41 protein-coding genes (2 of these 41 cut by a window edge) are annotated in these 57,671 nt (G+C 67.1%); 24 read left to right on the top strand and 17 right to left on the bottom strand.

The annotated features are described in order from the left end of the window. Nucleotides 1-485: the 5' portion of a Dps family protein gene (locus EL266_RS03505; RefSeq protein WP_026426382.1), read on the bottom strand. The gene continues 13 nt to the left of window position 1, outside the view; only the first 485 of its 498 coding nucleotides appear in the window; the start codon lies at nt 483-485; its stop codon lies beyond the left edge, outside the window. Nucleotides 486-719: 234 nt separating this feature from the next. On the opposite strand from EL266_RS03505, the gene EL266_RS03500 reads away from it, so the two are divergent. After that, nucleotides 720-1,313 (top strand): NAD(P)H-dependent oxidoreductase, encoded by a 594-nt coding sequence (locus EL266_RS03500; RefSeq protein WP_026426381.1) that lies wholly within the window; start codon nt 720-722, stop codon nt 1,311-1,313. Nucleotides 1,314-1,465: 152 nt separating this feature from the next. Here the strand turns inward: EL266_RS03500 and EL266_RS03495 are convergent, their stop codons facing one another. The 3 genes from EL266_RS03495 to EL266_RS03485 form a co-directional block, all read right to left on the bottom strand. Further along, a complete protein-coding gene (locus EL266_RS03495) occupies nt 1,466-2,335 on the bottom strand; it encodes a DUF5926 family protein (RefSeq protein WP_026426380.1) in 870 nt (289 codons plus the stop codon). 27 nt (nt 2,336-2,362) lie between these two features. Further along, a complete protein-coding gene (locus tag EL266_RS03490; RefSeq protein WP_331852937.1) occupies nt 2,363-3,964 on the bottom strand; it encodes a DUF5129 domain-containing protein in 1,602 nt (533 codons plus the stop codon). 183 nt (nt 3,965-4,147) lie between these two features. Beyond that, on the bottom strand, nt 4,148-4,543 hold the full coding sequence (locus EL266_RS03485; RefSeq protein WP_026426378.1) for a RidA family protein: 396 nt from the start codon (nt 4,541-4,543) through the stop codon (nt 4,148-4,150). A gap of 142 nt (nt 4,544-4,685) precedes the next feature. Between EL266_RS03485 and EL266_RS03480 the strand changes: the two genes are divergently transcribed. From EL266_RS03480 to EL266_RS13485, 10 genes are all read left to right on the top strand, one after another. Further along, nucleotides 4,686-5,567, top strand: a complete 882-nt coding sequence (locus EL266_RS03480; RefSeq protein ID WP_051280960.1) for a hypothetical protein — start codon at nt 4,686-4,688, stop codon at nt 5,565-5,567. 96 nt (nt 5,568-5,663) lie between these two features. Further along, entirely contained in the window at nt 5,664-7,346 is a 1,683-nt protein-coding gene (pgm, locus tag EL266_RS03475) for a phosphoglucomutase (alpha-D-glucose-1,6-bisphosphate-dependent) (protein ID WP_026426377.1), read from the top strand. A gap of 898 nt (nt 7,347-8,244) precedes the next feature. After that, the gene (locus EL266_RS03470) at nt 8,245-8,760 is read left to right on the top strand and encodes a GNAT family N-acetyltransferase (RefSeq protein ID WP_026426376.1); all 516 of its coding nucleotides are present in this window, start codon (nt 8,245-8,247) and stop codon (nt 8,758-8,760) included. A gap of 168 nt (nt 8,761-8,928) precedes the next feature. Then, entirely contained in the window at nt 8,929-9,999 is a 1,071-nt protein-coding gene (locus tag EL266_RS03465) for a YwiC-like family protein (RefSeq protein WP_026426375.1), read from the top strand. Between the two features lie 116 nt (nt 10,000-10,115). After that, the gene (locus tag EL266_RS03460; protein ID WP_026426374.1) at nt 10,116-12,275 is read left to right on the top strand and encodes a hypothetical protein; all 2,160 of its coding nucleotides are present in this window, start codon (nt 10,116-10,118) and stop codon (nt 12,273-12,275) included. Between the two features lies 1 nt (nt 12,276). Continuing rightward, entirely contained in the window at nt 12,277-13,566 is a 1,290-nt protein-coding gene (locus EL266_RS03455) for a hypothetical protein (protein ID WP_026426373.1), read from the top strand. Continuing rightward, entirely contained in the window at nt 13,563-15,536 is a 1,974-nt protein-coding gene (locus EL266_RS03450) for a PQQ-binding-like beta-propeller repeat protein (RefSeq protein WP_026426372.1), read from the top strand. Before EL266_RS03455 ends, EL266_RS03450 begins: the two co-directional genes overlap by 4 nt. A 1-nt stretch (nt 15,537) precedes the next feature. Continuing rightward, a complete protein-coding gene (locus EL266_RS03445) occupies nt 15,538-16,776 on the top strand; it encodes a hypothetical protein (RefSeq protein ID WP_026426371.1) in 1,239 nt (412 codons plus the stop codon). 733 nt (nt 16,777-17,509) lie between these two features. Further along, nucleotides 17,510-19,705, top strand: coding sequence for a DUF6571 family protein (locus tag EL266_RS03440; protein WP_126412128.1), 2,196 nt, complete (start codon nt 17,510-17,512; stop codon nt 19,703-19,705). 55 nt (nt 19,706-19,760) lie between these two features. Next, entirely contained in the window at nt 19,761-20,435 is a 675-nt protein-coding gene (locus EL266_RS13485) for a hypothetical protein (RefSeq protein WP_197719267.1), read from the top strand. A gap of 86 nt (nt 20,436-20,521) precedes the next feature. Here the strand turns inward: EL266_RS13485 and EL266_RS03430 are convergent, their stop codons facing one another. Both EL266_RS03430 and EL266_RS03425 read right to left on the bottom strand, forming a co-directional pair. Then, complete coding sequence (locus EL266_RS03430) at nt 20,522-21,739, bottom strand: type II toxin-antitoxin system HipA family toxin (RefSeq protein ID WP_026426369.1); 1,218 nt, start codon at nt 21,737-21,739, stop codon at nt 20,522-20,524. Continuing rightward, nucleotides 21,736-23,382: a DUF262 domain-containing protein gene (locus EL266_RS03425; RefSeq protein ID WP_026426368.1), complete on the bottom strand. Its 1,647-nt coding sequence runs from the start codon at nt 23,380-23,382 to the stop codon at nt 21,736-21,738. The genes EL266_RS03430 and EL266_RS03425 overlap by 4 nt, the downstream gene beginning before the upstream one ends. Nucleotides 23,383-23,689: 307 nt before the next feature. Here EL266_RS03425 and EL266_RS03420 point away from each other — a divergent pair, with 307 nt between their 5' ends. Then, entirely contained in the window at nt 23,690-25,828 is a 2,139-nt protein-coding gene (locus EL266_RS03420; RefSeq protein WP_026426367.1) for a hypothetical protein, read from the top strand. A 283-nt stretch (nt 25,829-26,111) separates the two neighbouring features. Then, a complete protein-coding gene (locus tag EL266_RS03415) occupies nt 26,112-27,110 on the top strand; it encodes a PQQ-binding-like beta-propeller repeat protein (protein ID WP_126412126.1) in 999 nt (332 codons plus the stop codon). 113 nt (nt 27,111-27,223) lie between these two features. Here the strand turns inward: EL266_RS03415 and EL266_RS03410 are convergent, their stop codons facing one another. Further along, complete coding sequence (locus EL266_RS03410; RefSeq protein WP_026426365.1) at nt 27,224-28,738, bottom strand: IS1634 family transposase; 1,515 nt, start codon at nt 28,736-28,738, stop codon at nt 27,224-27,226. Between the two features lie 478 nt (nt 28,739-29,216). Between EL266_RS03410 and EL266_RS03405 the strand changes: the two genes are divergently transcribed. The 9 genes from EL266_RS03405 (at nt 29,217) to EL266_RS03365 (ending at nt 44,341) form a co-directional block, all read left to right on the top strand. Next, nucleotides 29,217-31,217, top strand: a complete 2,001-nt coding sequence (locus tag EL266_RS03405; RefSeq protein ID WP_126412124.1) for a hypothetical protein — start codon at nt 29,217-29,219, stop codon at nt 31,215-31,217. 34 nt (nt 31,218-31,251) lie between these two features. Next, nucleotides 31,252-32,490, top strand: a complete 1,239-nt coding sequence (locus EL266_RS03400) for a hypothetical protein (RefSeq protein WP_126412122.1) — start codon at nt 31,252-31,254, stop codon at nt 32,488-32,490. A 2-nt stretch (nt 32,491-32,492) separates the two neighbouring features. After that, complete coding sequence (locus EL266_RS03395) at nt 32,493-34,448, top strand: hypothetical protein (protein ID WP_126412120.1); 1,956 nt, start codon at nt 32,493-32,495, stop codon at nt 34,446-34,448. A 6-nt stretch (nt 34,449-34,454) separates the two neighbouring features. Further along, complete coding sequence (locus EL266_RS03390) at nt 34,455-35,801, top strand: hypothetical protein (RefSeq protein WP_126412118.1); 1,347 nt, start codon at nt 34,455-34,457, stop codon at nt 35,799-35,801. Between the two features lie 2 nt (nt 35,802-35,803). Further along, on the top strand, nt 35,804-37,774 hold the full coding sequence (locus EL266_RS03385) for a hypothetical protein (protein WP_026426360.1): 1,971 nt from the start codon (nt 35,804-35,806) through the stop codon (nt 37,772-37,774). A gap of 52 nt (nt 37,775-37,826) precedes the next feature. Continuing rightward, nucleotides 37,827-39,140, top strand: a complete 1,314-nt coding sequence (locus tag EL266_RS03380) for a hypothetical protein (protein ID WP_051280959.1) — start codon at nt 37,827-37,829, stop codon at nt 39,138-39,140. Between the two features lie 2 nt (nt 39,141-39,142). Further along, nucleotides 39,143-41,110 carry a hypothetical protein gene (locus EL266_RS03375; protein WP_026426359.1) on the top strand — a complete coding sequence of 656 codons (1,968 nt, stop codon included), beginning with the start codon at nt 39,143-39,145 and terminating at the stop codon, nt 41,108-41,110. A gap of 205 nt (nt 41,111-41,315) precedes the next feature. Further along, entirely contained in the window at nt 41,316-42,452 is a 1,137-nt protein-coding gene (locus EL266_RS03370; RefSeq protein WP_126412116.1) for a hypothetical protein, read from the top strand. 2 nt (nt 42,453-42,454) lie between these two features. Further along, a complete protein-coding gene (locus EL266_RS03365; protein WP_026426358.1) occupies nt 42,455-44,341 on the top strand; it encodes a hypothetical protein in 1,887 nt (628 codons plus the stop codon). Between the two features lie 205 nt (nt 44,342-44,546). On the opposite strand, the gene EL266_RS03360 is transcribed toward EL266_RS03365, so the two are convergent. The 7 genes from EL266_RS03360 to EL266_RS13855 form a co-directional block, all read right to left on the bottom strand. Next, nucleotides 44,547-46,064, bottom strand: coding sequence for an L-serine ammonia-lyase (locus tag EL266_RS03360; protein ID WP_026426357.1), 1,518 nt, complete (start codon nt 46,062-46,064; stop codon nt 44,547-44,549). Nucleotides 46,065-46,220: 156 nt separating this feature from the next. Then, on the bottom strand, nt 46,221-46,643 hold the full coding sequence (locus tag EL266_RS03355) for a hypothetical protein (RefSeq protein WP_026426356.1): 423 nt from the start codon (nt 46,641-46,643) through the stop codon (nt 46,221-46,223). A gap of 130 nt (nt 46,644-46,773) precedes the next feature. After that, nucleotides 46,774-47,808 (bottom strand): amidase domain-containing protein, encoded by a 1,035-nt coding sequence (locus tag EL266_RS03350; RefSeq protein ID WP_169719937.1) that lies wholly within the window; start codon nt 47,806-47,808, stop codon nt 46,774-46,776. A gap of 314 nt (nt 47,809-48,122) precedes the next feature. Further along, nucleotides 48,123-49,370: an ATP-binding protein gene (locus EL266_RS03345; RefSeq protein WP_026426355.1), complete on the bottom strand. Its 1,248-nt coding sequence runs from the start codon at nt 49,368-49,370 to the stop codon at nt 48,123-48,125. Nucleotides 49,371-49,581: 211 nt separating this feature from the next. Beyond that, nucleotides 49,582-51,585 (bottom strand): alpha-amylase family protein, encoded by a 2,004-nt coding sequence (locus EL266_RS03340; protein WP_026426354.1) that lies wholly within the window; start codon nt 51,583-51,585, stop codon nt 49,582-49,584. A gap of 71 nt (nt 51,586-51,656) precedes the next feature. Beyond that, nucleotides 51,657-53,021, bottom strand: a complete 1,365-nt coding sequence (locus tag EL266_RS03335; RefSeq protein ID WP_026426353.1) for a Fic family protein — start codon at nt 53,019-53,021, stop codon at nt 51,657-51,659. Nucleotides 53,022-53,294: 273 nt separating this feature from the next. Beyond that, entirely contained in the window at nt 53,295-53,543 is a 249-nt protein-coding gene (locus EL266_RS13855) for an MGMT family protein (RefSeq protein ID WP_269471446.1), read from the bottom strand. Nucleotides 53,544-53,887: 344 nt separating this feature from the next. Between EL266_RS13855 and EL266_RS13640 the strand changes: the two genes are divergently transcribed. Then, nucleotides 53,888-54,157, top strand: a complete 270-nt coding sequence (locus tag EL266_RS13640; protein WP_232012101.1) for a ribbon-helix-helix domain-containing protein — start codon at nt 53,888-53,890, stop codon at nt 54,155-54,157. After that, nucleotides 54,150-54,404 (top strand): hypothetical protein, encoded by a 255-nt coding sequence (locus tag EL266_RS03320; protein ID WP_026426351.1) that lies wholly within the window; start codon nt 54,150-54,152, stop codon nt 54,402-54,404. Before EL266_RS13640 ends, EL266_RS03320 begins: the two co-directional genes overlap by 8 nt. A 47-nt stretch (nt 54,405-54,451) precedes the next feature. Here the strand turns inward: EL266_RS03320 and EL266_RS03315 are convergent, their stop codons facing one another. The 3 genes from EL266_RS03315 to EL266_RS03305 all read right to left on the bottom strand — a co-directional run. Further along, entirely contained in the window at nt 54,452-55,039 is a 588-nt protein-coding gene (locus EL266_RS03315; RefSeq protein WP_034514628.1) for a methylated-DNA--[protein]-cysteine S-methyltransferase, read from the bottom strand. Between the two features lie 147 nt (nt 55,040-55,186). Beyond that, on the bottom strand, nt 55,187-56,425 hold the full coding sequence (locus tag EL266_RS03310; RefSeq protein ID WP_051280957.1) for a DUF3322 domain-containing protein: 1,239 nt from the start codon (nt 56,423-56,425) through the stop codon (nt 55,187-55,189). Between the two features lie 15 nt (nt 56,426-56,440). Further along, a protein-coding gene (locus tag EL266_RS03305) for an ATP-binding protein (protein WP_051280956.1) crosses the window boundary here: on the bottom strand, nt 56,441-57,671 show its 3' end. Its footprint extends 2,390 nt past the window's final position; the window shows 1,231 of its 3,621 coding nt (coding positions 2,391-3,621); its start codon lies beyond the right edge, outside the window; its stop codon occupies nt 56,441-56,443.

Here is a 57,671-nt window from a genome sequence, read left to right as displayed (position 1 = left end):
GTGCGCACCTCGGCGGAGAGGAACCAGGCCTGCTGCTCCAGCTTGCCGATGAGGTCCTCAACGATGCCGGAGGAGGTGGGGTCCTCGGCGTCCACGTCCTCATCCACGCCGCGCAGGGTGGCGACCACCGCGTCGATGACCGAGACGATGTAGGCCACGCCCTCGGAGGTGAGGATCTCACCCTCCGGGGCGGCCGGGAGGGAGGCGGAGGCCGACACCGTGGCCGGGCGGCCGTCGGGGGTCGCGTTGATGGCGCGCATGCGCTCGGCGACCTCGTCGGCGCCCTCACGGGCGATGGACACAACCTCATCCAGACCCAGGTGCAGGTCGCGGAAGTTGGGGCCGACGATGTTCCAGTGGGCCTGCTTGGCCACGAGCTCCAGGGCGATGAGGTCGACGAGGACCCGCTGGAGGCTGGCGCTCAGAGCGGTCGAGGCGATGAAGGCGGGGCGGATGGAGGGAGCGGAAACAGTCTCAGTACTCATGGGACAACCCTAGCAGAAGGTCACCACAGCGCGAGTGTTACCTATAATTCTCAGGATGGGCTCACCTTCCCTCCCAGAGCGGCCTCCGCCGCGCGCCCCCTCTGTCACGCGCCTGCCGCTCCGAGCGTTCCACCACTCCCCCTTGACCCCCTCGGGTCAGCCGCTAGCCTCACTGCAGGCCCTCGCCGTCGGCCGCGGGCCGCACGACAGCCCCTTCACGGCAGGAGACCACGCATGTCCCGCAAGAGCAGGCGCACACTCATCATCTACGCCCACCCCTACGAGGGCTCCTTCAACCACGCCGTCCTGGAGGCGGCCACCGCCTCGCTGGACAAGGCGCGGCAGCCCTACGACGTCATCGACCTCCACGCCGACGGCTTCGACCCCCGCTACACCGACGAGGAGCTGGCCCTCTTCTCCGAGGGCGGCACGCTCGACCCTCTGGTCAGCAAGTACCAGGACCTCATCGACAGCGCCACCCGGCTCATCGTCATCGCCCCCATCTGGTGGAGCGAGCTGCCCGGCATCGTCAAGGGCTTCGTGGACAAGGTCATGAAGCAGAACTGGGCGTACCGAGCCACGGCCACCGGCGTCAAGGGCCGCCTCACCCATATCGAGGAGGTCCTGGTCCTGACCACGTCCACGGCCCCCACCTGGTTCCTCAAGCGCATGGCCGGAAACTCAGTGGGGTCGGTGTTCCTGGGCACGATCGCGCGCCAGCTGGGCATGAGCGGACGGCGCTGGGTCAACTACGGCCGGGTCGCCAAGGGCGGGGTCTCCCGCCGCAAGAAGCACCTGAGGAGGGTGGCCCGCCTCGCCCGGGGCTGAGGCCACCGCCGCCTCGCCTGCCTCCCTGGGCACAGGGCCCGACGACGCCGGCCACCTCCCGGCGGCGAGGTCCCCACCCCGGTCGCGGGCCCGGGGCCGCGGCTCCCGGGGCTTGGGCGCGGGACCCCGAGCCCCGCCACCGGCGCGGCGTCTTAGAGGTTGACCTGACGGGAGATGATGCCGGCCTTGGCGCGGCGGGCCGCGGCGTCCAGCGGCCCGTCCTGGGCCAGAGCGGCCTCCAGGCGCTGCCCCATGGCCTGCAGGGGCCGGGTCAGCTCCTCGGCCTCGGTGCCGGGAACCAGCTCCCATACCGGGATGGCCAGGCCGCAGGCCCGGAAGGCCCCAATGAAGCGGGCGCCCTCCTCCAGATCGGACTCGCGCGCGGCATGCACCCGGGCGAAGGCGTTGAAGAACTCGTCCTCATCCTCACCGCGCACCCAGCGCACGAACTCCTTGCCGTTGAGGCGGCACCAGTAGGCGTGCTCAACCCCCGGCACGGGGCGCGTGGGCGGCAACTCCTCCTTGGAGCGCTCGATGGCACTGGCCGTGGCCTCATCGGCCGCAGCCGCGTCATCCACCCAGTAGTCGAGGGCCTCTCGCACGCTGACCTCGGGCTGCGCCTCCAGGTCGAGGATGTCCTGGAGCCGCGGCCCGGGCTCAGGACGGACCTGACGCACCACGCCGGTCTCCTGGAGGGCCAGGGTCTCCAGCAGCGCAGCGGCCGCATCCCGGGAGGCGTCCCCTGAGTGCATGGTGGTCTGCAGGGCGACCAGCACCTCGCCGTCGGCCCGCCGCATGCCCTGGACGAGCTCAGGCAGGAGGGTGACGAGATGGACCCGGCCTCCGCCGTGCTCCTCGCGCAGGCGCACGGTGGCCGTGGCGGCGGGCAGGATCTGCGTCATCGCCACCAAGTCCTCCTCACCGGGCAGGCCGGCGAAGGGGCGGGCGACGAACTCGATCTTGGCGGGCTTGGCGGCCTTGGGCTCGGCCCGACGGCGCCCCTGGCGCTTCTTCTTCGACATGCCGCTCAGCCTACCGGGCGCCCATGCCTAGAACCGCGAGGAGGAGCCGGCCCCGGAGAAGCCGCCGCCCGAGAACCCGCCCCCACCGGAGAAGCTCGAGCCCGAGAAGGAGCTCGAGCCACTGGAGCTGGCGGGCGTGTATGAGGATGCCGAGGAGTAGCCGACCACCAGATCCGAGATCGGTGCGAAGGAGGAGGCCGAGCCGGCTCCGGAGAAGCCGCCCCCGCCCGAGGTCACCGCCCCGGAGGCAGGCGAGCTCGGGTTGAGCCGGATGGTGGAGTGCGGGTTGTATCCGCCGTGGCCACCGCCCAGGCTCCAGTTGCCGGTGTACACCGCGACACGGCCGAAGTTCTGGGAGTTCTCGTAGCGGCGGCGGCGCTCCTCGGCGTGCGGGGAGGTGTCGGCGTCCAGGGCCGCGCGGGTGAGCTGCCCGGCCCGCGAGCGGGTCTCGTCGGCGATGCGGTCGAGCTCGTCCAGGGCGTGGGAGGGGCTGATCTGGTGAGCGCCGAGCCGGGTGGTCATGGTGTCGAGCTGGCGCTTCTGGCCGCGCACCCACTCCCGGTCCTTGCTCGTATCCACCCCCGTGGCCCGGTTATCGACCTGATTGCACAGGCGCTCCAGGGACTGCAGGTCCTCCAGGACCGGCCCCTGCTCATTGGCCCAGGCGGACTGCCAGGTCGAGGACAGGGTCAGCAGGGCGGAGGCATTGACGATGACGTCGTCGAGGGTGTCGAGATAGGCGGCGCGCTTGGACAGGTCCTTGGCCCGGCGGCGCAGCGCATGGGAGAACCACTGGGCGCCCACCGGCGAGCCCAGCTCCAGGAAGCCCCGCGTGACATGCGCGTACTCCTGCTGGAACCACCGGTAGCGTTCCAGGACCTGGGCGCCGTGGGACTCATCGGAGGGGATGGTCCCGGCCAGCAGCTCGGTGGTCTCGTAGTCGTGAGTAACCTGGGCGTAGGAGCGCCGGGCGGCAGTGGCCAGGCGCCTGGCGGACAGGCCGACCCACAGGGTGCCGATCAGGAGGACGATGCCGGCGATGGCGGCGATGCCGGGCAGGACGTGGGACAGACCCGGGTCCCCGTCTCCGGGGCGGCCGATGAGATCGGCCAGGTCCTCACCCATGGTCACCATCGCCCCCGACCAGTCGGCGCGCTGGAGCTGGGGCTTGGCCGCATTCTGGATGTCCTGCTGCCTGCCCAGGGGCGGGTCGATGTCCTCGCCGAAGTAGCAGCCGATCCACCGAGAGTCGGGAGCGACGGCCAGGATGATGAGGCCGTCGGCCCACTTGTCGGGGCGCTCCGCGGAGATCCAGGGCTGTCCCGGCTGGCTGCGGGCGTACTCCAGCACGGCGTCGTTGAGGTTCTCGATGTCATCGCCGGGCAGGGAGACGACGGCGACGCGCACGTCCTCGCGGAATCTCAGCGCCTCCAGGTCCCGGGTCAGGGTCTCGGCGTAGAAGATGCCCGCCTCGTCGTGGATCTCCACGGCGGGCTGGTGGCTGCGCCCGAAGGGCCACAGGGCCATGATCGGCAAGGAGGCGATGAGGACGACGCTGAGAAGGAGCAGCGCCCCCAGGCGAGCGACGGCGCGCAGGCCTCCCATGCGGATGATGAGCGGTCGTTTCACGGGTTCAGTCCCCTTGGGTTCGGTGATGGCGGGCGGTGGCAGGCGGTGGTCGGATCGGCGCGCTCCGGCGGGGCAGGGGCGCGCTCCGGCGGGGCAGTCGGACTGCTGGCCCGCGGGGGGCCAGGGCGGGCCCTGACCGCCCCCGACCAGCCCTGCCCGGAGGCTGGGCGTCGAGCCGGAGGGTCAGGGCCGGGCGGCGATGGCCTCGATCTCCACCCGCGCCCCCAGGGGCAGGGCGGCCACGCCGAATGCGGCGCGGGCCGGCAGGATCTCGCCGGTGAAGTAGCGGGCGTAGACCTCGTTGACGGCGGCGAAGTCGGCGATGTCGGCCAGCAGGACGGTGGTCTTGACGACGTCGCCGTAGCCCAGGCCGGCCTCGGCCAGGATGGCGCCCACATTCTCCAGGACCCGCTGGGCCTGGACCTGGACATCGCCGTCGACCAGGGTGCCGGTGGCCGGGTCGAGGGGCACTTGCCCGGAGATGAAGACCAGGGAGCCCGGGCCCTCCCCCGTGCTCACGCCCTGGGAGTAGGGGCCGACGGCGGTGGGGGCCTGGGTGGTGGCGATGCGGGCGGGCATGGGAAGTCCTTTCCGAGGCGGGGCGCGCGGGCCTGCCGTAACGTGGCGGGCACCACTGTAGAGGCCTCATCGAGGCCCCTCCAGTGCCCCAGGAGCACAGCACGAGGGACAGGCGATGGACGAACCCCCTATCCGCACACCCATGGGCACCCCCATGGGCCTGGTCAAGCGCACCCGATCGGGGCTGGCGAGCGCCGCCTCAACCGTCGCCGGCGCCGCCCGCGCCCCGGCCCGCAAGGCCGTGCCCACAGGCCCGACTCCCACCGAGCCACTGCGGGGCACGGCCCTGGAGCGGCGCCTGCGCACGGCGCTGAGCACCGCGCCGCATGCCCGCAGCACCGCCTCCCAGGTGATGAGCGCCTCGCCGCTGCGCAGGGGCCTGTTCAACGTGGGGCTCAAACAGGCCGCTCGCCTGCGCCGCGAGGGCTACCTGCCGGCGTCGGCGGGCCTGGAGCGCGAGGAGCTCGTCCGCATCCACGGGGCGATCATCCCCACGATCGCCGACGGCACCTTCCGCCGGCCCTCGCGCTCGCGCCCCGACAAGGCGATGACCTCGAGCCACGGCCGCACCACGGGCGAGCTCCACGAGATCGACGTGCCCCAGGAGCAGGCAGCGCTCGGCGCGCTGGGATGGACGCGCCTGTGCGTGGACACCGATGAGATCCGCGCCCGGCGCGTGCTGTCGATCATCCACTCCTACCACCTGGATGTTCTCATCAGCCCGCTGGGCCCCAGCCCCAGCGAGTACGCGGCGGATATGCGGCTCCTTCTGCCCCGGGGGCTGAGTCCGCAGATCCAGGAGGCTCTCCATCAGTCGAGCCGGCCGACGCTGCGGCTGCACCTGCTGGGCGAGGGGCGTATTGCCGTCGACGACGGCAGCCTGCTGGTGCGGACCTTCCCCGACTGCCCGCACCCATGGCCGGGCTCACTGCTCGTGGAGGGCGGCCGGGTGACCCGCGCGGAGATCGAGATCCACCGGCACCCCAATGTGATGGCCAACATCCTCGACGTCGTCGACCCCTGAGTGGGATCGTTTCCATGCCGTCCTACTGGTCACATGAATTCCGTCCGGTCAGTGGACATGCTCGGCTCTGACGGTGTCCCATGACACACTGCCACCATGCACGCACGCGCAGGACAGCCCGCCCAGCCCGAAGACCTCATCGACGTCGATGCGGTCACCTCCGCCTACTACGAGCTCATCCCCGACCCCTCCATCGTCGCACAGAGAGTGGTCTTCGGAACCTCCGGCCACCGCGGCTCCTCCCTGGACACCGCCTTCAACGAAGCCCATATCGTGGCCACCACCGCGGCCATCGTGGAGTACCGCCGCTCCCAGGGGACCGACGGCGTCCTGTACATCGGGCGCGACACCCACGCCCTGTCCGAGCCGGCCTGGCGCACCGCCGTCGAGGTGCTCGTGGGGGCCGGGGTGCCCACCGCCATCGACGCCCGCGGCTCCTACACGCCCACCCCCGCGGTCTCCCACTCCATCCTGCTGGCCAACGGTGCGGGGACGTCGTCGGGCGTGCGCACCTCGGGGCCGGGACTGGCCGACGGAATCGTCGTGACCCCCTCCCACAACCCGCCGCGCGACGGCGGATTCAAGTACAACCCGCCCACAGGGGGCCCCGCCGGATCGGATGCCACCGGCTGGATCGCCTCTCGCGCCAATGAGCTCCTGGAGGGCGGTTGGCGCAATGTTCCGCGCGTCCCCCTGGCCGAGGCCGTCGAAGGCCCCCTTGTCATCCAGCACGACTACCTGGAGACCTATGTCGCCGACCTGGAGAGCGTCGTCGACATCGAGGCGATCCGCTCAGCCGGGGTGCGCATCGGCGCCGACCCCCTGGGCGGGGCGGCCGTGGACTACTGGGGCGCCATCGGCGAGCGCTACGGCCTGGACCTGACGGTGGTCAACCCGAGCGTGGACCCGGCCTGGTCCTTCATGACCCTGGACTGGGACGGCAAGATCCGCATGGACTGCTCCTCCCCCAATGCCATGGCCTCCCTGCGGGGCGCCATGACGCCCGACGCCGAGGGCAAGACCCCCTACGACATCGCCACCGGCAACGACGCCGACTCCGACCGCCACGGCATCGTCACCCCCGACGGCGGGCTGATGAACCCCAACCACTACCTGGCCGTGGCCATCGAGTACCTCTTCACCCACCGCCCCGGCTGGGGGCAGGACTGCGCCGTGGGCAAGACCCTGGTGTCCTCCTCGCTCATCGACCGGGTGGTGGCGTCCATCGGGCGCCGCCTGGTGGAGGTGCCGGTGGGCTTCAAGCACTTCGTGCCCGGCCTGCTGGATGGCTCGGTGGGCTTCGGCGGTGAGGAGAGCGCGGGGGCCTCCTTCCTGCGCAAGGACGGCACCGTGTGGACCACGGACAAGGACGGCATCATCCTGGCCCTGCTGGCCAGCGAGATCATCGCCGTGACGGGCAAGAGCCCCTCTCAGCTGCACGAGGAGCAGGTCGAGCGCTTCGGCGCCAGCGCCTATGCCCGGATCGACGCCGCCGCCACCAAGGAGGAGAAGGCCAAGCTCGCGGCCCTGTCCCCCTCGGATGTCACGGCCACCGAGCTGGCGGGTGAGGAGATCACCGCGCGCCTGGTGGACGCCCCCGGCAATGGCGAGCCGATCGGCGGGTTGAAGGTGACCACCGAGAACGCCTGGTTCGCGGCCCGGCCCTCGGGCACGGAGGACGTCTACAAGATCTACGCCGAGTCCTTCAAGGGCGAGGAGCATCTGGCCCTGGTCCAGGAGGAGGCCAAGCAGGTGGTCTCCGCCGCACTGGGAGTGTGAGCCCGCGCTCCCTCCCCTCTTCTGCGCCGAGGTAGACATTTCCCGCCGAGGTAGACACATTCACCGTCTATCTCGGCGGGAAACGTCTACCTCGGCACGGGGTGCCGATCCCAGCAGCCTTCAAAGGCATAGCCCCTCATCAACAACGTTTTTAACTCGCATCAGCGAGAGCTGACGTCCTGGACAACGTAGAGCTTATACCTCCAACCGCCACCCTCTCCGTGCCCGGGAAGCGAAATAAGCGGCGCAGGATTTACTGCTAGAAGCGTGATTCGACCAGCCTCGTTCACTTTCTCACTCTCCCCGAGTCGCAATTCAATCTCACGCCGATCCCCGCCTCCCGACCATATAATGACACCGACCCATTCGCCTCGATCAGCCCTCATCCGCCCCGGCAGAACCGTCCCTCCGGCCACCTCCGGAGGCCTCCCCATTCCAACCAGCACGACCTCGCCGCCACTCGATCCCGCCGGCAAGGGGACTTCGCGGGTCACTGGTCTGAAGTAGAGTAGCGCGACGACTGAAACTGCAAGAGCCACAACAATGGCGGAGAACGCAAAAAAGACCATCGGCCGCCTCCGCCATCCGGCAGCACACAACACTCTAGCCCCCTCCCATCACAACCACTTTACTGCACATCCAGTCCCTCGCGGCACCCGGGCACGCGGCGCGGACGAGCCTTTGCGTCGACGACGAGCCTTTGCGTCAATCGCCCCTGTGCTAACCCCAGTCGGATGACGCGAACCCTCGTCCGATACGCAGACCCTCGTCGTCGACGCGAGCCCAGGCGCCCGCCTCCACCTCATTGCGTTCCGCACCGGGAACTCCCAGCCCGACGGCGGAGCCCCGGCGACCCGCCGTCTGTGAAACACCCTCGCCGCGAGGGCATAGTGGGCTCATGAGCAGTACGAGCCCCACCTGGAGCATCCGCACGGCCACGGCGGGCGACGCCGGCGCCATCACCGCCCTGGAGGCCACATGCTTCCCGCCCGAGCAGGCCGCGAGCGCCCAGGCCATCGCCGGGCGCCTCGCCCACTTCCCCGATCATGTCTGGCTGCTCGAGGAGGGCGGAGAGCTGCTGGCCATGGTCAACGGCCTGTGCACCGATGACCCTGATCTGACCGATGCCATGTTCGCCGACGCCTCCCACCACAGCCCCTCCGGGGCCTGGCAGATGATCTTCAGCGTGGCCACCGCCCCCGCCGCCCAGGGGCGCGGCCTGGCCACTGCGCTGCTGCGCCACGTCGTCGAGCAGTGCGCGCACCAGGGGCGTCAGGGCCTGGTCCTGACCTGCCTGCCCGAGCTGGTGGGCTTCTACGCCCGCCTGGGATTCGTTGACGAGGGGATCAGCGGCTCCCAGCACGGCGGGGTCGCCTGGCACCAGATGCGCCTGCGACTGGGCAGGGCGGCGTAGAGGCCTCGCCGTCGCCCTCCTGCGCCGTTGCGCCTCCCTTCTTGCGTCGAGGTAGACATTTCCCGCCGAGGTAGACGGTGAATGTGTCTACCTCGGCGGAAAATGTCTACCTCGGCGCAGGGTACACAGGGCCGCTGCGGGTTCCATGGAGAGGCTAGGCTTACCCGCGTGAGCCAGTCCCGCCCGTCCGGACCCTCCCAGCGCAGGGTGGAGCGCATCAGTCAGCAGCCCGAGGCCGCCGAGCCGGCCCCGCTGGAGGATGCTGCGCCGTCGGACCCCCCGGCGCCGCGCTCGGCGCCCTCCCACCAGTCCCGACCGGGCCCTGCCGACGACATCATGCTCTCCACCGGCAAGCCCCAGCCGTCCCCCAAGCCCACCCAGGAGCAGATTCGCCAGCAGCCCGGCCGCAAGGCCTGGGTGCCCAATCAGCACGGCGCCTGGTCCATGCTGGTCCTCCCCCCGGTCGTCGGCTGGGTGGTCGGCGGGTTCTCCTGGGTCAACCTCATCTTCCTGCCCGCCTGGTGGGGGGCCTACCTGACCTACTGGGCCTGGTCGCAGTGGCTGCGCACGCGCTCGCCGCGCAAGCGCGCCCTCCTGCTGCTCCCCCTCATCATCTACACGGGCTGGACGGCGCTGCTGGGCCTTCTGGTCCTCCTGGCCGCTCCCTACCTCATCCAGTGGGTGGTGCCCCTGGCCCCGCTGTTCGCCGTCGCCGCGCATCAGGTGTGGCGGGGGCACGAGCGCTCGCTGATCTCAGGGCTGGCGACGACGAGCGCCGCCTCCCTCATGGCGGCGGTCACCTACAGTCTGGCCGTGAGCGGGGCGGGGGGCTTCCTGGGAACGGCCAATGTCGCGAGCCTGCCGGGGTCCTCCCCCAATGGGGCGCTGACGGGATGGCAGTGGATGTGGCTGGTCACGGGGCTGACGGCCGCGTACTTCGGCGGGACGGTGCCCTACATCAAGTCGATGATCCGCGAGCGCTTCAACTATCCGCTCCTGACCGGGACCGTGGTGGCGCATTCCGCGGTGGCCGCGGGGGTGGTGTGGGCCGCGACGGGCGGCTACCTGCCCTGGTCCCACGCCGCACTGTGGGTGGTGCTGGCGCTGCGCAGCCTGATCATGCCCCTGTGGCAGTGGCATCTGGCGCGCACCCGCCACCGGCCGCTTCGCCCCGGGACCATGGGGGTCGTGGAGATCGTCATGTGCGTGGCCTTCCTGGTGACTGTGGCGACGCGCTGAGCCGGGAGGCGCCTGGGCCCACTGGACGACGACGGGCGCCGCCGATGACAGCCGTTCACCGAGACGCCGTCACCAAATCGTGACATTTTCTTTGTGATGTGGGCACAATACCCATCATGGTTCGCACGGCTGGAGTCCCCCAGGCCCTGCCCCACGTGCCCTGGAGCACGACGGCGCTGCGGGGACTGCGCATCGGCGGCATCGTGGGATCCCTCCTGGTGTTCGTGCTCTACCACGAAGCCGGAACCGTCAAGGACGCGCCGGGCGTCCCCCACCAAGCGGCGCAGATCAGTGCCCTCGTCATCATCATGGTCTGGGTCTGGCGACTCCTGCCCATCGTCGGCCCGGAGCACTGGATCGCCCGCGACGTCCTGCCCCTGTCGACCGTGAGCCTGATCGCCCTGTACGGCAGCGGGCTCTGCCTGCGCTCCTGGTGGGCGATCTACCAGGACTACGGCCAGCACTCGACGAAACTCGCGCTGGCAGCCGCCGGATTCATCCTCGTGGGCCTGGCCGTCCTGGCCGACCTTCTTCTGCGCATCCGGCGGGACCTCAGCGGCATGGAGATCGAGGATCCTGACAACCCGGCCCGGTGGGCCCGTCTTGGCTCCCGCGTCGCCTCCGAGGAAAAGGACCAGGACAGTGCTGGGGAGCGGTTGGCGAGCCTGGAGCCGGACGAGGCCACACAGGCCGACGACGTGAAGCACGACGAGACAGCGAGGAGCGCGTCCGAGAGCGCCGAGGCTCCCGACGATGCGGATGCCCAGAAGAATGAGCCCGGTGTCGGCGCGACTCGCATACCGGTGACGAGGGGCAGGACCCTGACGGCCGTGACTGCAGGACTCATGCCCTGCCTGGTCCTGGCCTGCGCCTACGCCCTGGCCCTCCAGATCCTGCCCGGGCTTCCCACCACCGTGGCCGCGCAGGCGGCCACCACCGCCCCCGTGCCCGACGACGCCCTACCGGCCATCTCCTCGGCCGCCCCCAGCACCGTGGCCTGGACCAAGGACATCACCACCGAAGCAGACGCCATCGACATCGCCGCCGGAGCCCGCGGCCCCATCATCCTGACCCACGAAGGCATCGAGGCCATCAGCTCAGACGACGGCACCACTCTCTGGTCCTACCGCCCCACGAAGGCGGACTACGTAGAGGTTGAGGACGGGACCCTGGACCATCCGATTCGTCTGGTCACCAGCCCGGACCGCAAGCACGTCGCCGTCATCATCGATTCGAGTACCTCCGACTTCCCCAAGGCCTCCCATGCCATCGTCGTCATCCTGGATGCCGTGACCGGCCGGGTCACGGCCCAGATCCCGATCGAAGAGCAGGAGTTCACGAACCCGACGATTCAGATGACTGACTCGGCCGCCCTGATCGACCGCACGACCTACTCACTGGACGACGGACACCGCCTGTGGACCCTGGACAAGCCCAAGGACTGGGAACCCGGCTACTCCGGTCCGGCCGGTCACTCCACCTTCATCCTCGGCGTCACGGAGGAGCAGGATCACCGAGGGCGGAACAAAGCCGTCAACCTCACCCTCGCCCCCGACTCCGATCCGCAGGACACCACAACGCTCCCCTCCGCGGCCATCGATCCTATCGGCATCATGAAGAATCTCTCCGTGGTCGTCGTGGACGGCTGGGTTCTCATCAGCCAGGAGCCGCAGGTGGACGGGACATGGGCCGCGCCCTCCCAGGGCATGGTCATCAATATCGACGAGGTGGCTGCAGCCGGGAGCACCGATGTGGAGACCATCCCCGTGGGCATCACCTCCGGGGTCAATGCCGTTGCCTCCCAGGCCTCCGGCCAACTCGTCACCTACCCGGATCTCAGCACCCTCAACGATGCTGCTCCCAGGTCGTGGATAGCCGATCGATACCCGATACCAGAAGCGAACGTGTGGGCGGCGGCGCTTTTCGATCCAGCGACCCGTCGTGTCACCGCCGCTGCGGAGAGCCCCTCGATCGGCGCGACCAAGGTCGGCCGAGTCCGGACGATCAACGACTCCGGCCAGGAGTCCCTCGTGATCCGCGTCGCCCCCGCCAATGGTCAGGCACCGCTGGAGATCCCCGTGCCCTGGACTCTGACAACCGACACCACTGAGCGGGGCGACACCGAAGGGGGCACACCGGTCTGGCAGGAGGACCCTGACCAACCCCCGACGATCTGGTGCGTGGCGAGCCCCGGAAGCCACCTCATCGTCCTGGACGCCACCAGTGAAAGCGACCCTTACGGCCCCCGCCTCTACCGCATTCACGGGGTGAGGTGACATGCTCAGCATCCGTCGTGATTCCCTACGGACCCGCATCGGCCTGACGGCGCTCGTCGTGGCCCTGGTTGTCAGCGCCACCGCGATCTGGTGGTGGGTGCGGCGCGATCCCGAGCAGGACCGCCCTGCGGTGACAGTGGACCTGGGCTCTGTGGGCGGGGCGGCAGAGGCCGAGGCCGCCGGGGTCATCACCTCGCCGAAGACCGGGTCATCGGATAGGGACTGGACGATCCATACGAGTGGGAACAAAGGGAACTTGCCGGAGCTGTGGTCCCAGCCCACGGCGTATGGGCCGGTCCTCCTCTCGCATGCCGACCTGGAGGAGACGAGCGAGGAGCAGGCCTCGACGGCCGGTACCGCTGTCATCTCTGTGGAGCCCTCGACTGGCGAAGCGCGCTGGTACCGCAGCCTCATGCCCACGATCGATCTCCAGGACGGCTACGGTAATAATTTCCGTTTCCCCCAAGCACACGGCCTGCGCGCGAGTCCGGATGGCGAGCACATCGCCGTCCTGCTCTCCCCCATTCCTGGCGGCGGCTCTGATCGCCCCGGCCCCCGCACCGTGGTGGTCCTGTCCGCCAAGACTGGAGAGGTGGTGCGCACCGTGGAGAGCCGCGACCATGTGTTGAGCATGGTGCTGACCGATGAGGCGCTGTCGGTCCAGACCTCGCCCAACCTTGCAGCCGAGGGCTCGACTATCTCTACCTATTCCCTCAGCTCCCCCAAGGCCAAGCCGGCGCACTGGAGCCCCAAAGGTTGGCTCGTGGGCTCGACCGGCAGCACGGTGATGCTCAGTCCCCGGTCCGATATGACGAGGAATGGTGATCTGTGCGGGGAGGACGCCTGCCCCGTCATGACCGTCTCCCTGGCCGATCCCGTCTCCGGTAAGCAGCAGCGCAGCATCGATGGGGTCTACCGCGTGTTCCCCTCCGGCTGGGTGGAGCGCTTCCCCGATCCCGCCCGCTCCAGTCGGATCGCTCCGGATTCCCAGGAGTGGTTTGAGGAGCGTCGGGAGCTGGTGGATCTTGCCAGCGGATCGCCAATCGATATCACCGGCCTGGCCGTGGAACCGGTGATCACGATGACCGGATTCGTCTGGCTCCTGCAAACCCCCTCATGGTGGGAGACCAGCGACGGCCCGAATCTCAACCTCACGCCCTCCTCCTGGATATCGGCCATCCCCGGTGGGGACCGCACCCAGCACAAGAGCGCCTTCAAAGCCATCACCGTCGACGGCAATTACACCTACAGCGCCGTCTACCGCGAGCCCCAACTGATGGGCAGCTCATGACGCGCATCGATCCGCAGGTGCCCTGGAGCACGACGGCGCTGCGGGGGCTGCGCCTGGTCAGCCTGGTGACCATGCTGGTCGCCGTCGCCCTGGGCCTCTATGTCAACGACGAGACGCTCTCCAAGGACGCCACGCGGATGAGCCTCAGCCCTGCGGTTGTCACCCTGGGTGTCGCGGCGGTCATCGCCGGCCTGGGCTGGGCGCTGGCCAGATGGCGGGGGCGCGACGTCGTCGCCGATGCTCTTGAGCTGTCCACCATCAGCCTGGTGGTCCTGGCTCCATCCTGCTTCATCGTCCTGGGATGGTGGCAGATCTACTGGGAGCGCGGGCAGCGGCCGGACAGGCTGAACCTGCTCATCGCGGCCCTTGTCCTGGTGGGTATGGCCCTGGGCGCCGGGGCGCTGCTGCGCATGCGCCGCAGGATGAGCGGCATTGATCCAGGCGCGGCCAATGACCCGGCTCGGTGGGGCCGACTCCGCCCGCCTGACGCCGAGGAGCAGGAGGAGGCCTCGGGCCCGGGTCTGATCCGCAGGCGCGACACGGCCCTGCGGCTTGTTATGGCCACGGCGGTCGGGCTGCTGCCCTGCCTGGTCCTGGCTGGAGTCCACGGCCTGGCGACCCGCCACCTGACGGGGCCTGTCAGGACTGTGGCCGGGCAGGCCACCACCGCCGCCCCCGTGCCCGACGACGCCCTACCGGCCATCCCCCAAGCAGCCCCCAGCACCGTGGCCTGGACCAAGGACATCACCACCAGCGCACAAGCCCTGGACATCGCCGCCGGTGCACGCGGCCCCCTCATCCTGACCCACGAGGGCATCGAGGCCATCAACCCCGACAACGGCACCACACTGTGGACCTACCGCGCCGCGGATGTGGATTACGGGGGTCCCACGCTCTATGGAGACAGACGCGCACGTCTGGTCGTCAGCCCCGACGGCAAGCACGTGGCGGTGACCGTCGAGACCCGGGACCCTCGCTTCTCCGATTATGCGCAGAGAATGATCGTGGTTCTTCTCGATGCCCTCACCGGCCGGGTCGTCGCCCAGGTCCCAACCGAGACGTCCCTGTCCCCCGACGAACTGACGATCCAGATGACCGACTCGGCCGCCCTCATCGGCCCCTCAGCCTACTCACTGGCCGACGGGCACCGCCTGTGGACCCTGGATGCGCCCGAGGACTGGGATCCCGGCTACTCCGGGCCGGCCGGCCACTCCACCTTCATCCTCAGGGTCAACCACAATCTCCCTCCACGATTCTCCTTGGCGGACCTCATTCTGGTTCCCGATGCGGATCCGGCGGCGACGATCACGCTGAGCAAGGCAGGCCTCGATCCCTTCATGGACATTCCCGTCGTCGTCGGAGGCTGGGTGATCACGTATACCGGCAATATGACCAACGGTTCCAGGCTGTCGGCCTGGGACGGCCAGGCCGTCTCCATTGACGCCGTCGCCGCGAGCGGCAGCACCGAGGTTGAGGCCATCCCCATGGGCCGAACCTCGGGGCCCAATATGGTCGCATCGACCGCATCCGGCCAACTCGTCACCTATCCCGAGCTCACCGCTCTGACCGACCTCGACAGCGCTGACCCCGTCGACGGTTCCGCCGCAGCCGCGCTCTTCGATCCGGTCAGTCGCAGCATGACGGCCGCGGGGGACAGTTCATCGATCGGCGCCGCGAGGGCCGGGCGGGTCTGGAGGCGCGATGCCTCGGGGAGGGAGTCCACTGCGATCCGCATCTCCCCCGCCAATGGTCAGGCACCGTTGGAGATTCCCGTGCCATGGACGATCGTCTCCGACGAAAGGTCCCACGGCCCCGATGAGACAGATGACCTGAGTTGGCGGGACGAGGATTTCGCCGCTCTTGTTCCGCGCTATCTGGCGGCCCCTGGCTGTCTCGTCGTCGCTCTGGACACCGGTGCGGAAAGGGACCGCACTGGGCTGCGCACCTTCCGGCTCTACGGGGTGAGGTGAGATGCGCCTTCTGAGTCACGACTCCCTGCGGGCCCGCCTCGTGATAGCGGCCGTCGTCGTCACGGTGGCGTTGGCCTTCTCCGGCCTGGTATGGCAGGTCCAACGGCCGGAGCCTCCCGCCGCGCCGACGGTGAGCCCGGGCCCGGTGGGAGGGGCGGTCGAGGCGCAGGCAGCGGGCGTCATCACCGCCCCGCAGACTCCGGGAGAGGACGGCCGGGCCTGGCAGGTTGCAGCACATGCGCCCATCCGTCGCCTCGAGTGGACCCAGGGCACCGCTCATGGGCCCGTCCTGCTCCTCACGGACCGGGATGACTCCAAGGAGGAGCCGGTCGAGGAGCCTGCCGTCGTCGGTCTGGACCCGCAGGACGGCTCGGTGCGCTGGTATCGGAGCCTGGGTCCGGGCATGACCACCCTCGATTCCGCCGGCAGCGACACCATGTCCTTCCATGCGCTCCAGGCAAGTGAGGATGGGGAGCATATCGCCGTCGGGCTCACTGCCATGCCCAGTGGCCCGTACGACAGTAACGCGCCACGCGAGGACGGCAGGGGAACCGTCGTGGTCATGTCCGCCAAGACGGGTGAGGTGGTGCGCACCGTGGAGACCGCGGACCTCCTCCTGGGAATGGCGCTGACCAATGACGCCCTGATCATTCAGGCCTCCCCCACGCTGATGGCCGAGGGTTCGACCATCTCCACCTACTCCCTCGCCTCCCCCAAGGCCAAGCCGGCGCGCTGGAGCCCTGGGGCCTGGCTCGTGGGTGCCACGGGATCCAATGTTGTGCTCAGCGAGCGGGCCACCCTGAAACTGTGCGGCTCGGAGTCGTGCTCGACGACGACAGTCACCCAGGCTGACGCACTCACGGGCGAGCACCTGAGCAGTCTCGACGGCGTCTACTACATCCACCCCTCCGGATGGGTCGGGCGCTTCACGGATCCGGCGAGCTCCGTGGGGGCCAAGACCGAGCACCCTGATTGGGCCGACGAGCCGAGCGAGCTGGTGGACCTCGGCACCGGCGCGCGCGTGGACACGACAGGTCGCAACTTCTGGCGTGAACCCACCCCGACCGGGATGATCTGGGTCCTTAAGAAGGACGGGGGCGAGGCTCCCGTCTGGGTCGATGCTGCACCCGGGCAGGACCGGCGCATTCGCTCGGAACCGGTGGACATCATCGGCAGTGGTGTGGCCCCGGACGACATGCTCGCCGTGTTCCGCACCAGTCTGCAGGAGGATAAGGGGTGAGCCGGGGTGAGCCTCAGCCCGGGCCCGGGTGGTGTCCGGCTTGTCAGCGGGGATCGAGCACCGTGCCCAGGAGCCGGTCGAGGGCCGCGTGAGCCTGGGCGAGCGCGGCGCGGGGGTCGTCATGGCAGGCGGCCTCATCCAAGGAGGCACGGAAGGATGGCTCCTGGTGCAGATCGTCGACATCAAGGGCGTTGAGGCCTCGAACCTCGACGATGCGTGTCGCAATGGCTCCATCTGTGCAACCTCGACATGGACTCACCCGCAAGTTGTAGACAAGCCCAGTAATATTCGGGTAGTGTCGGCGACGCTCGGTTACCGATCCGTGAGGAGATGACGTGGTAGTTGGACCCGATTGGGATGCGCGCCCCAATGCTGATGATGGCCTGGGGGGCACTCCTCGCGAGACGGATGAGGATGGCGATAAGTTGGTGCCGAATCTGAAGCGGCCCGCCATGAAGAGGGTGCTTGACACCTTAGACTCCGCTGAGGACGACCTGGACGCGGGGGCCACCAGCGGAATGACGCCAAAGTCACACATGCTGACCAACGGCCTGGGAGGCGAGGGGAGTGTGTGGAAATCGCCACTAGCGGAGACATCCCGCACTGCCGCCGTAGGAGTGATTGATAAGATCACTTCCCAGGTGAGTTCAACTCGGCAAGACGTCTCTGATGATCATAGTGCCGAACCCGAGAAAGTCAAGGAAACAGACTCCCGAGCGACCTGGTGATAGTCATGGCTTATATTTCTCTCGATCCTGACGGTCTGCAGAAGATCATCAACGACCTCAACGGTTACGCGACCAAGGCTGAGTCCAGCAGATCTGCTGTGACAATGGTTAACTCTGCCAATTCGTCGAGTCGTGGCGAGAATCCGGTTGACCTGTTCTCCTTCTCTACCAACATGACGACATACAAGGACGATCTAGCAGATGAGGCCTCCAAACTGCAGGCACGCTTAGACGCCGCAAAGGCCGCCAATGAGACTGGCATGACTGCCACCGCACCGGACGGCACGATCTGTTATTACGTGCCTGACGGGGTGGAGGACACGCCGGAGAACGTTAAAACGCACAACAATGTCGACACCTGGCGGCAGGCGAACACTGATGCCGCGACGTTGGTGAAGTATTCGGAGCAGGGGTGCAGCCCAGAGGAGTGGGATCAACTGTTGGAGCGCATGCGCGCTGGACAGGATGATCCGGCCTACGCCAATACGATTTTCAACAACATCGGACCGGGGCGAATTCTCGATAGCATAACCGACATTGACCAGCGGTTCACCTCGGTATCCAACGTCGAGGGGACTGCATATAGTGAGAGACCTAATGCTGGCGTTGACCTGGCCAACGTCATGGGTAGAATGCTGGCAACCGCATCCAATACGTGGCCGGAAGACAAGGCTAAGGCCTACGCGGATCGTCTCGCAGATATGACGCAAGAGGATGGCAAGCCCGCACGCATCGATGCCCTGAACACTATGCTGGAGACCTCTCAGCAAGTGGATATCGACGGCGATGGCGTCGAAGATTCCGTGGGCCTGGACTACAACGACACTTTCCTGGTCACCCTGGCGCGACGAATCGAGAGCCATGAGTACGATGAGGTGCCGACTGGGGATCGTCTCAGGATGACATCTCTATCGATTGTGAGTAATGACAACCCCCTGTCGGGCGTTGTGCATGCAATGACGGGCAATCGTGACGCCGGCCTTGAGTGGTTGGTTCCGTCCAGCGAATGGTCCGATAAGCCTATTACTGGCGCGGATTCGAAGGAGCACGTTGAGCGCGTTCAGACGTTGATCGAAAATGGGAAACTGTCGAATCAAGACTGGACGAGGGATTGGGCACGTCTGTGCGATGAAATAGACCGTAATGTCGGCTCCTCTGAGGCTCCGTCTTCCGATGATTCTAGCCAGAAGCGTCAGGTATCTGCGGCCGCGACTGCGGTATCAGGTATACTCAATGGCCTCGGATCGGCGGAAGATCCCCCAGCGCTTGACAGCGAGGGTCGCAATCTCGTATCGAGTGTGCTAGCACGCCATCCCGAGGGAGTGAGCGAATCAGCATTTCCGGGGAACCCCGAAGGGCCCGTCAAAGTATTCAACGATTCCGCTGGCGGAATTTCCTATCACCATCCAGTAATGACTGACAGGGCGCTCACTAATCTGGTGGGTCAGGTGTTGCAGGATAAAAACGCTTCCGCCCACTTGGGCGAGTCGATGTCTGATTATCACGAACAGCAACTCCAGGCTGCCGCCGAAATATATCAGGACACTAAGGATTCAACTGAGTTGACGGCGGCGGTCGAGAGACAGGCCGCTACCAACGGATTCTTCGCTGGGGCGGAGAGTCATCAACTTGTTCACCGTGGCGTTCAAGTAGATAACTACGCAACCACCAGCAACACTATCGTCTCATATGGCGCTGGTTTGATTCCCGTCGTCGGAGATGCGGCAGCTCTGGTTGTGGATACGGCGAATCCCATTTCTGTCAATAATGCGTCTGAGGCACGCACAGAGGCGGCGAAAATCAAGAGTGATGCAATGGCCGCCAGTACCGAGCAGATCACCGCGAGTCTACTCAACAGTGGTGTCTACTCAGTCGCGGACATTCAAGCGATGAGGACATCAACCGGGACGGCAAAGACAGTGGACGAAAGTGTTGACAATGTGGTTGATGAGGCCGGCAATGTCCTGACACAAGGCATGTCCCCCGATCAGTTGAATGACCCTAATGTGCGCGACGGATTGCATACTCTGGGTGGACATCTACATAATCCGGCAGATTCGAATACCAGTTACACCTTAGCCATGAACAACATCTTTGATAAAGCGTATGCTACGGCCAGTCCCGACGCGCCCGAAGCACCGGCCCACAGCTGGGGCGCCAAACCGAAGAGCACTCAAGATGATGAGACGAAGGATGGGTGAGCGAGACCTTGCGGACCGGCGGAGCAGGTGGTGGCTGTCCTCTGGCATCTGCTTGGTGGCCGCATCCTGCCTGGCGCTGGCCGGCTGCGCCAATGGCGGACCGTTAGGACGATCGAGTTCGCGCTCAACTGTGCCGGTGGTGGCCACAGCCGCGCCGGATGGGGCCTCCTACACCTGCCCGGGCATCCCCGACGAAGCCGTAGAGGCCATGTTCGGCCCCGACAGCACCATCGTGAACCACTTCAACCACATACCCCCCTGGTGCATTGTCAAAATTCCCGGGCGGGACGCCTCCGTTCTCTACATCCAAGCGTGGTACATCTACAGGAATAAAGATCCCTGGGACGAGCCCAACCTGTCGCGTGGACAGTTCGGCAGCGACTTCTCCTTCCCCGGCATCGAGGGCACCGGGAAGGCATGGATCGATGAAGAAGTGGAGGACGATGACGGCAGCGGCGATCAGGCCTATGGCGTGAGATACGGCTCAACCGTCTTCATCTGCGGAGACCACTACCTGGCTCTCAGCATCGACCATGCCCCGGCCATGCAAGGCGACCTCAAAGGCAACCTGGTCAACCTCACCCAATCAGCCCTGCCCTGGCTATGCCAAGACCAGCCCATCCCCGGCCTGGACCAGACCATGGAAGACATCCGCCCACCCTACGCACACGACACCCCCCAGCCGAGCACCACCCCCACAGACACACCCGACCCCGAACACGACAACTGAACACAACCACCTCTCGGAGTACCGTGCGCCATACGGCTAGTTCATCGCCCCGAAGGACCAGATCCCAGCGCCGAGTGGGCTTCCGACTACGCGCCGTGAAGTCGGGTGGAGGTGGCCTCGAGGTGGGCGCTGATCCAGACGGTGACGGCATCGGGTGCGTCGGGCTCCTCCGCCCAGGTCTGCCGAAAGCGCTCCAGGGTCTCGTCGAGGACGTCGAGCACATCCTCGCGCCCGACGCGCAAGACGTCTTGAAGTCGGGCGAAGTGCTCGCGAGTCACACTGCTCAACGTGCGCGCCCCGAAGAAGGGCAGGGCCAGATGAGGATCCTCGGGCTGCCCGAGATACGGGGCAGTGCAGACAAGGTCGTAGGCGGGGGAGAGCCTGGCGGCGCGACGGTCCGGGTAGATGAGGGACCAGTTCTTCAGGTGCGCGTCGCCATTGCCCGCCAAGAGATTGAAGGCCGTGCGGCGCACCATCTCCTGCAGGGAGGCATGGTCGTGACCGCTGTAGGCAAGGACGGCGATCTCCTCCACCGCAGACCGGTACTTCCCTTCTTCAGCACCGAACGTCCCGCGCACCTGGGCGAAGTCCTCGATATGAATGCGCCCGTGATCACTGCGGTCGAAACGCCGAATGGCATAGGCCAGAGTCTCATCATTGGGCCATGCACCGGGCCCGAGCTCGTCGATCGATGAGCGATCCCATAGCGCCAGTTCAGGAACCTCGATCCCCACCCGATCAGCCAAGCGCATGATGGCGTACTCGTTGGCGGGAAGGTCGGGGTACTGGGAGTCTGGCGTCTTGAGGATCCAGTCCCCGTCCTCGCCACGGACTGGCAGGGCAAGACGGTCACCCTCATGGCGCACGGAGAACTTGAGCGCCATGCCCGCCAGCGAAGCCCGCCTGGGCTGGGCCGTCAGAGGTTGAGGAACGTCGCTGCTAACCGCACCCTCAAAGACCGCATCGACCTCTGATGTGTCGTCCAGATCGACAGCCACCGCGCCGGGAAGATCTCCACCGATCCGGGCAAGCAGATCCATCTCCGCATAGGCGTTTACTCCCTGCTCATGGGCGATGAGATCGCGTAAACGTCCTTCGGGAAGAAGGTTGGAGAACCACGCCGGGACTCTGTTCATGGCGTGCGGCCAAGCCCGCTGATGCTCCTCGAACCATCTGCCCAGGACAGCCCGCCCGGGCCGCGACCAGTAGTCGTCATCGAAGACGAACTTGGTGACGGCATCCCGCCTGCTCAGGACGCCCACGTGCTCGCCGTGGAGAGTGACCGCGTAGATCTCCTCTTTCATCGGATGTCCTGCGCAAGGTCAGCACCTACTCGGCGAAGCAGATCCTCCAGCGGCGGCGTGTCCTCATACCCGCAGGCGGTTCGCACGGTGACGAAGCGGCGAACATGCTCCTCCAAGAGCGCCGCTCGCAGCTCGATGGCCCGCTTCTCCTCCTTCCTCTGCAGAAGGCCGACGATCTCCTCGGTGAGCAGCAGGGACTCCAGGTTCCCGACACCGGCAGCCAGGTACTCCATGACCCGTCGACGATCCAGGCCAGAGATCATGCGGTTAGCCGCCGGCAGCGCATCCTCGCCCAGCGCCTCGGCCGGGACGAGCTCGGTGAGGGCGGCGCTGGGCGTGCTGGCGGACCTCAGCAAATCGGCAAGAGCCTCCAGCGTCATGGGCTCACCCGTGCGCAGATCTGTGGGCTCGAGGCTCCACAGGGCGCTGGCGATGACCTTGGAATCCGAGCGGGTCGCCCGGAACACGGAGAGCTCCGGCAAGGGCGCCTCACCCTCAAGGCGAGCCGCAGCAAGAAGACGCTGGACGGAGTCGGATTCCTCCCCGGCCACGAGGCAGGCGGCCATGCTCCGCAGATCGGCCTGGGAGCCGCTGATCCCCAGCTGGTCGGCGCCCACACTCGTGCGCCACAGCCAGCGGCCGAGCAGGATGCGGTTGCGCTCATAGGGCTCGGGGAACAGCGCGAAGAACCGAGTGAGGACCAGGAGCTGGAAGCGGAAGGGCAGGAAGGTCCAGTGCGGAACGCCCTGCTCCTGGAGGAAGCGCACCGCGGCCAGGAGTGCCGCCTCGGTGCCCCGGTAGGCCTCCCCCTCGCTCTCGCTCGGGAAGTCGCTCACCCGGCGCCGAGACTGCGAGAACTCGCCGTGCAGATCCCGGGTAATGTCAGTGTGGCGGCGCACGAGGAGCGCCTGAATGACGGCGGCCTCGGGCAGCAGGCCGACATTCGTCTGCGCATTGATCGAGGCTCGGATGCCCTCGATTGTCAGTCCCCTGCCTGGTCCGCCGTGGAGGGCATCGAAGACCTCTGCGTCATTGAGGGGCTTGCCCCGGTTGTTGATGCGGTCGAAGATCTCCCGCAGGACGGACTCGTTAGCCTCGGACATGATGGTCGCAGGAATCGCCGCGTTACCCAGCCGTTCCACGGCCTGCTGAATGTGTCCCGCCTCATCGCCGGCCTCGGGATGCTCGCCCATCCAGGCCAGTGCCCGCCCCAGGTCGAAGAGGTCCGGCAGCGGGACCACAAGGTCCTCCTCCGGTTCCCGTAGCCGCACCACCTTCCCGGTCTTGAGGGAGTACCCCAGGGCGAAGCGCCGGTCCTTGCCACCCTCCGGATCCACGGCATTGACGAGGCTGGTGATGCGCTGCTGGCCATCAACCACCCACAGGGCATCGGGAACCTCCGGGGCGTCGACGTCGAGCGCCCCGATGCGCAGGCGCCCGGCCTCCGCGGGCCGCTTCCACAGCAGAAGATTCCCCACGGGGAAGCCGCGCAGGAGGGAGTCGACGAGTGCAAGGACGTCCTTGGCCTCCCAGCGGAAAGAGCGCTGGAACTCCGGCACCCGGATGCGCCCTGTGCGCACCAGGGTGTGCAACTCGCGGATGCTGTAGGTCTCCGCCCGGGAGATCGCCTGCGACTCGTCCATGAACCCATGATGCCAGGAGGCACGGACATGATCCGCGAGCCCAGCGCCCCCGCTCCCCTGCCTCGCTCCCCCGTGCACGCATGGGGGACTCAGAGGCGAAACCTGGATCTCGGGCACGATGCGGCACACATGGGTCGGACGACGCCGCCCGCGCCCGCTTGTCCACGCACTCCCCGAGTCCCTCTGAGCAGAAGAACGATCCGTCCCACCCAGGAATGCTGCGATGGATCCGCTATGCACACAGAACGCAGCCATTGGGCGCCTATTCCGATGACAGTGCCCTCAGTCACATGTCATCATCGCTCTGATGGATGAGAACCCGGACTCCACCATTGAGCCCACACAGCACACACCCCAGGAACCGAGTCTGACGGCAGCCGCCCTGGGCACCGCAGGCATGGGCGCGCTGGTCGTGGGAATCTCTCTCCTGGGGCTCTCGCTCGTGGCGCTGGAGGTTATCGAGCCCTCTGCCAAGACCGCCTCAGAGACCGCCTCAAAGCCCCCCTCCCCCTCAGAGACCGCCGCAACGCTCGGCCCGCTGCTCGCGGCAGCCCTTGTCCTGGGGCTCGCGCACCTGGCGCGCAAGAAACGGCGGCCGCTCAATGACGTCGTCGTGCTCGCCGCACCCACCATGGCTGGGATCATCCTGTGCCTGCTGCCCTCCTACTCGTGGTGGAACGCTTACCAGTACGACGGCACCCGGCGGCTCACGCCGGTCATGGTCGGCGCCGGCATTATCCTGATCGGCGTGGGCTGGACCCTGATCAACGCCCGGAGGATCTACCTGGACCTGCACCCGCAGCCACCGGCCGGCGAGGCGGCCGGGATTCAGGAGGCCGGGAAGGCCGACGATACGGCTCATGAGGTCGCCAACGCCGCCGCAACCGATGCCGTCAAAGCTGACCCCGAGCCGGACAGCCCTGACTCCGACAATCCCAAACCCAACCAGTCCGGAGCCGGGCACAGCACCGGCGCCCTCAGTCAGACCGCTGTCCTTCTGCGCAGGCGGCCCCGGTCCTGGGTCCTGCTCCCTGTGGCAGCCTGCGCTCCCGTCGTCACTGTCGCTCTGGTTCTTGCCCTGGTGAGTGCCCTGGCTGCCGCGGTGCTCCCGTTCCCCGACATCAGCCCCACGACCACTGGGCGCCGGGCCGACGCCGTCGACCCGGACTCGCTGCCGGCGGTCCCAACCGCCGCACCCACCCAGGTCGCCTGGACGACGACCCTCATGGGGGTCGATCACGACAAGATGTCCATGGTGGCGGGCACCCGTGGCCCCATCCTCCTGACAGGCGAGGGTCTACGCGCCCTGGATGGGCAGGACGGCTCCATCCTGTGGACCTACCACGCGACAAACGCCGACCATGAGGGGCACCGTGTCGGTGACGACTATCGCTACACCCTGGTGAGCAGCCCGGACCGCCGGCACGTGGCGGTGGTCCTGGAGTCGGTGGACGAGCGCTTCGACAACGTCCGTGGCTTCATCATCATGGTCCTGGACGCCGGCACCGGTGAGGTCACTGCTGAGCACGAGTACGCCTATGACTACAACAACCCACCTGGCGTCCAGCTCACCGACTCGGTCGCCCTGGTGGGCCGGGACGTCATCTCCCTGGATGGCGGCTCCCTGCTGGGGCGGATCTCCCCAGAGGAGGCGGAGTACAACTACACCGGCACGGCCGGGCACTCCACCCTGGTCGTGGCCGGCACTGACGCGGACTCGATCACCCTCCACCTGGTCCCGGAGACCGATCTGGCCCGTCGGACCGAGCTCAAGGGCCTGTGCCGCGACCAGTTCCTCAGCCCACCGGTCAAATCTGAGCTGCCGACGATTGAAGCGGGCTGGACGGCGCTGTGCACAAGCGGCACCGAGGATCCGGACACGCACGCGACCTCCTGGACGATGACTGCGGTCAATATTGATGAGATCGCTGCCTCCGGGGTGCAGGGGGAAGTTGACGCAGGGAACGTGCCGTCCGGCTCCCAGGTGCCCCTGGGTACGGGCCTGGGGCTGGATCGCGCCGCCTCTGCTGCTGGCGGCACCCTCATCACTCGCACGGAGAAGGACAGGAGGGTGTGGGAGGACTCCTACGGCGACACGAGGACGGAGGTCAACCCCCAGGTGCACATGGTTCTCGACCCGGCTACCCGCACGGCCTTCCCCGCCGACCAGTCCGCCAGTATCGCCACCGCGGAGATCTCCTTTGCCGGCCTGCCCTACGGCGAGCCCGTCTCCGACTACACCCTGACCATCGCCCCGTCCAACGGCGCGCCGCCGGTGTCAGCCGCATTCACCTCGACCCAGATCTTCTCCTCCCCTGACCACGAATACTTCCCTGACGACGACTACCGTCACGTGGTCGGGGCCCCTGGCGCTTCAGTCATTGCCCTGGTGACCTCCGACTTCTTAAGCGGCCCCTTTGAGATCACCATCGTGGGGGTGAGATGACGTGGCTGCGTCCTCGCTGAACGGAACCCTACGTACACGACTGGCTGTGGCCGCCCTGGCCTGTCTTCTCACCGCGGCCCTGGTGGGCGCAGCCGGCTGGTGCCTCAGGCCGGTGTCCAAACCTCCCCGTCCGCTCGGTCTTGAGGAGGCATCACCAGCTGTTCCTACGGACCTGGGCACCTTGGCGACCCAGGGCGGAGCGGGTACACCGGGTGCGCAGGTCACACCCCTGCCGGTCGCTGCAGACGACACGACGACTGCCTGGGCGACCTCTCTGGGCGACGTGGGCGACGCCTCCCTTATGGGGACTCCTCACGGTCCGATCGTTGTTGCCCCTGAGGAGTACCGCAGCTCAGCAGACGGCCAGGAGCTCCCAGAAGTCGCCACCATCTACGCACTGGATGCCGATACTGGTGAGTTGCGCTGGCAACGGAGCATCCAGCCCGCCGCCCTGACCTTCACGTGGGGCTCCACCACGTCGATCCGCGCGGTGACGAGTCCCGATGGTGAGTACCTGGCCCTGGCTCTGCAGCCCCAGGGGCTGCAGCCGCCTGTTCAGACTGTGGTTGTGCTGTCGAGCGGTACTGGTGAGGTGGTTCGCAGTGTGGAGACCAGGGAGAACCTGCTGGGGCTGGCCCTGACCGACGATGCGCTGGTGGTGCAGACCTCCTCCACGCACCATCCTGAGGGAGGGTCGGTGTCCCTGTACCCGCTGGCCTCCCCGAAGGATGCTGCCAGCGCCTGGCCGTCGACCGGGTGGCTGGTGGGCGCCACCTCCCAGGGGGTCATCCAGTCCGCCACGCGCCAGTGGGAACCGTGCACCGCGGCCTTCAGCGGGGATGAGTGCTTCTTGTCGATTGTGACGATCAGTGACCCAGTCACCGGCCAAGTCCAGCAGACCTTCGACCGGGTGACATTGATCCTGCCCTCAGGAGTCATTGAGCGCCTGGCCGACGACCAGATGGTCCCACCACCGAACGACCCCGCCTGGATCACGGCCCGCCGTGAGCTGGTCAACCTGGATACCGGTGCCACCACGGACATCACCGGATACCGGGTCAGCCGGGCGGTTGCGCCCACCGGCAACATCTGGCTGCTGTCGCCCTTGGCCACGGCACCAGACCCTGACACCCCGGTCTCCGATCTGCTCCCACCAGCCTGGACCGGCCCAGACGGGACAGTCAGCACGGACCCCGTCGAGACCATCGAGTTCGACCACGAACGCCAAGAGGACACAACAGCCCTCACCCGCACCACCATGACCATGAGCGCCGAGGGCTGAGGCGGGCACGCCGCGCAATCGCCTCCTCAGCACTCCACGACGTTGACGACCGGGCCTCCCCGGCTCGTCCCGTTCACACGATTCGTGGGTGCAGTTCGTGGACCTGACTTGGCTCATTTAGTGTCGTGGTGGATGGTGTCGAGGATTGGTGTGAGGTCTGGTGGGAGGGGGTCGGCGGCGGTGAGGGTGTGCCCGTTGATGTTGATGGTGATGGTGCGGTAGCGGCGTGTGGTGGTGATGAGTCGTTTGATGGACCATCCGGTGGTGGTCTCCAGCCAGTGGGCCATGGCCAGGGCCGCGGTGACGATGGTCAGGTGGGCCTCAATCGACTGGCGCAGACGATGATAGATTGGGCGTGCCGCCAAGTCATGCTTGGACATGCGAAATGATTTCTCAATATTGTAAAGACGGTGATAGGCGCTGATAATCGTTTCAGGGTCGGGGTTGGGCAGGTTGGTGACATAGCCCTTCCAGCCGGCCAGGGCCCGGGCCCGCTGCTCCAGATCGCGGTTGACGCTCCTGGTAGCGCCACTCAGGCGCACGAAGCGGTTGCGCTTGACCGGGATCTCGCCCGCGACGGCCTTAACGGCCTTGGCGACCTGGGTATCGATTCCACGCAGCGCGCGCCGGGCCCGGTGCGCGCTGTAGCGGTAGAAGATGGTCTCATCAAGGCGGTGATCGGTGGGGCCCGCGGGCCAGGGCTGGGCCAGGGTCAGCCCATCGGGGATGTCCTGGTCGGGATGGGCCTGGATCCAGGAGTCAATGACGTGGGGGACGCGCGATGTGCGCGAGCCCAGGATGTAGGACAGGCCCGCCTCCTCCAGGGCCCGCTTGTTGGCGGCGCTGATCATCCCGGCATCGGCCACCACCACGACATCATCGATGCTGTAGGCCTCCATGAAGGACTTGATCATCGGGATCATGGTGGCAGTCTCGGCCTTGTTGCCCTCAAAGGCCCCGGCCTGGAGGGGAAAGCCGGCCTGGTCGGTCAGCAGCCCGACCGTGATCTGGGGCTCCAGGCGCCTCTCCTTGGAAAAGCCCGGCTCGCGGAAGCCGTCGGCGCTGTCGGTCTCGAAGTACAGGGTCGTGACATCGAACAGGACCAGGCAGCCTCGCTCGATACGGGCATGCCGGGCCAGCAGGCGCGCCAGGCCCCGGGCGAACTCCCCGGTGGCGTATCGGGGCAGATGGCGCTTGACCGTGGCATAGGACACCGGGGCGACACCCGCCTCGCAGAGCACCCGCAGCCAGTCCTTCTTGCTGGTCGGCTCGATCAGCCGGGCCATCACCAGCTGGCGGAAGACCTCATCGGCCCCTTCCAGCCCCTCCAGGCCCACCGCCCGCCAGGCCGCGTCCAGGGCCTCCAGGAGCACCCCCATCCGACTCGAGGTGATCGGCACCACCGCTGCGCCCGTTCTCGGCTCCAAGCCGCTGACACCCGCCAGATCGAGGCTGAGCTGGCCAGCGCTCAAGCGCTGGGCCGCGACCGCCTTGAGCGCCTCGAGCTGGGCATCATCATGAGCCGAGCCGATGTGCTCAATACTGCGCGACCCCCGCCGAGACGAGTACACGATCTGAACCGCCCGGGCCCCCGACGCCGTCCTGACCGTGCGAACATACGGACTCATACCCCCACGTTAGTGCGCAACCCCACCCACACAACCCCAGCAATCCCAACGAACAACACCACCCAGACCACCAACCACCCCCCACCATGAGCCAAGTCAGGCCGAGGGCTGAGGCGGGCACGCCGCGCAATCGCCTCCTCAGCACTCCACGACGTTGACGACCGGGCCTCCCCGGCTCGTCCCGTTCACACGATTCGTGGGTGCAGTTCGTGGATGCGGGGAGTGTCATCCAGTCTGGTCCCGCCGGCGGGCCTGACAGCACTGTCCGCCGTGGCCCAGCAGGCCGGCAGACCCCCGATTGCTTTCACATTCTACTGACTATTTCTCAGACAATGCCCTGCCACACATGACATGATCCGATGTCGTGGTCGCCTCCCCTGAGTCGCATGCAGAGCGCACTGCCAGCACTCTTCCGCCGCCGAGCTTGGCGGCCTCCGTCTTCGGCGCTGCCGGCGGAGGGGCCGTAGCCGCTGGGATCATGCTCCTCATCGCCACACTCATCCAATGGCGGGCAGGCGAGCTGCCTGGCGATTTTCGTGAGGACACAACCGCACTGGTCATCCTCGCCGGCTTCATAGGGATCCTGTTCGTGCGGCTTCCCCACCTCAAGCCGCCGGGACACCACCTGCGCAATGACGTCATTCTCCTCAGTGCGCCCATCGTCGCCGCCGTCATCCTTTGCATCCCGTTGGTCAACCCGTGGTGGGCCGCATACCAGGCCGATGGCACGCGCCTGCGCCTGCCCCTTCAGATCGGGGCCTCCATCGTTCTCTTGGGTATTGGCTGGACGATGTTCAGGGCTCGGGAGATCCACCTGGCCCTCCTGGCTTCGGCGAAGCCACTCCGTTCCCCCAGGATCCGGACCCGGGAGAGCTACATGGTCCTCTACCCGCCATTGCTGGCCACATTGGCTTCATCCAAGGGCGCCGGCACCGACGAGGAGGCTCACGACTCCGAGCCGCGACTCGCTGACGCCGTGGAGCAGACTGCCACCCTGCCACATGCCAAGCCGCTGACCTGGATCCCGCTCCTTCTGGCCGCCTGCGCGCCAGCTGCCGCCGTTGCCCTGGTCATCGCCCTGGTCGGCGCCGCCATCCCCTCGCCCGATCTCAGTTTCCGCGCCATCCAGAACCCGGCCGACCCCGTCAGCGAGGGCTCCCTGCCGACCACACCAACCACCGCCCCCACACGGGTCGCCTGGTCGACGACGCTCATGGCCACAGGTCGTATGAGTCTGGCTGCCGGCGCACGCGGCCCCATCATGCTGACAGCCGAGGGCGTCCGAGCACTCAACGGCGAGGATGGCTCACTCCTGTGGAGTTATCAGATCTCCGATGGCAGTTACGCACGCAGCGAGCTCGACTCGACCTACGTGCTGGTGAGCAGTCCAGACCGCCGGCACGTCGCTGTTCTCGTGAGGACCGTCGATAAGCGCTTCGAGAGCATCGTCGGCTTCACCGCGGTTGTCCTGGACACCATCACTGGCACGGTGACGGCGCAGCGCCGGATCACCACGACCGACGCCTCAGGCCCGACCCCTGCGCTTCAACTCACTGATTCGGCGGCCCTCCTGGGAACCGACGTGTTCTCCCTGAAGGATGGCGCTCTCCTAGAACGGTTCACCTCCGAGGAGCTTGTACCTGACGAAAACGACACAGGCACCGCGTACACGGGCACCGCAGGACACTCCACCTTCATGATGCGCAACTACGGCGACGATCCCGAACGCACCGACTACCTTTTAGTTCCCGACTCGGACCTCAGCAGGCGGATCGGCCTCGGGAATGTATGCGGGCAGTACGCCATCAAAGCCTATGGGCCGATCATTGAAGCAGGTTGGACGTCGCTGTGCACCGCAGACGGACAAGGCTCAGACTCGGATCAAAGGCTATGGACGATGACCGCGGTCAACATCGATGAGATCGCAGCCGCTATGCCAGCGCGGGATGTCGAGCAGCCGGAGGATGTAGCCGCCGAATCCCGAGTTCACCTGGGCACAGGACTGGGGCCGGGTCGCCTGGCCTCAACTGTGGCTGGGACTCTCATCATGCTCACGCCGGCAGAGCACGCGACAGACAACGGCGAGGGCCACACCGCATCGAGGATCGTGCCCCAGACGGACACCGCCCTCGACCCGGTCACGCGCACGGCCGTCCCCGCCAATCAGAGCACCAGCATGGGCACAGCGCTGTTCTTCCTGTACGGCCCAGCCTATGGCCAAGCGGTCAGCGACACCGTCCTGACTGTGGCGCCGTCCAATGGAGCCCAGCCTCTGGCAATCCCCCTTGCTCCTACTGAGATCTACGGCTCTTGGCGCATCATGGACGAGCCGCCCCGAAGCCTGGTGGAGGATTTCAGCTGGGATCTGTTCAACGTGCAGGCTCTGAGCGCTCCGGGAGCCTCGACCCTCGTTCTGGAGACCTCTCATGAAGGAGTCAGTGACCGCCCTGCGGAGATCACCATTGTGGGGGTGAAATGAGATGGCGGCGCACACTCCGATTCAGCGGAGCCCCATGACCATCCGACTGGGCTGGACCTCCCTCATCTGCGTGCTCGCCTTGGTGCTGGCGGGATTCGTCGGCTGGAAGACCAAACCGCGCTTCGACGACCCGCACTCCCTCGACGATCCGCAGCCAACGGCGTCGGCGATTCCCGCGGACCCGGGAACGCTGAGCACTCAGGGCCACCCGGCAATACAAGGACGGCAGCCCGTGCCTGCGTCGACGGATCCGGCTACATCCTGGGGATTGAGGGTTGGCACCGAGGATGGTCCCATCGCCTTGGCGGCCACCCCCTATGGGCCGATCGCCATCAACCCCCATCAGGATCGCGATACGCAGGACGGCGACGAGCGCACATCCGACGCCTCCGTCTATGCGCTGGATCCGAGCACTGGTGAGGTCCGCTGGCATCGCGACATCCATCCCGACCTCGATTCCGCTGACAGATACGCAGAGTCGAGCTTCGACGACATGGACACTCTCGTTTTTCAGACCGTCCAGACAAGCCCCGATGGCGAGCACCTGGCTCTGCGGCTGGAGCTCCAACGCTCCCAGCCGCTCTCCCAGACCATCATCGTGCTGTCCACGCGCACCGGAGACGTCATCCGCACTGTGGAGACGAAGGACTCCAATGTTCTGGGCCAGGCGCTGACCAACGATGTCCTTCTGGTGCAGACCTCCTCCACCCTTCACCCCGACGGCGGCTCGGTCCACTCATACTCACTGACGGACACGAAGGCCCCGGCCGACTCATGGGCATCCACCGGCTGGCTGGCCGGCGCCACGTCCCGGGGCGTGATCCAATCCGCCATGAAGGAGAGATACCCCTGCAATGCCGGCGTCGGGGAACGCTGCACCCTGTCACACATCACGCTCAGCGACCCGGCCAGCGGCAAGCTCCGTGAGACCTATGACCGCGTGACTGCCATCCGCCCCTCCGGCGCCATTGAGCGCCTGGCCGACGGCGAGACCGCGCCGCCCCCACGGGACCCTGCTTGGGCGACGGTCCGCCGCGAGCTCATCAACCTGGAGTCCGGCGCCACCACGGATATCACCGGGCACGAGGTGGAAGAGGCGGTCATTCCCTCAGGACGAGCCTGGCTTCTCACGCCCCTCCCCGACGCCGAGAATCCGGCGGCCTGGATCTCCACGGACGGCTCACTCAGCACCGGCCCGATCGAGGTCATTCGTCATCCGGACGACGCTCCAGAGATCTTCCGCACCACCGTCACCATGACTCCAGGAGGCTGAGCGTGGCTCGATTCTCACGGCTCCTTCCACTGCTGCGACGCCTATCGGATCCGATGACCGCCGCTGCCATCGGCGCGCTGGCCGCCTCTGCTGTGGTCCTGGCCTGGGCCGTCTGGCGCTGGGCGGAGGGCGAGCGCCTCGGTGAGCTGTGGACCTACACCTCCCAATTGACCGTCGTGACGATCGTGGCCACCGTGCTGATCACCCCATACGGCTTCAAGCAGGAGAAGCCCCAGGGCCTGGCATCCGATATCGCTCTGCTGTCCACGCCGATCGTAGCCGCGGGTTTAATTTCCTTCCCCTTCCTGCGCAGTTGGCGCGACGCCTATCTCCTGGACGGCACCCGCCAGGGCGTGCAGGTCCTGGCAATCGCAGGCCTCCTCCTGGCAGGCATCGGCTCCACCCTGCTCATGGCCCGCAAGATCCGCACAGTCCGCCGCCCACTATCCACCGGCCGATCCAAGGCCTCCTCACCGCCTCGCCGACGCCGGTGGGCACTCACGTGCCTGGCCGCCTGCGCCCCAGCACTGGCAGTAGCCCTGGTCATCGCAACAGTGGGCGCCGCCCTGCCCTCCCCGAACCTGAGCATCCGCGCCAAGCAGACACTCACCGATGCCGTCAGCCAGGACAACCTGCCCGCAGTGCCGACCGGAGCCCCCACTGAGAGCATCTGGCACGCGTCACTCCTCGGCGATATCACGGACCTGACCATGGCCGCAGGAGCACGCGGCCCCATCCTCATGACCAACAACGGCCTGACCGCCCTGGACGGCAACGACGGCTCCATTCTGTGGACCTACGACGCGCTGGATGCCGGCTATCTCTCCACTCTTCGAGACCACAGCACGGGAACGCGCTCCCCTTACATGCTGGTGAGCAGCCCTGACCATCGGCACGTCGCCTTCGCCGCACGCGTCTTCGACCCCCGCTTCAAGGAGGCGTCCGCGACAACCGTCGTCATCCTGGACACCATGACCGGCAAGACAACTACCACATACCAATTCCCGCAAGATGACACGGATACAGATGGAAAGATCTCTTCCAAAGAGATAACTCTTCAACTCACCGACTCCGCCGCTCTCATCAACCACGACGTCATCGCCTTGGACGGTGGCCGGCACCTGGGTCGGCTGACTTCTGACATGGATGGCCCTCTGCCCGTGGGGACGGCAGGACACTCCACCTTCGCTCTCGCCCCTGAGAGGGAGAACGACAGCCTGCCGACCCTCACCCTTGTCCCGGACTCTGACCTGAGCGCACGCATTCCCGTGCAGAGCATCTGCTTGGAGCTCTTCACCCCCATGGATGAGATGGTCATTCAGGACGGCTGGGCGGCGACCTGCTCCGAGAAGGAGGCACCGGAGGACCAGCCTCAGGTCTGGAGCATCTCCGCGATCAACATTGACGAGGTTGCCGCCGCAGGGGATGCGAGCGCCGTCGAGCAGATCCCCATGGGCGAGGGCCTGGGCATGAACAGCGTGGCCTCCGCAGCCGCTAACACCCTTGTCACCTTCCCGGTGCGGGAGATGGAGGAAGGCTCGTCTGACACCACCGATCCCCCGCTCTCGTCAGAGGACCCGCCCTGGGCGGGAACCGTCCTCGACCCGAGCGCGCGCACAGCCCTCCCCGCCGAGCAGAGCTCCAGCATCGGCGCGGCCACCTTCACCCATTCCGCGCCCTCCGGCACGATGCCCGACGCCGTCTACGAACTGAATATCGCCCCGGGTGGGGGAGCCTCGCCCCTGACAATTCCGATCGCCTCCACTCAGAGCTTTGACCAGGACCCTCCCCATTCCGACCTCGAACCACGGAGACTCGTTTACAACAAAATGTCAGGAAAAAGTGACTTCCGGGTGCTGTCGACTCCCGGCTGTATCGTGGTGGTTTTCATGAGTAACCAGAACGCAGGCACCGATAGCAAAATCCATGACGAGATCGCCATCTACGCAGTGAGGTGACACGACGTGAGCACACGAACCTGGAAGGACAGCATGCGGGCTCGACTGTGGCTTGCCACTCTTACTTGCGCTCTGTTCCTGACGGCCACGGGAGTGGCCACCTGGGTCATCGAGCCCTCCTCCTCGCAGTCGACATCGGAACCAACCCTGCGCTATATCCAGACCACGCTGAGCGACATCGGTGGCCAGAAGGAGGCGGAGGCCGCGGGAATCGGCTCTCCGGAGCCCGCCCCGGACGGCGAGACCATGTGGTCGGTGACTGCCACAGTCCCGCCCTCCGATAAAAGAGAGAACCAGACCCTGGTGCCGACTGCCCATGGCCCGATCGCGATCCTCACCATTCCCCCATCCTCCGACCCCGAGAAAGCAGAGCGCGTCATGCCAACCCATGCCTCCGTGGCGGGCTTGGATCCGGACACCGGGAAGATCCGCTGGTACCGGAGCGTCACCCCCGCCGTGGACTTCGATCACGACGGCAGCCTGTGGCGCGCCTTCGATCTGCCCTCGGAGATCATTTCTGTCAGCGCCGACGGCGAGTACGCCGCCTTCCGGCTTGATCTGCAGCCCACTGGCCACAACGACGACGACATCTTCTCCGATGGACCCACGCCCTCGCCCAGCCAGGCGGTGGTCGTTCTGTCCACCAAGACCGGTGAGCTGGTGCGAAAGGTCGAGACCACCGGCGATAACGTGCTGGGCCAGGCGTTGACCAATGACAGCCTGGTCATTCTGACCTCCTCCACCTACCACCCCGAGGGCGGCCAGATCAGCGCCTACCCCCTAACCGACTCTGAGGCCCCTGCGGACTCCTGGGAGGCGACCGGCTGGCTGGCCGGCGCCACCGCGGACAGCGCCATCCTGTCCTCCACCGTCGAACGTCAGCCCTGCAACCCTAGTCGCTGCCTCAACGCCACCGTCACCCTCAACGACCCCACCACCGGAGCCGTTCAGGACACCTATGACCGGGTCACCACCATCCACCCCGATGGCGGGATCGAGCGCCTCACCGACGGCCAAACGCCACCCACCCCCGACGACGAGGCCTCCTGGAACGCCGCTCACCGGGAGCTCGTCGACCTGCACACCGGAACCACCACCGACATCACGGGCCACGAGGTGAGCGTGACCGTCACCCCCACAGGCCGAGCCTGGCTGCTGAGCACCCCGAAAACCGACAAACAAGGAACGACGGCGAGGTCCTGGCTCCCCATCGGCAGCACCAACCCAGACGGAGCGTCGACTACCCCCAGCACCAACCCCCTGGAGACCATCACCAAGGGCCCCACCTACGAGAACAGCAAGCACCTCGCCCTCATCGAGCGCACAACCCTGACCATGACCGCAGGAGGCTGAGCATGGACAGCACCTCGTTCCGCAGGCTCACTTCCCGCCTGCCCGACCCGCTCCTGGCCGCTGGCCTCGGCGCCCTGGTCGCCGCGGTCCTGGCCCTGGCCTGGGCCGTGTGGCTGGGGTACCCCAAGCCGACCTTTCATGAGCAACCGGAGTACGGTCCAGTGCTGATCCTCGTGGCCGGCTGCGTGGCGCTCTTCGTGATCCCCAAGGGCTTCAACGGCAAGGCCCGGACCCCGCTGGGCGACGCAATCCTGCTGAGCGTGCCGATGATCACCGCGGGGATGGCGTCTCTGTCCCTGTTCCTCGCCTGGTGGCGCGTCTACGCAACGATTGGCACCCGCCCCCTCCTCAATCTCGTGGTGATCGCAGTCCTGCTGCTGATGGGGATCAGCCTCTCCCTATTCACGGCCCGCAGGATTCGGCACGACATTGAGAGGCGCAGCAGTCAGACCCAGGGCGGAGCGGACAACGCGGAGGCAGGAACTGAGGAGGCCGACGACGTCGCTCACGCCGCTGACCACCGTGCTCCTCTGAAGCCGTGGGCCCGGACGGCTCTGGTGGCCTGTGCTCCGGCGGCGGTGGTGGCCCTGCTCCTGGCCGTGCCGGGCGTGCTTCTGCCCGCCCCGGACCTGGAGCTACGCCCCGCCCTGCAGCTGGCCGACACCATCGACGAGGAGGCGCTGCCGGCCCTGCCCACGGCCGCGCCCACCAAGCTCGGGTGGCAGACCACCGTCATGGGCGTGGCCGAGAACTTCGCGCTTGCATCCGGGGTGCGCGGCCCAATCCTCATGACAGACGATGGTCTCACGGCTCTCGACGGTGAAAACGGCTCCGTCCTGTGGAGCTACAGGGTGCCCGGAGCCGGCTACGTCCACACATCCGACGACCATCCGGAGGGGGCGTACCTCCTGGTGACCAGCCCTGACCGACGGCACATCGCCTTCGGCGTCATCACCAAGGACACTGGCTTCAAGAATGCCAAGGACCTGACCATCGTCGTCCTGGACACGATGACCGGCAGGACGACGGCGCAGCGCCCACTCCCCTCGGTCAAGCCCCCACTGCTCCAACTCACCGACTCCGCCGCCCTCATCGGCGCCCACGTCATCGCCCTGGATGGCGGGAACATTCTGGGCAGGATCGATGAAGACGAGCTCTGGGATGAGGACCAGCCTCGGTCCGGCACAGCCGGACGCTCCACCTTCATCCTCCCGGGATCGTCCGAGACGACGGGCAGTCCTGAGATTGTGGACACCAGCGCCATCCTGGTTCCCGTCTCCAACCCCACCGCCAGGATCACGCTGCCTCACACCTGCCCGGACCCGCTGGTCACCTACCGCCGCGGGGTTAACCAGGGGCCCTGGATGGCGACCTGCGAGGAGGCCACGCGGACCCCGGACACGGCGACAGTGTGGACCATGTCCGCTGTCAATATTGATGAGGTTGCCGCCACAGGAGATGCGGCGACGGTGGAGAAGACCCCTCTGGGCAAGGGGACTGGGATCAATTCTGACGCCTCACGGGCGGCCGATACGCTAATCACCATACCCGAGGATGCGCCGTACTACATAGAAGCGACTGGTGATGTATCAGAGGGGACGCCCAGAACCGGCTGGATCGGCGTCGTCCTCAACCCACAGGACCGTACGGCCATCCCCGCGGAGCAGAGCGCATCCATCGGAGCCTCGGTCATTAGCGGCGATCCGTCACCACACGGCGCAGCGCGCCCAGGCACGGAGGTGCGGATCACCCCAGCCAATGGGGCGGAGCCGCTATCGTTCTCAACGCCTACAGGAGCTCCCCTTGGAAACGAGTACGGCGAGACAGAACTCGTGTGGAGCGAAAAAAGGTCGTTCAAGTACGGTAATCCTTATGCCATCTCGACGCCCGGATGCTCCGTCATTGCACTGGTGACAACCCGAGTATCGAATGACAACCACCCCAGTGAGATCACAGTGTACGGGGTGATGTAGCGTGTCTTTCTCGAGCAGTCCTCAACGCGACAGTATCCGAACTCGTCTGCGCATGGCTTCGCTGATCATCATCACCGCACTGGCACTGGTATCACTGACCCCCTGGCTGTCCATGATTCGATTCTCCGAGCTTTCCGAGTACAAGTACGAGAGCACCAAGGTCAGCGACTTGGGTGGCCAGGACGAGGCCAAGGAGGCGGAACTGAGCGAGCCGCGCACGGGCGGCAACGGCTCCCCCAGTTGGATCGTGACCGCCAAAAGCGACTATTCCACCGACGACGACGAAGAGATGGACCTGGTCCCCACGGCCCACGGACCGCTTGTCATCCTCAATGAGCCGCGATGGGACAAGCCTCGCTCTTTACGAGGGCCCGACGGCACCATCCTTGCATCTCTTGATCCCAAAACCGGGGCGGTGCGGTGGTTCCGCACGGTCAGGCCCGTTGTTGACATCCCGCGCTCCAACGAGTCAGTACGGGGAGCATCCGAAGACTGGCAGAAGCCCGACGCCATCTCCGTGAGCGCCGACGGCGAGTACGTGGCACTGCGCCTGGAGACGCAGCCCTCACTGTCCCTCGATGACTCGGACTCTCCGCGCTGGAACGCGGATCACCCGCCGAAGCAGACGATTCTCGTCCTATCCACCAAGACCGGAGAGGTGGTGCGCACCGTGGAGACGCACGGCGTCGTGCTGGGGCAGGCCCTGACCAACAACGACCTTCTGGTCCAAACATCCTCCACTTACCGTCCCGAGGGCGGAGAGATCACTACCTACTCCCTGTCCAGTCCGAAGGCCTCAGGGAACTCCTGGCGCTCCACCAACTGGCTCGTAGGCGCTACCGCCCGCGGTGCCCTCCTGTCCACCGCCCCATCCAAAGCCTTCTGCAACTCTGCGATATGCGTCCTGGCCACGGTGACAGTCCACAACCCTGCCACAGGGACAGTCCAGCAGACCTACGACCGGGTCATGGGGATCTTCCCAGCCGGAGGGCTCCTGCGTCTCCCGGATGGTCAGGCCCTGCCCGCCGCCGAGGACGATGCCGCCTGGGATGCCGCCCCGCGGGAATTCATCGACGTTCACTCCGGAGCCAGAATCGATGTCAGCAACCTGCTGATCGGCACGGAGGTGGCGCCCACGGGACAGGCGTGGCTCTTCCACGATTCCGATGCCGGGGATCGGAAAGCTCCTCCGCCCAGCTCATGGCTCCTCGTGGGCGACCACTCAGCCACGCCCCGCACCGAGGACCTGGATGTCGTCACCCTCACCCTCGAGGAGCAGAGCACCGAGGAGGCCCACAAGAAAGGTTTCAAGGACTCCACGGTCCACATCGAGCGCACAACCCTCACCATGGGATCAGGAGGCTGAGCATGGACAGCACCTCGTTCCGCAGGCTCACTTCCCGCCTGCCCGACCCGCTTCTGGCCGCCGGCCTCGGCGCCCTGGTCGCCGCGGTCCTGGCCCTGGCCTGGGCCGTATGGCTGGGGTACCCCAAGCCGACCTTTCATGAGCAGCCGGGCTACTGGCCAGCGCCGATCCTCGTGGCCGGCTTCCTGGCGCTCTTTGTGATCCCCAAAGGCTTCAACGGCAGGGCCCAGACTCCGCTGGAAGATGCGATCCTACTGAGCATGCCTGTGATCGCCGCAGGGATGGCATCGCTGCCCCTGTTCGACGCCTGGTGGCGGGTCTATACAACGGATGGCACTCGCCCCCTCCTCAATCTCGTGGTGATCGGGGTCCTGCTGCTGGTGGGGATCAGCCTCTCCCTGTTCATGGCCTGCAGAATTCGGCACGACCTTGAGAGGGAGAGCAAGCAGAGCCCGGGCAGTGTGGACAACGCGGCGGCAGGAACTGGGGCGGCCGACGACGTCGCTCCTGCCACTGTCCGCCGTGCTCACATGAGGCCATGGTTCCGGACGGTCCTGGCGGCCTGCGCTCCGGCGGCGGTGGTGGCCCTGGTCCTGGCCGTGCCGGGAGTGGTCCTGCCCGCCCCGGACCTGGAGCTCCGTCCCATCCAACAGTTGGCCGACGCCGTCAGCGAGGAGGCGCTGCCGGCCCTGCCCACGGCCGCGCCCACCAAGCTCGGGTGGCAGACCACCGTGGTGGGCGTGGCCAATAACTTCGCCCTTGCATCCGGGGTGCGCGGCCCCATCGTCATGACGGACGACGGCCTCACGGCCCTCGACGGCCAGAACGGCTCCGTCCTATGGAGTTACAGAGCGCCAGGAGCCACCTATGTCAACACATACGAGGGCCGCCCGAACGGACCGTACCTGCTGGTGACCAGCCCTGACCGACGGCACGTCGCCTTCGGCGTCGTCGCCAAGGACACTGACTTCAAGAGCGCCAGGGCACTGACCATCGTCATCCTGGACACGATGACCGGCAAGACGACGGCGCATCGCCTACTCCCCTCGCTCGAGCCTCCCTTGGTCCAGCTCACCGACTCCGCCGCTCTTATCGACACCGATGTCATCGCGCTGGATGGCAGGAGCGTTCTGGGCAGGGTCGATGGAGACGAGCTCTGGGATGAGGACCAGCCTCGGTCCGGCACAGCCGGACGCTCCACCTTCATCCTCCCGAGATCGTCCAAGACGGATGGACGTCTGGAGACGGTGGCCCGCAGCGTCACCCTGGTTCCCGTCTCAGACGTCACCGCCAGGATCACGTTGCCTGATGCCTGCCCGGATCCGGTAGCCGCCTACCATGGCGTCAACCAGGGGCCCTGGATGGCGACCTGCGAGGAGGCCACGCGAGCCCCGGACGCAGCGACGGTATGGACCATGTCCGCTGTCAATATTGATGAGGTCGCCGCCGCAGGAGATGCGGCGACCGTGAAAAAGACTCCCCTGGGCAGGGGGACGGGGATCAATTCTGTCGCCTCACGGGCAGCCGACACGCTCATCACCATCCCTGAGACTGCGCAGCACCACATCAACACGAGAGGCAACGTCATAAAAAAGGGGGAGGCAGCCGTCTGGATCGGTGCCATCCTCGATCCACAGGACCGCACGGCCGTCCCCGCGGAGCAGAGCGCATCGATCGCAGCTTCAGTCATTAGCGGCGATCGCGCACCCCACGGCGCATCGCAGCCAGGCACGGAGGTGCGGATCACCCCAGCCAATGGGGCGGAGCCGCTATCGTTCTCAACGCCTGCGAGCACATCCTTCGGATTCCATTACGGAGAGGTGGAGCTCATCTGGGGCGACGAAGAATCGTTCAAACGCGGCAAACCCTATGTCATGTCGGTTCCCGGATGCTCTGTCATTGCACTGGTGATAACCGATGCATTGACTGACGAGTACCCCAGCGAGATCACGGTGTATGGGGTGATGTAGCGTGTTGTTCTCAACTAGTTCTCAACGCAACACTATCCGGGCTCGTCTGCGCATGATGGCACTGATCTCAGTCGTCGCGCTGGCACTGATATCACTGATCCCTTGGCTGTCCACGACTCAATCCTCCGAATCTTCCGGGGGATGGATCTACGAGAGCGCCGAGGTCGGCGACTTGGGCGGCCAAAGCGAGGCCGAGGCGGCAGAGGTGAGCACACCCAGCACTCGCAGCAGCCGTTCCCGCGAATGGGCCGTGACCGCCGGAGCCCGGCGGGACGGCTACAAGCAGATGGACCTGGTCCCCACTGCCCATGGGCCGCTTGCCATCCTCGCTGAGCCACAAGCGGAGGAACCTGACTCGTCCCGGGACACCGACCGCACCATTCACACCATCCTCGCTTCGCTTGATTCCAAGACCGGGACAGTGCGGTGGTTCCGCACGGTCAGTCCTCTCGTTGACACCCGGTATGCCTACGACTCAGAGAGCTGGGTGTACTCCACCTGGCATAAGCCTGACGCCACCTCTGTCAGCGCCGACGGCGAGTACGTGGCACTGCGCCTGGAGATGCAGCCCTCACAGACCGATCCCCCCGACTCTCCGCGCTGGAACGCAGACCACCCGCAGAAACACACGATTCTCATCCTGTCCACCAAGACCGGAGAGGTGGTGCGCACCGTGGAGGTGAGCGGCGTCCTGCTGGGGCAGGCCCTGACCAACAACGACCTTCTGGTCCAAACATCCTCCACCTTCCGCCCCGAGGCCGGAGAGATCACTACCTACCCCTTATCCAGTCCGAAGGCCTCAGGGAGCTCCTGGCGCTCCACCAACTGGCTCGTAGGCGCTACCGCCCGCGGCGCGCTCCTGTCCACCACTCCGCCGGGGATCTCCTGCGGCCCCAACAAGTGCATCCTGACCACGGTGACTCTCAACGACCCCAGCACCGGGACGGTCCAGCAGACCTATGACCGGGTCACACGGTTCCTACCGGCCGGGGGACTCGTGCGTCTCGCAGACGGTCAGGCCCTGCCCGCTGCCAGGGATGATGCTGCCTGGAACGCCGCCCGGCAGGAACTCATCGACCTCCACTCCGGAACCACGATCAATGTCAGCAACCCGCAGATCGACACGGCTGTGACACCCACGGGACAAGCGTGGCTCTTCTACGAGACCGAAGACCAGCGCGAGAAGAAACAGCCGCCCACCTCCTGGCTCCCCATGAACGACACGTCCACCACGCCCCGCACCGAGGACCTGGAGGTCGTCACCCTCACCCGCGAGGAGGGCTTCAAGGACTCCACGGTCCACATCGAGCGCACAACCCTCACCATGGGATCAGGAGGCTGAGCATGGACAGCACCTCGTTCCGCAGGCTCACTTCCCGCCTGCCCGACCCGCTTCTGGCCGCCGGCCTCGGCGCGCTGGCGGCGGGGATCGCGGCCTTCGCCGTGGCAATCTGGTATCAGGTGAGCAGGAGCGAGACAGACCCCGCATTCGCCGTCCTCCTGGTTCTCGGGGTGATTTTCACGGGTGGCCTCGTGCTGCGGATCATCGTCGCCGGCCTCGAGGTCGCCTTCCCCGCCCTCCACAAGGCCATCAGGCACTCCAACCGCGGGCGCCAGACCATGGTGGTGATCGCCACGGTTCTGGCCTTTGGTCTCACGTGCGCCATGTGGATGAACCACTACTTCGTGGCGGGCGCGCACCTGGTCAGCTCTGCGCTTCTGACGGGGAGCGTCATCCTCCTGGGAGTCTCCCGGCTCGCCTTCGTCCGGCGAAGGATCCTGCAGGAGCGGGGTACGGCGCTGCGCCGCTCCTGGGCGTGGGCGGCGGGCGCTTCCCTCGCACCCGCGCTCGTGGTCGGCCTGGTCATGGGCGGAGTGTCCGCCGCCCTTCCCAAGCCGAGTCTTCTGCCCACCGCGACACAGAAACTGGCCGACGCCGTCGGCACGGACACGCTGCCCACCATACCCACGACCGCACCCAGTGGGGTCGCCTGGAGCACGCGGCTGACCGGCAACCTCGACAGCGTCGCACTCGCCGCCGGAGTGCGGGGGCCCATCGTCGTCACGGCCAAGGGCGTGGTCGGGCTGGACGCTGCGGACGGCTCCACTCTGTGGAGCTACCAGGCTCCCAGCGACGGCGTGCGCACGGGGCTCGTCCATGACGGGCCCTCCCCCGTGGTCACCAGCCCTGATCTGCGGCACGTTGCCTTCAGGGTGGACACCGCCGACGAGCGCTTCTCCAGCGCCCGGGCACGGGTCGTCGTCGTGCTCGACACGATGACCGGGAGGGTCACCGCGCAGCGCCAGAGCGACCCTGAACTGGAAGGGATCCAGCTGACTGATTCCGCGGCGCTCATCGGCACGGAGGTGATCGCCCTGGAGGGAGGGCGGATGATCGGCAGTATCCCGGCCGAGGAGGTCAAGGATGTCTATGCGGGGCCGGCAGGGCACTCCACCTTCATCCTTTCTGGTCCGCAGGTCGACGACCGCTACCGCCACAACCTGATCCTGGTTCCGCAGTCAGACCTGTCAGCACGCGTCACCCTGAACAATGTCTGCTCCTACGGGTCCGAGGACGTCACCGTCCAGGACGGGTGGACCGCCCAGTGCGAGGGTGCGCCAGCAACTGAGGACAATCCCGTGTGGACCATCTCCGCCGTCACCATCGACAGCATCGCGGCCACCGGTGGCCATCAGCCGATCGAACGGATCTCCCTGGGCGAGGGCGCTGGCATCAACGCCCCTGCCTCGGAGGCCTCCGGGTCACTCACCACCCAGGTTCAGTATGAGTACCGGCACGACGGCGGTGACAGCCCGGGCGTCGCTGTCTCTCCCGTGCCGGTCAATCCACTGAGCGGCACGGTCTTCGACCCGCGCACGCGCACCGCTGCGCCAGTCAGCCAGAGCGGGCGCGTCGGCACGGCGATCTTCCAGTACACCGAGCCCACTGATGCCGGTGATAGGCGGGACCGGGACCTGCGCCTCATTCCCACCGACGGCTCGACGCCGGTTACGCTGCCTGTCAGGGACAACGGCACGGAGTCGTCCACGATGGTCACGGACTCCGGCCATGTCATGGGGCAAGGCAGTGTCCGTGACGCCTTCATCCCCGGCAGCGCCTGGTTCCCGTCCGTCATGACAGCGCCCGGCTGCGTCGCGGTGGTCCAGGTCGAGGAGGCCGGCGAGCTCGGCAGGGATGTCCGGGCCCTGACTGTCCACGGCCTGCGCTGAGGCGGGCGGAGGCGCCGGGCGCCGCTTCGCGTCGTGGACGTGACTTCGCGTCGTGGACGTGACTTTGCGTCGCGGACGTGACTCTGCGTCATTCACCCCTGTGCTAACCCCAGTCGGATGACGCGAACCCTCGTCGTCGACGCGAAGGCTCGTCCGCGCCGCCCTGGAGCGCTCCGGGCAGCGCCGTCGGCTCCGGGGCCGGCCCTCAGCACTCCACAACGTTGACGGCCAGCCCGCCCCGAGAAGTCTCCTTGTACTTGGCGAGCATGTCCTCGCCGGTCTGGCGCATGGTCTCGATGACCGTGTCCAGGGAGACCGCATGCCGCCCCTCGCCCCACAGGGCCATGCGCGCCGCGTTGATGGCCTTGACGGCGGCCACCGCGTTGCGCTCGATGCAGGGGATCTGCACCAGGCCGCCCACCGGGTCGCAGGTCAGCCCCAGGTTGTGCTCCATGGCGATCTCGGCGGCGTTCTCGACCTGGGTCGCAGTGCCGCCCAGGGCCTCGGCCAGGCCCGCCGCCGCCATCGAGGAGGCTGAGCCGACCTCCCCCTGGCAGCCCACCTCCGCTCCCGCGATGGAGGCATTGGTCTTGATGAGCGCCCCCACGGCGGTGGCGGCCAGGAGGAATCGGCGAGCGCCGTCGTCGTTGGCGCCGGGGATGAAGCGCTCGTAGTAGGCCAGCACGGCGGGGACGATGCCGGCCGCCCCGTTGGTCGGGGCGGTGACCACCCGGTGCCCGGCCGCGTTCTCCTCATTGACCGCCAGGGCGAAAAGGTCCACCCAGTCCATGCCGCGCAGGGGGTCGGCCATGGCGAAGGCCCGCATGGGGCCGCTGTCCTGGGCCTGGAGCCGCTCGTGAAGCGCCCGTGCCCGACGCCGCACCCCCAGTCCTCCGGGCAACTCCCCCTCAGCGCTCATGCCCGCATCGATGCAGGCGCTCATCGTGCGGCGCAGCCGATCCAGGTAGCCGATGACCTCATGACGGGGCCTCGCGGAGAGCTCATTGGCCAGGACGACGTCGGCCACGCGCAGCTCCTCGCGCGCGCAGATCCTCAGCAGTGCTGCCGAGGTGGAGAAGGGGTAGGGGGCCGGTGTCGCGTGCGCCTGGGCCGCGGCCGCGGTGGTCAGGGCCCGGACGGCGGGGGCCTCGGGCGTGCCGGTCTCCTCCATGACGAAGCCGCCGCCCACCGAGTAGTAGGTGCGGCGCAGGATCTCTCCTCCGGCGGGGCAGTAGGCGGTCAGGGTCATGCCGTTGACGTGGTAGGGCAGGACCCGTCCGGGCAGGAAGAGGATGTCGGCCTGCGGGGCGAAGGGCACGGCCCCCACTCCCGCCACCTCCAGGGCCCCGGCGGCCTCGACCTGCTGCCATAGGGTCTCGCAGATGAGGGTGGGCACGGTCTCGGGCTCGTGCCCGGCCAGCCCCATGACCACGGCGCGGTCGGTGGCGTGCCCGCGGCCGGTGGCGCCCAGGGAGCCGTAGAGCTCGACGACGAGGCGGGAGGGGGTTGGGCCCTTCAGCTCCGCCAGGGCGCCGCTGAAGGCGCGGCCCGCCCGCATGGGGCCCACGGTGTGCGAGGAGGACGGCCCGATGCCGATGCGCATGAGGTCGAAGACGCTGAGCGGACGGGGAGCCTGCTCGGCGGCCACCTGCCCGGCCATGAGCCCGGCGGGGGACGCGGCCTGGGGCGCCGGCATCGGCGTGGTCTCCGCGGCGGGCGCCATGGGCTCAGTGGGCTGGGGTCCGGCAGGATCAGCGAGCCCGGCGGGCCCAGTGTCCGCAGCGTGCGCCACCCGCTCCGGTCTACCTGCGGCGCCGGCAACGGTGGCGGCAAGGTTGAGTGCTCTCACCGATCCAGTGTGCCCGACAGCGCCCGCGGCTCAAAGCCGTGCCGGGACGGCACCCTGCGCCTGCCTACGACTCCGGGCGAGACGGCGCAGAACGAGATACTCCAGCACAACCGTGCCGACCGCACCGCACAGCAGCAGCCCCACGCCTATCCTGCTATTGATGACGCACTCATGGGGGATTCCTTCGACGCGCTCGACCCACGTATGAAGCATGAATAACATGTTGCTCCCACACCCAACACTGCGACCATTATCAGTCGCCAGGGATGCATCGAGCCACGCCCAAACCCACAGGCCGAAAATAACGACTGGCGATACCACCGTCATAAGCGACCTGAGGATGCGGTGCCCAGTGCCACTGGGCACCGCAATCCATGGCAGTAGAACCGCCACCGCCCCCAGGAGCAGAAAGACCATCGTCGCGGCGAACGCCGAGAGTTCATCCGGAGTCATCCATCCAACACTCTCTTAAATGGTTGCCAACATCTAGACGGACAAGAGATAGGGAGATAATTAACATTCTCCACACGCATGCAATCCAAAACCACCACAAAGGGCCATCGAGATCGCGACCGCCGAAGCGTCACCCCCGCTTGAGGCCGTACCAATTAACATCAGTCTTGCCTTGCTCTGCAGCAATTGCCATTGATTGCTCAATGGGGATATTTGAACGATTAGGGGTCTTCTGAGAGATCCTTGGATTCTCAGACGGAACCGTCACCGAACTCACAACCATCACATGGTCTATAGTTCCATCAGCCTTCCCATCGGGATCCCAATCCACGTAGAGAAGATCTCCGGCGGCAGCATTGTAGACGTTGTCAAGCCATACATACGAGCCTTCCAGTACGTAAGTGTACTGGTAAGACGAGTTGACCCAAGTGCGCGACGGCCCAAATGGCCCGCTCAGATCAGGGCTCCAGTTGGCCGTATTGCGGGGGTTAACCCCGTCATCATACTCCCAACCCCCCGCATGTAGCACCTGAGAAGCGAAGTTTGCGCAATTATTACCCATAACTGGAAAATCTGGGTTGAAATCATCCGGATTCACGTCGCCATCATATGGCGGTGATGTCCATTTCTTCGCATACCTCGACATGGCCGCCTCGTCTGGATTGGTCGTATTATAGACCGGAACGGCAGCAGTATCCGCAGGAGCGTTCGATGCATCGTCAGCAACACCTCCAGCGGACGTCGTTGAACTGCTCTTATTAGCCGAAGACTCCTTGGGAGCATAATCATCGGGAACATCGTTAGGGTCCCCGACCTCTTCGGAGCTGACCACAACATCCTCCACTACTGAATATCCAGCGCTGTCAGACCCGGTCAAAGTGATATTGTGACGGTCTGATACGATACCGGGATCTCCGGTACTGCCGGTCTGGGAGTAGAGGAACGTTGTCGACACGTCCAAGACAACAAGAACCGTCCCATCATCCTGGAAACTGGACTCAATGATCCTCACATCGCTCTTTGCCGACGTCACTGGGATGCCATCAGCGATCATCCGATCTCGCACGCCTTGGTTCTGCTCCTCAACCGACGTCAGGCTCGACGCCCCAGTGGACGCGCTCTTATCCGTCCACTGCGCGTCAACAATCGCCTGATACTCGGTCACTGTCTTGAGTACCGCATCAGCATTTGGTGGGCTCTGGGAACTGGATGCTGGCGGAGATACTTGAAGACTGAGAACCAGCACCATAGCCAGAAGCAATAGAATCAATGACTCCCATCGTCTCACAACTAGGCGACGCACGTTAATCACCCCTCAGTTCGATCGTGCGAATGCGATTTTGAGACTGTGAACTACAACACCAGCCTCCGTAACTAACGTAACTATAACGATGGCCCCGCACAACCCCTGCGCCGATATCTCAGCTATTTTCAATATATCACCCAGCAAACTCCTATTTCCAGAGCCGCAGCGCCGTCTCAGGGCCCCAGGACGGACAGCGGAACGACGGACACGCCGTCGGGCCGCATGTGGGCCACGCCGACCGGGATGACCACGCACAGACCCGAGGGCGGGCGCTCGATCTTACCGGCCACGCGCAGCAGATTCGCCGCAGCCTCATCGACGCGGGCCTGCCCGAGCTTGACCTCGACGCCGAGCCAGGACCCGTCCGCCCCCTCGATCACCGCGTCGATCTCATCACGGCCCTTGGTGTCCCGGAAGTGGAAGACCCCGCGCGCTCCGACGCTCTGGGCATAGACCCTCAGATCGTGGACCACCTGGGACTCGAAGAGGAACCCCAGGGTCTCGGGATCAGTCAGGAGTCTCCGACTCCCCGCCCCCATGAGGGCGGCGGCCAGCGATGGGTCAGCCAGGTGGCGAGTCGGCGCCTGCGCCGCAGCGCTGGCCGAGCGCAGCCGGGGCGACCATGCGGGCTGATCCTCGACCAGGAAGAGCCGCTCCGCCAGGTCATGCAGGACCGCCGGGGCCGCAGGTCCCAGAGCCCCGGAGTACTCCTCCTGCATGCGCCTGACGATGGCGGCTTGGCTGGCTCCCTGTGACACCAGCCCGGCCAGCGCCACCAGGTAGGCCCGGAATCGACGCGGATCACGACGCCCACCCGCCACCGTGGCGTACTCATGCTCAACGATGTCCTGGATATAGGACTCCATCCGGGCACGGGCGCGGCGCTCGTTCACGTCGAACCATCCTGGCCAACCGCCGACGACGAGCCGCTCCACGACGCCAGCCAGTTCAACGCCGCTCTCGGCGAGCTCGGGCTCACGGCCGCTCATGAGCCTCGCCAGGCTGACCTCACCCGTCGAATGACCCGTCTCGTACAGCGTCATGGTGCGCAAGAGCAAGGACTGCATGCGGCCGGCCCCCGAGTGCCGCAATGGATCCTCGTCGGGACTGGCGGAGCCGGTGAGGATGAACTGGCCGGGAGCGCGCCGACGATCCACCGCGTGACGCACCTCGTTCCACAGCCCCGGCACGAGCTGCCACTCGTCCAGGAGACGCGGCGTCTCACCCTCCAGCGCCGTCTCCGGCGAGGACTGCGCGAGGCGGGCCCGCGGCGAGGACGAGTCGAGTCTCAGCACGGTGGCCGCCACCTGCAGCGCCGATTCCGTCTTGCCGGTGGCGCGGGCCCCGCGCAGCACCACAGCCCCGCTGGAGTCCAGCGCCTCCCGGATGAGCGGATCGAGGATCCTCGGCATGTACGTCATGCCACCATCCTACGGGACTCACGGAGTTATCCACGAGTGACTCGCGGATTTCTCCACTCCTGAGGAGTGGAGTTCTCCATCAGAAGGGAGTTGGTTTCTCCACTGCAGGCGGGCGGTACCACCGTGTCGGGCCACCGGCCGAACCCTCGCAGGGCTCCGGCCGGCGTCGTGGCCCGTCTCGACCCACCGCCAGCCGGCCCCGTCGTCGGACTCAGTCCGTTGAGCGCACCAGCCACCAGGCCGCGTAGGGCGGCACGGGCACGCGACCATCCCCGGCACCCTCCAGGGAGGATGAGCCGAAGGGAACCGTATCGGTCAGAACATCGGTGGCCCCCATGACGCCCAGCTCGGCCAGGGTCCGGGCCGAGACCGAGCGCCACTGCGGAGTCACGTTGTACACCCCCACGAAACTGCCCCGCGGGTGATCACGGTGAGTGACCAGCACACCAGGGTCATCAACATCCTGAACCCGGGTGCGCACGCTCGCCTCCAACTGGGGCAGGCCGGCGCGGACCCGCGCCATGCGCGCCAGGTCGGTGAAGACCCGACCCTCCACGGTGGCACGATCGGCGCGGTTCTCCGCTCGGGCGCCATCGAGCCGGGGTCGCCCGGCCCACCGGCAGTCTGCCTCATGCCCCGGCTCGGCATCCCAGTTGGGGTCATTGGGCTGGGCGAGCTCATCCCCGCTCCAGATGACAGGAATCCCGCCCCAGCCGTAGAGGATGGCATGCGCCATGCGCAGGGCGTGAATCCGCTCCTCGCGCCAGGTCCACAGCTCCTCGGCCCGGAACTCGGGGGTGTCATCGGTGACGCCCTCCCAGGCCTCGGCCGCAGCCTCCAGCCCGATGAGGGAGGCCGCGGTTCCCGCGATGCGCCGATCCCCGGTGGCCGGGTTGTGCTGGAAGACCAGGCCCCGGGCATCGGAGGTGGGGTACTCGCCCGAGTACCAGTCGGCCAGGAAGGCCCGGTGATCGAATCCGGACAGGCCCACGGCGGCCGCGTCGCCGTCGTCGATCGCCCAGCCGATGTCGTCGTGACAGCGCAGGTAGGTGATCCAGGTGGCGGAGGCGGGCTCCACCGGCAGGCTCTGGAGCGCCTCGACGGCCAGGCGCGTGTCCCGGGTGGCGAGCATGGACCAGACCTGAACCATGAGGGAGTTGTGGTAGGCCAGATCCGAGACCTTGCCGGTGTACTTGCCCTGCCCCAGGTACTGCAGCAGCTCGGTGGGGGCCACGATCGCCTCGGCCTTGAGATCAACGGCCGGGCAGGCGATGCGGGTCAGGGCCCGCAGGGCCTCGGTGATGGCGTGGACCTCAGGCTGGCCCTGGCAGTCAGTGCCCTTGCGCTTGATGGTGAAGGCGATGGCATCCAGGCGCAGCACCTCGACGCCGCGGTTGGCCAACTCCAGGATGATGCCGGCGTACTCCTCCATGACGCGCGGGTTGCGCCAGTTGATGTCCCACTGGAAGGAGTTGAAGGTGGTCCACACCCAACCGTCGAGCTCCTCATTCCAGGTGAAGTTGCCCGGGGCGAAGTCCGGGAAGATCTCGGGCAGGGTGGCCTCGTAGGCGTCGGGCTCAGTGCGGTCGGGGAAGATGAGGAAGTAGTCGCGGTAGCGCTGCTCGCCGGCGCGGGCGCGCACCGCCCACTCGTGCTCGGCCGCCACATGGTTGAGGACCAGGTCGACCACCAGGGAGATGCCGGCATCGCGCAGCTCGCCGGTCAGGTGGGACAGGTCCTCCATGTCCCCCAGGTCCTCGCGGATGGAGCGGTAGTCGGCCACGGCGTAGCCGCCGTCGGAGTCCCCGGGCCTGGGGGTCAGCAGCGGCATGAGGTGCAGGTAGGTCACCCCCAGCTCGCGCAGGTAGTCGATGCGGTCCTCCACGCCGCGCAGGGTGCCGGCGAAGCGCTCGGTGTAGGCGGCGTAGCCGATCCGGCCGGGGTCCTGCGCCCAGGCGGGGTCGAGGGTCCGGGCCAGGTCGAGGCGCCGCAGCTCGTGGTCGCGCTCGGCGTAGGCGTGGGCGGCCCGCTCGATGAGCGTTGTGGCGGCGTCGGGCGCGGCCTGGCCGTACAGGGTGGTCAGGCCGTCGATGAGGTCGGGGTACCAGCGCTCGACGCGGGTGAGGAAGACGTCTCGCTCGCTGGCCTCCAAAGGGTCCAGGGCGTGGAAGACGACGTCGTAAAGGGGCTCGGGGACGATGGCGGCGGCGCTCATGCCCCCATCATCCCCTGCCACCGGCCCCGAGGGAAAGGAGATGGTTCGCCGCGCGCCCGATCAGCCGTCGGTCATACGCCGTGTTCAGGGCCCACTCGCTGGGCAAGGTCCTCGGCGGGGAACCAGATCATGCGGCGCCCCTGCTTGGCGGAGGCCAGGAGCCCGCGGGCCTCCAGGTCCTGCAGGTCGGTGCGCGCCGTCTGCGCCACCACGCCGTGCGTGGCGCGATGGGTCTCCACCGTGGTGCTGGCGGCCGGGTCCCGCAGGAAGGAGTCGATGAGGGCGATCTGACGGTGATTGAGGCCGAGGCCGCGCAGGGAGCGTGAGGCCCGGCTCATCTGGCCGGTCTTGCGCTTCAGGTACTCATCGAGGTCGTCGATCGCCCGGGCGACCACCCGCGCCTGGGCGAGGAGGAAGTGCGTGAGGTCTCCTTCGTCCCTCTCGGTCAGCAGGAAGCTGCGAGCGTACTGCGCGGGCGCGCGGTGCAGCAGGCGCGAGATGGAGAGGAACTCGGTGAGGAAGAAGCCCTGGCGCAGCATCGCCCAGTAGAAGACGGCGCGTGCCGTGCGCCCGTTGCCATCGATGAAGTAGTGGTCGTAGCCCATCATGAAGTGCAGGGTGATGGCCCGAATGAGCGGTGGCACATAGGGACCTGACGACTGCAAGGCGTCGCCGGCGCTGTCGGCAGCGTTGGCGAATGCGCACAGCCGCTCCATCCGCTCGGGCAACTCCTCGGCTGCAGGCGGGATGTGGAGCACCTGCTCATCACCCTCAGTGCCGTAGATGCGCACCCTGGCCTCGCCGGGACCCTGGAGACGCCCGGCGTCATCAGGATCGTCAAGGGTCCCCTCGGTGACGACGCGGTGGATCTGGGTGATGAGCGCAGGGGTCAGGGGCTCATCCTTGATCTCAGTGATCCACTGCATGACACGATAATTGTTGAGAATCATGCGCTCGCTGCGGTTGCGCGGGGACCGGTCCTCACGCAGCATCTGCTTGGCCCGCACGCGGGAGGTGGAGGCGCCCTCCAACTGGGAGGAGGTGATGGCCTCCTCCATGAGGGAGCGCACGAGGTAGCGGTCCCGGGTGGCTGCGTTGACCACTGGCTCGGGCAGTTCGATCTGGCCTCGAGCTCGCGCCGAGACGTCATCGACCAGACGCAGGAGCGGGTCGGGCAGGTTGTAGGTGAGCCGCGTGCCATCAGTCATGAGGAATGGGGTGGGGCGCGCGTTCTGGGCCCGACGCAGGCGCACCGCCACCCACCACTCCTCGCGAGTGACGTCGGTGGGCGGCTCATGCCGGAAGTGCCACTCCCAGGGGTGGTAGTCGGAGTCGAGATCCGGATTCGGGGCGCTCAGGACTGCGAGCAGACGCTCCGCACTCAGTTTGCCGACTAACTCATCCAGCCTGGCCGGCGGCGGGACTGGGGTCTTCATGCAAGCCCTCCCCTCTGTCACTTGCTGCTAATTTAACCTTACTTAGCAGCAAGTGACAGAGGGGGGCACCCCAACAGTGGGGGCACGCCGTCATCCGCTCCGGCCTCAGCCTCCTTGGTCGCTCGACACCCGATGGACGACCATCAGCGACCGATGTGGAGGGCTTTAGCCTTCTCGATCTCTTAGTATGGAGAAGTAACCTTGCATTGACCTGCTGATCTGCGAGAAGGCCGTGCCATGCCCACGCCTAATCCCCTCCAAAGCGGTCATGGGTCACCCGCCTGCTCGTCCATCAGGGCCTCGGCCGCCCTCGGCCTCGCGCTCCAGGAGGCTCTCCTTGACCGCCAGCCCATAGCGGAAGCCCCCCAGCGAGCCGTCACTGCGAGCCACGCAATGGCAGGGGACGAAGAGAGCCGCCGGGCCAAGCAAACTCCTCCCCTGGCCCGCAGCGCACTTCCCGGCGTCATGGGCGCCTGCTCGGCAGGTCGGCTCAGCAGATGGGGACTGGTCGTGCACATTCATTCATGAGCCGCACCAGTGCGCCCACCCAGGAATCCGCATGATTCCGCGGATCCGCCTCCCATGCCTCCAGTGCCGAACCATGATGAATGTGCATCAGCGTCGCCGATGCACATTCATCCCTGTTCGCGGAGGCGGCAGCGAACCCAGATCGTTGGGATCCCAACGATCCCCCACGCAGCCACCCAGAATGAATGTGCAACGCCGGACCTCACCACGACCCCAGCAGCACCACCCGCAGACACACCCGCCACGCCACCCCACGAGGCGCAAGTGGGGTGTTTGTCATCGGTTGGGTCATTCCCGACACCATTGAGTGGGCGCACTGTTTCGTATACGATATTGATGTGAGTGAGCATCTCCTGCACGGGAAACCGGTGAGCGACGAGCAGGTCCAAGCCTGGGCCGACGAGGCCGAGGCCGGCTACGACCTGGCCGACTTGCCTGCGCCGCGCCGAGGCCGCCCGCCGGTGGGAGAAGGGCCGGGCACGGTGGTGCCCGTACGACTGGATCAGGAGACTATCGCCGCACTGACCAGGCGGGCGAACAAGGAAGGACTGGCCACGCGCTCGGACGCGATCCGCGCCGCTGTGCGCGAGTGGGCGCATCGTGCGTGAACTGCACCAGCCTGCTCGCAAGCACTACCAGCGCGACCGCCTGGACGACAAGGCCGTGCTGCACGCCGCCGAGCATGTGCTTAACTCCCGCCCCCTGGACGACGAGGATGACCCGAGACGCTGGCTCATGATCGGCGTTGACCCTGCGGGGCGGCTGCTCGAGGTCGTGTCACTCATCTTCGACGACGGCTACGAACTGATCATCCACGCAATGAAGGCCCGCAGCCAGCACCTCACGGACCTCTGACCGCCGCCCGGAGCCGCTCGAACCACGGTCACCTTGGCGGTCATGGGTCACCCGCCCGCTCGTCCATCAGGGTCTCGGCCACCCCCGGCCTCGCGCTCCAGGAGGCTCTCCTTGACCGCCAGCCCATAGCGGAAGCCCCCCAGCGAGCCGTCACTGCGAGCCACGCGATGGCAGGGGACGAAGAGAGCCGCCGCGTTGAAGGCGCAGGCACCGGCCGCGGCCCGCACCGCCCGGGGGCTGCCGCACAGGGCGGCGTAGTCGGCGTAGGTCACCACGCGCCCCGGCCCAACACCGCGCAGCACCTCCCAGGCCCGCTCACGGAAAGGCCCCGAGCGCTGAAGAACCGGCACCCGCGAGGGAGCCTCCAGGTCGCCGTCATAGTAGGCCTCGAGGGCGGCCAGCGCCTGGGCCAGCCCCTGGGGCTCGGCACCGGCAGGCGCTGGCCCGGCCGACCCCCTCAGGTCCTCGGGGCGCAGCGAGGGGTGGATGAGCCCGAGCAGGTCGCCCGGATCCTCAGTCCACCCCGAGGCCAGCACATGGCTGCCCGCGATGACCGCGAAGGGGCCATCGGGGGTGGGGACCGTGGCAACGGCCAGCTCCCCCGCACCCTCCGGGGATTCCTGGGTCTGAGTCATGACTCTCTCCTTCACATCTGCTCCCGCGTCCGTGACAGTCTGGACCACGCCGCGCTGCGCGCACCACCCTGCGCCATCAGGCTCCGCCAGGGACATGTCTCAGGCGTCCCCCGCTCACGGAGGCCCATGCCGACCCAACCGCTCGGATCACCGGAAGGCGGCCTCCACAGCGGCCTGCGCCTCGGGCCAGGGGATGCGCTCCTGCTCCAGGCGCACGCCCTGGCCGACCACCATCTGCCACGCCTGGCGCTCGCCCTCACCGAGACCGGCAGGCACCGCGCGATCGTGGTTGCCCTCAGCCCCGGGGTCGGCCACCGCCAGTGGCCGGTATCGCCGCAGCGTCGCCGCATCCATGAGCACAGGCGTGAGGTCCACGCACTGAGCACTCGGCTCCTCGCCCCTCAGGCGCTGCGCGAGCGCCCCGAAGATCGCCAGGCCGTCAGCATCCAGATCACCCCAGTAGACCAGGCGCCGCGCGCCCCGCACCCACGCGATCTCAGTCAGTGCGCTCACGACCGCCTTGCCGGCGCCCCACACAGCCACTGCTCCGCCGCGCGGTTCCAGAGCCAGGAAGGTTGCCAGGTTCTCCACAATGACGACGTCAAGCCGTCGCCCCGGCCACAGCCTCCCCGCCTGCCCCACCGGGACACTCACATCCTCCAGGCCGCCGACGGCGAGCTCCTGGTCGAGCACCCGCAGCCGCAGCACCGCCTCCACCCGGCGCAGCCCCAGGTCGAGCCCCTCGCGGGGCACGCCCCGCACCGATGCCAGCAGCCGCGCCACCACTCGCCGGTGCTGCTCCAACCACTTCGTGTCGAGCCCGGCGATCGGCAGTTGGCGCAGGTAGAGGCCCGACGCCGGATGCTTGGCCAACCAGCGCACGGCCGCCGCCAGGCGCTCGACATCGTCATCGGGGTAGTCGGCAACCTCACCGATCACCGCGGCCACCGCCTGCGCCAGGTCCTCGCCGGCTGTGCTCGCCGGGGCCACGGCCCCACTCGCGCTCGCCCCCACATCCGCCAGCTCGGCGAGCAGGTACGCACCCCGCTCGCGCACGAGCGCCCAGTGCTCACTGCGCCCGGCAGTGCGCGCAATCGCCTCCGCACCGACCACCTGCACACGCACGGGCACCTGCTGGATCCCCAGGCTCGGCCACCGCCGTTCCTGGCGCTCAACGGTCCCCAGGCCCTGCTGCTCCCACCGCCTCCACGAGGCCATCCACGTGGCCACTGCCTCCGCATCCGCTAGTGCAGCGCTCTGCGTGGGTGGCGCGAGAGCCAGCACGACGTCGGCCGCCTGGGCCGCAGCCGGGTCGACGGCCCAGGCGGCGAAACCGCGCCGGTAGCGGACAGCTGCGCGGGCGGCGAGGTCGGCGGGGGTGCGCATCTACTCCTCCCTCCCTCATTCCTCCATGGCGCTGAACAGGTCGGGCTCGTCGGGATCACCATCGGGCACCTCGGGGTTATCCGCCGCATGATGCTCGCCGCCCTCCGCGGCACCGGTCTCAGCCGCACCGTCTCCTGGCGCTGCCGGACCCGGCCCGGCCTCGGCATCAACCCCGGGAGCCCCGGCGACCTCAGCAGCCTCGGCAGCCTCAGCAGCCTTAGGGACCCCGGAGACGCCCGAGGCCCCTGCGGGCACAGAACCGCCATCGATCTCCTCGAAGAGCACAAGCGAGAGCCGCGAGTCCGAGCCCTCCTCGTTGTTCGTCACCATGGCCGCGCCGCCCACATGCTCCTCCAGGGTCTGGAGCATCTTCATGGGCGTGGCCAGGAGCAGCTGGAAGCCGAATCCGGCGAACACGTCCAGGCCGGCGCGCGTGAAGGCGACGTCGGTCTTGTCGAAGGCCTCATCGAGGACCACCAGGGCGTAGCCGGGCACGGCCGCGTCGGCCTCGGTCAACTGGTAGCGCAGAGCCGCCGCCAGGCAGAACACGACGAGCTTCTGCCGCTGACCGCCCGAGAGCCCCGAGGCCCCCTCGTAGTAGTTGACGGGCCTGCCGGTCTCATCGCGCTCCACGGCGGTGAAGGACACGTGCAGGCGGGTGTCAAGCACCTGAGTGCGCCAGGTGGCATCGCGCGGGTCGGAGGAGGCCAGTCGCGTCATGACGCGGCGCAGCCGATCGAAGCGGGCCTCCGCCTCCTCGCGAGTCTCCTCGGCCAGATCCAGGGTGCCAGTCGAGATGGCCGCCAGATCCGCCAGGAAGTCGGTGACCACGGGCAGGCGCCGCTCGGCGACCTCGATGCGCAGGTGGCGCCCCGGCGAGTACTCCGCTGCCGCCAGCGCATCGTTGACCGGTCCGATCCTGGCGCGCACCTGGCTGGCGGCCCGGCGCACCTCGTTGGCGAGCTGCCCGACGTTCTGGCGCGTCTGGGAGGCCAGCAACTCGGCGAAGCGCCGCTCGTGGCGGGGCAGGTCGTCGCGGCGCAGCTCCTCCAGGCGATCGAGGTGGTCGGGAAGATAGTCGATGCGCGGCAGCATCTGGCCGCGGGCGACCGGCCACCGCTCGGCGTACTGGGTCATGGCCCGCTCGACGGCGCCCACTGCCTGGGTCTCACGGCGCACGGCGGCCTCGCGCTCGCGCGAGAGCTCCCGGGTGACGGCACTGGCCACGCCCGCCAGCTCGTCGAGG

It is taken from the genome of Actinomyces slackii, from assembly GCF_900637295.1.
Classification (GTDB): Bacteria; Actinomycetota; Actinomycetes; order Actinomycetales; family Actinomycetaceae; genus Actinomyces; species Actinomyces slackii.
The sequence above is the reverse complement of the archived record's forward strand: the minus strand, read 5'-3'. Positions and strand labels throughout refer to the sequence as shown.

Bases quoted from the DNA above. Each gene is read 5' to 3' on its own strand.
- EL266_RS03480 (WP_051280960.1), top strand. From the start codon at position 4,686: ATGGGCACCCCCATGGGCCTGGTCAAGCGCACCCGATCGGGGCTGGCG.
- EL266_RS03455 (WP_026426373.1), top strand. From the start codon at position 12,277: ATGCTCAGCATCCGTCGTGATTCCCTACGGACCCGCATCGGCCTGACG.
- EL266_RS03385 (WP_026426360.1), top strand. From the start codon at position 35,804: ATGGACAGCACCTCGTTCCGCAGGCTCACTTCCCGCCTGCCCGACCCG.
- EL266_RS03315 (WP_034514628.1), bottom strand. From the start codon at position 55,039: ATGACTCAGACCCAGGAATCCCCGGAGGGTGCGGGGGAGCTGGCCGTT.
- EL266_RS03375 (WP_026426359.1), top strand. From the start codon at position 39,143: ATGGACAGCACCTCGTTCCGCAGGCTCACTTCCCGCCTGCCCGACCCG.
- EL266_RS03380 (WP_051280959.1), top strand. From the start codon at position 37,827: ATGGCTTCGCTGATCATCATCACCGCACTGGCACTGGTATCACTGACC.
- EL266_RS03440 (WP_126412128.1), top strand. From the start codon at position 17,510: ATGGCTTATATTTCTCTCGATCCTGACGGTCTGCAGAAGATCATCAAC.
- EL266_RS03365 (WP_026426358.1), top strand. From the start codon at position 42,455: ATGGACAGCACCTCGTTCCGCAGGCTCACTTCCCGCCTGCCCGACCCG.
- EL266_RS03460 (WP_026426374.1), top strand. From the start codon at position 10,116: ATGGTTCGCACGGCTGGAGTCCCCCAGGCCCTGCCCCACGTGCCCTGG.
- EL266_RS03355 (WP_026426356.1), bottom strand. From the start codon at position 46,643: ATGACTCCGGATGAACTCTCGGCGTTCGCCGCGACGATGGTCTTTCTG.
- EL266_RS03410 (WP_026426365.1), bottom strand. From the start codon at position 28,738: ATGAGTCCGTATGTTCGCACGGTCAGGACGGCGTCGGGGGCCCGGGCG.
- EL266_RS03430 (WP_026426369.1), bottom strand. From the start codon at position 21,739: ATGAAAGAGGAGATCTACGCGGTCACTCTCCACGGCGAGCACGTGGGC.
- EL266_RS03310 (WP_051280957.1), bottom strand. From the start codon at position 56,425: ATGCGCACCCCCGCCGACCTCGCCGCCCGCGCAGCTGTCCGCTACCGG.
- EL266_RS03400 (WP_126412122.1), top strand. From the start codon at position 31,252: ATGACCATCCGACTGGGCTGGACCTCCCTCATCTGCGTGCTCGCCTTG.
- EL266_RS03360 (WP_026426357.1), bottom strand. From the start codon at position 46,064: ATGGCGCCCGCCGCGGAGACCACGCCGATGCCGGCGCCCCAGGCCGCG.
- EL266_RS03500 (WP_026426381.1), top strand. From the start codon at position 720: ATGTCCCGCAAGAGCAGGCGCACACTCATCATCTACGCCCACCCCTAC.
- EL266_RS03420 (WP_026426367.1), top strand. From the start codon at position 23,690: ATGGATGAGAACCCGGACTCCACCATTGAGCCCACACAGCACACACCC.
- EL266_RS03340 (WP_026426354.1), bottom strand. From the start codon at position 51,585: ATGAGCGCCGCCGCCATCGTCCCCGAGCCCCTTTACGACGTCGTCTTC.
- EL266_RS03445 (WP_026426371.1), top strand. From the start codon at position 15,538: ATGCGCCTTCTGAGTCACGACTCCCTGCGGGCCCGCCTCGTGATAGCG.
- EL266_RS03425 (WP_026426368.1), bottom strand. From the start codon at position 23,382: ATGGACGAGTCGCAGGCGATCTCCCGGGCGGAGACCTACAGCATCCGC.
- EL266_RS03345 (WP_026426355.1), bottom strand. From the start codon at position 49,370: ATGACGTACATGCCGAGGATCCTCGATCCGCTCATCCGGGAGGCGCTG.
- pgm (WP_026426377.1), top strand. From the start codon at position 5,664: ATGCACGCACGCGCAGGACAGCCCGCCCAGCCCGAAGACCTCATCGAC.
- EL266_RS13855 (WP_269471446.1), bottom strand. From the start codon at position 53,543: ATGAATGTGCACGACCAGTCCCCATCTGCTGAGCCGACCTGCCGAGCA.
- EL266_RS03335 (WP_026426353.1), bottom strand. From the start codon at position 53,021: ATGAAGACCCCAGTCCCGCCGCCGGCCAGGCTGGATGAGTTAGTCGGC.
- EL266_RS03485 (WP_026426378.1), bottom strand. From the start codon at position 4,543: ATGCCCGCCCGCATCGCCACCACCCAGGCCCCCACCGCCGTCGGCCCC.
- EL266_RS03495 (WP_026426380.1), bottom strand. From the start codon at position 2,335: ATGTCGAAGAAGAAGCGCCAGGGGCGCCGTCGGGCCGAGCCCAAGGCC.
- EL266_RS03470 (WP_026426376.1), top strand. From the start codon at position 8,245: ATGAGCAGTACGAGCCCCACCTGGAGCATCCGCACGGCCACGGCGGGC.
- EL266_RS03450 (WP_026426372.1), top strand. From the start codon at position 13,563: ATGACGCGCATCGATCCGCAGGTGCCCTGGAGCACGACGGCGCTGCGG.
- EL266_RS03405 (WP_126412124.1), top strand. From the start codon at position 29,217: ATGCTCCTCATCGCCACACTCATCCAATGGCGGGCAGGCGAGCTGCCT.